Origin of the sequence: Streptomyces sp. NPDC126510, assembly GCF_040302345.1 — a bacterium.
Lineage (GTDB): Bacteria > Actinomycetota > Actinomycetes > Streptomycetales > Streptomycetaceae > Streptomyces.
The window spans coordinates 1-57,671 of sequence record NZ_JBEORR010000034.1; the positions used below are offsets into that span (position 1 = coordinate 1).

General features: G+C 70.8%; 52 protein-coding genes (1 of these 52 running past the window's edge). 47 read left to right on the forward strand and 5 right to left on the reverse strand.

What is annotated here, in order from left to right; translation table 11 throughout:
• Positions 1–179: 179 nt before the first annotated feature.
• The 4 genes from secD to relA all read left to right on the forward strand — a co-directional run bounded on the left by secD (position 180) and on the right by relA (position 6,311).
• Complete coding sequence (gene secD / locus ABTX60_RS34775) at positions 180–1,934, forward strand: protein translocase subunit SecD (RefSeq protein WP_352101017.1); 1,755 nt, start codon at positions 180–182, stop codon at positions 1,932–1,934.
• A 1-nt stretch (position 1,935) separates the two neighbouring features.
• Positions 1,936–3,051, forward strand: a complete 1,116-nt coding sequence (gene secF / locus ABTX60_RS34780) for a protein translocase subunit SecF (RefSeq protein ID WP_352101018.1) — start codon at positions 1,936–1,938, stop codon at positions 3,049–3,051.
• A complete protein-coding gene (locus ABTX60_RS34785; protein WP_352101019.1) occupies positions 3,048–3,587 on the forward strand; it encodes an adenine phosphoribosyltransferase in 540 nt (179 codons plus the stop codon). Before secF ends, ABTX60_RS34785 begins: the two co-directional genes overlap by 4 nt.
• Before the next feature lie 204 nt (positions 3,588–3,791).
• Positions 3,792–6,311, forward strand: a complete 2,520-nt coding sequence (relA, locus tag ABTX60_RS34790; RefSeq protein ID WP_352101020.1) for a GTP pyrophosphokinase — start codon at positions 3,792–3,794, stop codon at positions 6,309–6,311.
• Between the two features lie 74 nt (positions 6,312–6,385).
• On the opposite strand, the gene ABTX60_RS34795 is transcribed toward relA, so the two are convergent.
• A complete protein-coding gene (locus tag ABTX60_RS34795; protein ID WP_352101021.1) occupies positions 6,386–7,615 on the reverse strand; it encodes a DUF349 domain-containing protein in 1,230 nt (409 codons plus the stop codon).
• 135 nt (positions 7,616–7,750) lie between these two features.
• A complete protein-coding gene (locus ABTX60_RS34800; protein WP_352101022.1) occupies positions 7,751–8,596 on the reverse strand; it encodes a peptidylprolyl isomerase in 846 nt (281 codons plus the stop codon).
• 167 nt (positions 8,597–8,763) lie between these two features.
• Here ABTX60_RS34800 and ABTX60_RS34805 point away from each other — a divergent pair, with 167 nt between their 5' ends.
• From ABTX60_RS34805 to nusB, 19 genes are all read left to right on the forward strand, one after another.
• Positions 8,764–9,471 carry an MBL fold metallo-hydrolase gene (locus ABTX60_RS34805; RefSeq protein ID WP_352101023.1) on the forward strand — a complete coding sequence of 236 codons (708 nt, stop codon included), beginning with the start codon at positions 8,764–8,766 and terminating at the stop codon, positions 9,469–9,471.
• Between the two features lie 11 nt (positions 9,472–9,482).
• The gene (gene hisS / locus ABTX60_RS34810) at positions 9,483–10,745 is read left to right on the forward strand and encodes a histidine--tRNA ligase (RefSeq protein WP_352101024.1); all 1,263 of its coding nucleotides are present in this window, start codon (positions 9,483–9,485) and stop codon (positions 10,743–10,745) included.
• Between the two features lie 242 nt (positions 10,746–10,987).
• Complete coding sequence (locus tag ABTX60_RS34815; RefSeq protein WP_352101025.1) at positions 10,988–11,644, forward strand: vitamin K epoxide reductase family protein; 657 nt, start codon at positions 10,988–10,990, stop codon at positions 11,642–11,644.
• Positions 11,645–11,701: 57 nt separating this feature from the next.
• Positions 11,702–13,054, forward strand: coding sequence for a replication-associated recombination protein A (locus tag ABTX60_RS34820; protein ID WP_352101026.1), 1,353 nt, complete (start codon positions 11,702–11,704; stop codon positions 13,052–13,054).
• Positions 13,055–13,357: 303 nt separating this feature from the next.
• Entirely contained in the window at positions 13,358–13,972 is a 615-nt protein-coding gene (rpsD, locus tag ABTX60_RS34825; protein ID WP_053668303.1) for a 30S ribosomal protein S4, read from the forward strand.
• A gap of 176 nt (positions 13,973–14,148) precedes the next feature.
• Positions 14,149–14,589 (forward strand): DUF948 domain-containing protein, encoded by a 441-nt coding sequence (locus tag ABTX60_RS34830; RefSeq protein ID WP_352101027.1) that lies wholly within the window; start codon positions 14,149–14,151, stop codon positions 14,587–14,589.
• A 9-nt stretch (positions 14,590–14,598) separates the two neighbouring features.
• Positions 14,599–14,952 carry a hypothetical protein gene (locus tag ABTX60_RS34835; RefSeq protein WP_352101028.1) on the forward strand — a complete coding sequence of 118 codons (354 nt, stop codon included), beginning with the start codon at positions 14,599–14,601 and terminating at the stop codon, positions 14,950–14,952.
• Positions 14,952–17,624 (forward strand): alanine--tRNA ligase, encoded by a 2,673-nt coding sequence (alaS, locus tag ABTX60_RS34840; protein WP_352101029.1) that lies wholly within the window; start codon positions 14,952–14,954, stop codon positions 17,622–17,624. Before ABTX60_RS34835 ends, alaS begins: the two co-directional genes overlap by 1 nt.
• Positions 17,625–17,642: 18 nt before the next feature.
• A complete protein-coding gene (ruvX, locus tag ABTX60_RS34845) occupies positions 17,643–18,107 on the forward strand; it encodes a Holliday junction resolvase RuvX (RefSeq protein WP_352101030.1) in 465 nt (154 codons plus the stop codon).
• 121 nt (positions 18,108–18,228) lie between these two features.
• A complete protein-coding gene (gene mltG, locus ABTX60_RS34850) occupies positions 18,229–19,947 on the forward strand; it encodes an endolytic transglycosylase MltG (RefSeq protein WP_352101031.1) in 1,719 nt (572 codons plus the stop codon).
• Positions 19,928–20,767, forward strand: a complete 840-nt coding sequence (locus ABTX60_RS34855; protein WP_352101032.1) for a shikimate dehydrogenase — start codon at positions 19,928–19,930, stop codon at positions 20,765–20,767. Before mltG ends, ABTX60_RS34855 begins: the two co-directional genes overlap by 20 nt.
• 51 nt (positions 20,768–20,818) lie before the next feature.
• Complete coding sequence (locus ABTX60_RS34860; RefSeq protein WP_352101033.1) at positions 20,819–21,232, forward strand: hypothetical protein; 414 nt, start codon at positions 20,819–20,821, stop codon at positions 21,230–21,232.
• A gap of 140 nt (positions 21,233–21,372) precedes the next feature.
• A complete protein-coding gene (aroC, locus tag ABTX60_RS34865; protein ID WP_352101034.1) occupies positions 21,373–22,557 on the forward strand; it encodes a chorismate synthase in 1,185 nt (394 codons plus the stop codon).
• Entirely contained in the window at positions 22,554–23,069 is a 516-nt protein-coding gene (locus ABTX60_RS34870; protein WP_352101035.1) for a shikimate kinase, read from the forward strand. Before aroC ends, ABTX60_RS34870 begins: the two co-directional genes overlap by 4 nt.
• Positions 23,066–24,157, forward strand: coding sequence for a 3-dehydroquinate synthase (aroB, locus tag ABTX60_RS34875; protein WP_352101036.1), 1,092 nt, complete (start codon positions 23,066–23,068; stop codon positions 24,155–24,157). Before ABTX60_RS34870 ends, aroB begins: the two co-directional genes overlap by 4 nt.
• Before the next feature lie 164 nt (positions 24,158–24,321).
• Positions 24,322–25,173 (forward strand): Pro-rich N-terminal domain-containing protein, encoded by an 852-nt coding sequence (locus ABTX60_RS34880; protein ID WP_352101037.1) that lies wholly within the window; start codon positions 24,322–24,324, stop codon positions 25,171–25,173.
• A gap of 181 nt (positions 25,174–25,354) precedes the next feature.
• Positions 25,355–26,470, forward strand: a complete 1,116-nt coding sequence (locus ABTX60_RS34885) for an aminopeptidase P family protein (protein WP_352101038.1) — start codon at positions 25,355–25,357, stop codon at positions 26,468–26,470.
• A gap of 53 nt (positions 26,471–26,523) precedes the next feature.
• The gene (gene efp / locus ABTX60_RS34890; protein ID WP_031138970.1) at positions 26,524–27,090 is read left to right on the forward strand and encodes an elongation factor P; all 567 of its coding nucleotides are present in this window, start codon (positions 26,524–26,526) and stop codon (positions 27,088–27,090) included.
• 2 nt (positions 27,091–27,092) lie between these two features.
• Positions 27,093–27,527 carry a transcription antitermination factor NusB gene (gene nusB / locus ABTX60_RS34895; protein ID WP_344454648.1) on the forward strand — a complete coding sequence of 145 codons (435 nt, stop codon included), beginning with the start codon at positions 27,093–27,095 and terminating at the stop codon, positions 27,525–27,527.
• A 185-nt stretch (positions 27,528–27,712) separates the two neighbouring features.
• Here nusB and bldD read toward each other — a convergent pair whose 3' ends face one another.
• Complete coding sequence (gene bldD, locus ABTX60_RS34900; protein WP_018570201.1) at positions 27,713–28,216, reverse strand: transcriptional regulator BldD; 504 nt, start codon at positions 28,214–28,216, stop codon at positions 27,713–27,715.
• A 266-nt stretch (positions 28,217–28,482) separates the two neighbouring features.
• Here bldD and pyrR point away from each other — a divergent pair, with 266 nt between their 5' ends.
• From pyrR to ABTX60_RS34970, 14 genes are all read left to right on the forward strand, one after another.
• Entirely contained in the window at positions 28,483–29,058 is a 576-nt protein-coding gene (gene pyrR / locus ABTX60_RS34905; RefSeq protein WP_352101039.1) for a bifunctional pyr operon transcriptional regulator/uracil phosphoribosyltransferase PyrR, read from the forward strand.
• A 100-nt stretch (positions 29,059–29,158) separates the two neighbouring features.
• Complete coding sequence (locus ABTX60_RS34910; RefSeq protein WP_352101040.1) at positions 29,159–30,136, forward strand: aspartate carbamoyltransferase catalytic subunit; 978 nt, start codon at positions 29,159–29,161, stop codon at positions 30,134–30,136.
• Between the two features lie 5 nt (positions 30,137–30,141).
• Positions 30,142–31,428 carry a dihydroorotase gene (locus ABTX60_RS34915; protein ID WP_352101041.1) on the forward strand — a complete coding sequence of 429 codons (1,287 nt, stop codon included), beginning with the start codon at positions 30,142–30,144 and terminating at the stop codon, positions 31,426–31,428.
• Entirely contained in the window at positions 31,425–31,994 is a 570-nt protein-coding gene (locus ABTX60_RS34920) for a PH-like domain-containing protein (RefSeq protein ID WP_352101042.1), read from the forward strand. The genes ABTX60_RS34915 and ABTX60_RS34920 overlap by 4 nt, the downstream gene beginning before the upstream one ends.
• Positions 31,991–33,133 (forward strand): glutamine-hydrolyzing carbamoyl-phosphate synthase small subunit, encoded by a 1,143-nt coding sequence (gene carA, locus ABTX60_RS34925; RefSeq protein ID WP_352101043.1) that lies wholly within the window; start codon positions 31,991–31,993, stop codon positions 33,131–33,133. The genes ABTX60_RS34920 and carA overlap by 4 nt, the downstream gene beginning before the upstream one ends.
• Positions 33,126–36,434, forward strand: a complete 3,309-nt coding sequence (gene carB / locus ABTX60_RS34930) for a carbamoyl-phosphate synthase large subunit (protein WP_352101044.1) — start codon at positions 33,126–33,128, stop codon at positions 36,432–36,434. Before carA ends, carB begins: the two co-directional genes overlap by 8 nt.
• Before the next feature lie 70 nt (positions 36,435–36,504).
• Positions 36,505–37,611 carry a quinone-dependent dihydroorotate dehydrogenase gene (locus tag ABTX60_RS34935; RefSeq protein WP_352101045.1) on the forward strand — a complete coding sequence of 369 codons (1,107 nt, stop codon included), beginning with the start codon at positions 36,505–36,507 and terminating at the stop codon, positions 37,609–37,611.
• Positions 37,608–38,453 (forward strand): orotidine-5'-phosphate decarboxylase, encoded by an 846-nt coding sequence (gene pyrF, locus ABTX60_RS34940; protein ID WP_352101046.1) that lies wholly within the window; start codon positions 37,608–37,610, stop codon positions 38,451–38,453. The genes ABTX60_RS34935 and pyrF overlap by 4 nt, the downstream gene beginning before the upstream one ends.
• Before the next feature lie 277 nt (positions 38,454–38,730).
• The gene (locus ABTX60_RS34945) at positions 38,731–39,054 is read left to right on the forward strand and encodes an integration host factor (RefSeq protein ID WP_003977346.1); all 324 of its coding nucleotides are present in this window, start codon (positions 38,731–38,733) and stop codon (positions 39,052–39,054) included.
• Between the two features lie 58 nt (positions 39,055–39,112).
• Positions 39,113–39,706 carry a guanylate kinase gene (gene gmk, locus ABTX60_RS34950; RefSeq protein WP_051814725.1) on the forward strand — a complete coding sequence of 198 codons (594 nt, stop codon included), beginning with the start codon at positions 39,113–39,115 and terminating at the stop codon, positions 39,704–39,706.
• Between the two features lie 68 nt (positions 39,707–39,774).
• A complete protein-coding gene (rpoZ, locus tag ABTX60_RS34955) occupies positions 39,775–40,047 on the forward strand; it encodes a DNA-directed RNA polymerase subunit omega (protein WP_003988945.1) in 273 nt (90 codons plus the stop codon).
• Between the two features lie 114 nt (positions 40,048–40,161).
• Positions 40,162–41,364, forward strand: coding sequence for a bifunctional phosphopantothenoylcysteine decarboxylase/phosphopantothenate--cysteine ligase CoaBC (gene coaBC / locus ABTX60_RS34960; protein ID WP_352101047.1), 1,203 nt, complete (start codon positions 40,162–40,164; stop codon positions 41,362–41,364).
• Between the two features lie 261 nt (positions 41,365–41,625).
• Entirely contained in the window at positions 41,626–42,834 is a 1,209-nt protein-coding gene (gene metK, locus ABTX60_RS34965; RefSeq protein WP_104778803.1) for a methionine adenosyltransferase, read from the forward strand.
• Between the two features lie 105 nt (positions 42,835–42,939).
• Positions 42,940–45,105: a primosomal protein N' gene (locus tag ABTX60_RS34970; protein WP_352101048.1), complete on the forward strand. Its 2,166-nt coding sequence runs from the start codon at positions 42,940–42,942 to the stop codon at positions 45,103–45,105.
• 211 nt (positions 45,106–45,316) lie between these two features.
• On the opposite strand, the gene ABTX60_RS34975 is transcribed toward ABTX60_RS34970, so the two are convergent.
• Entirely contained in the window at positions 45,317–45,862 is a 546-nt protein-coding gene (locus tag ABTX60_RS34975) for a hypothetical protein (RefSeq protein WP_352101049.1), read from the reverse strand.
• A gap of 327 nt (positions 45,863–46,189) precedes the next feature.
• Between ABTX60_RS34975 and fmt the strand changes: the two genes are divergently transcribed.
• Both fmt and ABTX60_RS34985 read left to right on the forward strand, forming a co-directional pair.
• Positions 46,190–47,122 carry a methionyl-tRNA formyltransferase gene (fmt, locus tag ABTX60_RS34980; protein ID WP_352101050.1) on the forward strand — a complete coding sequence of 311 codons (933 nt, stop codon included), beginning with the start codon at positions 46,190–46,192 and terminating at the stop codon, positions 47,120–47,122.
• A 110-nt stretch (positions 47,123–47,232) separates the two neighbouring features.
• Positions 47,233–48,651, forward strand: a complete 1,419-nt coding sequence (locus ABTX60_RS34985; protein ID WP_352101051.1) for an RsmB/NOP family class I SAM-dependent RNA methyltransferase — start codon at positions 47,233–47,235, stop codon at positions 48,649–48,651.
• On the opposite strand, the gene ABTX60_RS34990 is transcribed toward ABTX60_RS34985, so the two are convergent.
• Positions 48,632–50,773: an MMPL family transporter gene (locus ABTX60_RS34990; protein ID WP_352101052.1), complete on the reverse strand. Its 2,142-nt coding sequence runs from the start codon at positions 50,771–50,773 to the stop codon at positions 48,632–48,634. The two genes, ABTX60_RS34985 and ABTX60_RS34990, sit on opposite strands and share 20 nt — an antisense overlap.
• A 155-nt stretch (positions 50,774–50,928) precedes the next feature.
• Here ABTX60_RS34990 and rpe point away from each other — a divergent pair, with 155 nt between their 5' ends.
• From rpe to ABTX60_RS35030, 8 genes are all read left to right on the forward strand, one after another.
• Positions 50,929–51,615 (forward strand): ribulose-phosphate 3-epimerase, encoded by a 687-nt coding sequence (rpe, locus tag ABTX60_RS34995; protein ID WP_352101053.1) that lies wholly within the window; start codon positions 50,929–50,931, stop codon positions 51,613–51,615.
• A gap of 78 nt (positions 51,616–51,693) precedes the next feature.
• Positions 51,694–52,737 carry a sugar-binding transcriptional regulator gene (locus ABTX60_RS35000; protein ID WP_352101054.1) on the forward strand — a complete coding sequence of 348 codons (1,044 nt, stop codon included), beginning with the start codon at positions 51,694–51,696 and terminating at the stop codon, positions 52,735–52,737.
• Positions 52,738–52,740: 3 nt separating this feature from the next.
• Entirely contained in the window at positions 52,741–53,112 is a 372-nt protein-coding gene (locus ABTX60_RS35005) for a barstar family protein (protein WP_352101055.1), read from the forward strand.
• 108 nt (positions 53,113–53,220) lie between these two features.
• Complete coding sequence (locus ABTX60_RS35010) at positions 53,221–54,663, forward strand: GuaB1 family IMP dehydrogenase-related protein (protein ID WP_352101056.1); 1,443 nt, start codon at positions 53,221–53,223, stop codon at positions 54,661–54,663.
• A gap of 78 nt (positions 54,664–54,741) precedes the next feature.
• Positions 54,742–55,239: a GNAT family N-acetyltransferase gene (locus tag ABTX60_RS35015; RefSeq protein ID WP_352101057.1), complete on the forward strand. Its 498-nt coding sequence runs from the start codon at positions 54,742–54,744 to the stop codon at positions 55,237–55,239.
• A 231-nt stretch (positions 55,240–55,470) separates the two neighbouring features.
• The gene (locus ABTX60_RS35020) at positions 55,471–56,940 is read left to right on the forward strand and encodes an amino acid permease (protein WP_352101058.1); all 1,470 of its coding nucleotides are present in this window, start codon (positions 55,471–55,473) and stop codon (positions 56,938–56,940) included.
• Positions 56,941–56,950: 10 nt separating this feature from the next.
• Positions 56,951–57,403, forward strand: a complete 453-nt coding sequence (locus ABTX60_RS35025; RefSeq protein WP_352101059.1) for an Lrp/AsnC family transcriptional regulator — start codon at positions 56,951–56,953, stop codon at positions 57,401–57,403.
• A 136-nt stretch (positions 57,404–57,539) separates the two neighbouring features.
• Positions 57,540–57,671 carry the beginning of an MFS transporter gene (locus ABTX60_RS35030; protein WP_352101060.1) on the forward strand. 1,065 nt of this gene lie beyond the right edge of the window, so only the first 132 of its 1,197 coding nucleotides appear in the window; its start codon is at positions 57,540–57,542; its stop codon lies beyond the right edge, outside the window.

Below are 57,671 nucleotides of genomic sequence, written 5' to 3' on the forward strand. Positions count from 1 at the left end.
GGCGACGCCGTCCGCTCCCGCAGCTCCGTCACGCCGGCCGTCAACTGCGCCTCGTCGGCGGCGTACCGGCCGTCCTCGTCGGTCAGCGCGACGCCCAGCTCGCACGGCATCCCGACACCATGTCATGGCCACCCGTCCGCCGATCCGGAGCGAGGTGGCCCGAGAGGGAGTACGAGAAGGTGGCCACACCTAAAAAGGGCAGGAACGCGAGCGCCCAGAGCAAGCCGGGGCGCTCGCTGGCCCTGATCCTGATCGCCATCGTGGCGCTCACCGGTGGAATGTTCGCCTCGGGACACACCAAGCCACGCCTGGGCATCGACCTGGCCGGTGGCACGAGCATCACGCTCCGCGCGGTCCCCGAGGCCGGCAACGAGTCGGCGATCAACAAGACCAACATGGACACGGCCGTCTCCATCATGGAGCGCCGCGTCAACGGTCTGGGCGTCTCGGAGGCCGAGGTCCAGACGCAGGGCCGCGACAACATCGTCGTGAACATCCCCAAGGGGACCAACTCCGAGCAGGCCCGCAAGCAGGTCGGCACCACCGCCAAGCTCTACTTCCGCCCGGTCATCGCCACCGAGGTCTCCGGCGGCAAGGGCGCGGCCAGCCCATCCCCGAGCCCCTCCGGCAGCCCCTCGGGCCAGCCGTCCGGCAAGCCCGAGGCCACCGACAAGAACTCCGCCTCCCCGTCCGCCACGCCCACCACCCAGGGCCGGGCGGTCACCGACGGGCTGAAGGCCGACGCCACGCCGTCCGCGAGCGCCTCGGACAAGCCCGCGACCAGCCCCTCCCCGTCGGCGAGCGGCGGCAGCGCCCAGGCCGACGCGAACGCGCTGCAGGCGAAGTACGCCAAGCTCGACTGCACGGACGCCAAGACCCGCTCCAGCGTGGGCGACGGCGTCAAGGCCTCCCAGCCCACCCTGGCCTGCGGCAAGAACTCGGGGGGCCAGTGGCAGAAGTACATCCTCGGTCCCGCCGAGGTCGACGGCACGGACGTCGACAAGGCCCAGGCCGTCCTGAACACCCAGACCGGCGCCGGCTGGACCGTCACGATGGACTTCACGGACGCCGGTGCCAAGAAGTTCGGCGACATCACCGGCAAGCTGGCCCAGAACCAGCCGCCGCAGAACCAGTTCGCGATCGTCCTGGACGGCGACGTGGTCTCCGACCCGTCCGTCCGGCAGGCCCTGACGGGCGGCAACGCCGAGATCTCCGGCAACTTCAACCAGCAGTCCGCGCAGGAACTGTCCAACATGCTGAGTTACGGTGCGCTGCCGCTGACCTTCAAGGTCGACAGCATGACGACCGTGACCGCCGCGCTCGGCGGTGACCAGCTGCAGGCCGGTCTGATCGCCGGCGCGATCGGTCTCGCGCTGGTCGTCATCTACCTGCTGGCCTACTACCGCGGCCTGTCGTTCGTCGCGATCCTCTCGCTGCTGGTCTCCGCCGCCCTCACCTACACGCTCATGGCCCTGCTCGGCCCGGCCATCGGGTTCGCGCTGAACCTGCCGGCGGTGTGCGGTGCCATCGTCGCGATCGGCATCACGGCGGACTCGTTCATCGTGTACTTCGAACGCGTCCGTGACGAGATCCGCGAGGGCCGCACCCTGCGCCCCGCCGTCGAGCGGGCCTGGCCCCGCGCCCGGCGCACCATCCTGGTCTCCGACTTCGTGTCGTTCCTCGCCGCCGCGGTGCTCTTCATCGTCACCGTCGGCAAGGTGCGCGGCTTCGCCTTCACACTCGGCCTGACCACGCTGCTCGACGTGGTCGTGGTCTTCCTCTTCACCAAGCCGCTGCTGACCCTGCTGGCCCGTCGCGCCTTCTTCGCGAACGGCCACAAGTGGTCCGGCCTCGACCCGAAGAGCCTGGGTGCCCAGCCGCCACTGCGCCGCACCCGCCGTCCCTCCGCCCCCGTCGAGACGAAGGAGGCGTGAGATGTCGAAACTCGGCAACCTCGGCGCCCGGCTGCACCGTGGCGAGATCGGCTACGACTTCGTCAAGAACCGCAAGATCTGGTACGGCCTGTCGATCCTGATCACCATCACGGCCATCGTCGGCCTGGCGGTGCGCGGCTTGAACATGGGCATCGAGTTCCAGGGCGGTGCCGTCTTCACCACCCCGAAGAACGTCAGCGTCTCGGTGTCCCAGGCCGAGGAGTACGCGGAGACGGCCTCCGGTCACGACGCGATCGTCCAGAAGCTCGGTGACGGCAGCCTGCGGATCCAGGTCGCGGGCATCGAGACCGACAAGGCCAACCAGATCAAGGCCCAGCTGTCGGACGACCTCAAGGTCGACGCGGAGCAGATCAACGCCGAACTGGTCGGTCCCAGCTGGGGCGAGCAGATCGCCAACAAGGCCTGGCAGGGCCTCGGCATCTTCCTGTTCCTCGTGGTGATCTACCTGGCGATCGCGTTCGAGTGGCGCATGGCGCTCGCCGCGTTCGTCGCTCTGATCCACGACATCACCATCACGGTCGGCATCTACGCCCTCGTCGGCTTCGAGGTCACACCGGGCACGGTGATCGGTCTGCTGACCATCCTCGGTTACTCGCTCTACGACACGGTCGTGGTCTTCGACAGCCTCAAGGAGCAGACGAAGGACCTCACCAAGCAGACCCGCTGGACCTACAGCGACGTCGCCAACCGCTCGATCAACAGCACCCTGGTCCGCTCCATCAACACCACCGTGGTGGCGCTGCTGCCGGTCGCCGGCCTGCTGTTCATCGGTGGCGGTGTCCTCGGCGCCGGCATGCTGAACGACATCTCGCTGTCGCTGTTCGTCGGCCTCGCCGCCGGTGCCTACTCCTCGATCTTCATCGCCACGCCGCTCGTCGCCGACCTCAAGGAACGCGAGCCGCAGATGAAGGCCCTGAAGAAGCGCGTCCTGGCCAAGCGCGCCCAGGCCGCGGCCAAGGGCGAGACCGGGGTCCAGGGCGACGACGAGGTGTACGCCGACGAGCCCGAGGACGCCGCCCCCGCGGTGGTCGGGCCGCGCAACCAGCCCGCCTCCCGCAGCCGCGGCCGCGGCCGCCCCTCGGGGAAGCGCCGATGACCGAGATCAGGGAGCTGCTCCTCAGCCGCATCAGGGACGTGGCGGACTACCCGGAGCCGGGTGTGATGTTCAAGGACATCACCCCGCTCCTGGCGGACCCTGCGGCGTTCACCGCGCTCACCGACGCCCTCGCCGAGATCGCCGAGCGGACCGGGGCCACCAAGGTCGTCGGTCTGGAGGCCCGTGGCTTCATCCTCGGCGCCCCGGTCGCCGTCCGCGCCGGCCTCGGCTTCATCCCCGTACGCAAGGCGGGCAAGCTCCCCGGAGCCACCCTCGCCCAGGCCTACGACCTGGAGTACGGCTCGGCGGAGATCGAGGTGCACGCCGAGGACCTGAACCCCGGGGACCGGGTGCTCATCGTCGACGACGTCCTCGCCACCGGCGGCACCGCCGAGGCCTCGGTCGAGCTCATCCGCCGGGCCGGCGCCGAGGTCGCGGGTCTCGCCGTCCTCATGGAGCTCGGCTTCCTGAGCGGCCGCGCCCGCCTGGAGCCGGCGCTGAACGGTGCCCCGCTGGAGGCGCTGCTCACGGTCTAGCGGCCGCGCAGCCGTCCCGGTGGACACCGGCACGACACCGCAGAGGCGGGCCCGGAGGAATCCGGAGCCCGCCTCGTGCGTTACCTGCGTTTCTGGGGTAGACGGTCCTCACATCGGCCTGAAGGCGATCCCGGGGCCCGGGATCGCTACCATGGGGGGTCCGGAGCCTGACCGGGGGACCCGGATCGCGCACGAGGAGTCCTCTTGCCAGACGAGGCCCAGCATCTGACCGCCGCCAAGCCCGAGTCCGCCTCGGCAGCCGCGGCCAAGCCCGCGCCGAACGCGCCCCACGCGAAGAACGACACCCGCGGGCCGGTCGAGCACGCCCAGGCGGCGCCGGTCGACAAGCCCGCCGAGCAGGCGCGGCCCAAGCCCACCCCGCCCGCGGTCCGTCAGGCGGCCGGCCAGCAGGCCCGCTCCGGCTCCTCCAACCGCGTCCGGGCCCGTCTGGCCCGGCTCGGTGTGCAGCGCGCGAACCCGTACAACCCCGTGCTGGAGCCGCTGCTGCGGATAGTCCGCGGCAACGACCCGAAGATCGAGACGGCCACGCTCCGCCAGATCGAGCGCGCCTACCAGGTCGCCGAGCGCTGGCACCGCGGCCAGAAGCGCAAGAGCGGCGACCCGTACATCACGCACCCGCTCGCCGTCACGACCATCCTCGCCGAGCTGGGCATGGATCCGGCCACGCTGATGGCCGGCCTGCTGCACGACACGGTCGAGGACACCGAGTACGGCCTGGACGATCTGCGCCGCGACTTCGGCGACGTCGTCACGCTGCTCGTCGACGGCGTCACCAAGCTGGACAAGGTCAAGTTCGGCGAGGCCGCGCAGGCCGAGACCGTGCGCAAGATGGTCGTCGCCATGGCCAAGGACCCGCGCGTCCTGGTCATCAAGCTCGCCGACCGCCTGCACAACATGCGCACCATGCGCTACCTCAAGCGCGAGAAGCAGGAGAAGAAGGCGCGCGAGACCCTCGAGATCTACGCGCCGCTCGCCCACCGCCTGGGCATGAACACCATCAAGTGGGAGCTGGAGGACCTCGCCTTCGCGATCCTCTACCCCAAGATGTACGACGAGATCGTCCGGCTGGTGGCCGAGCGGGCGCCCAAGCGTGACGAGTACCTGGCCATCGTCACCGACGAGGTCCAGCAGGACCTGCGGGCGGCCCGCATCAAGGCGACCGTCACCGGCCGCCCGAAGCACTACTACAGCGTCTACCAGAAGATGATCGTCCGCGGCCGGGACTTCGCGGAGATCTACGACCTGGTGGGCATCCGCGTCCTCGTGGAGACCGTCCGCGACTGCTACGCGGCCCTCGGCACGGTGCACGCGCGATGGAACCCGGTCCCCGGCCGGTTCAAGGACTACATCGCGATGCCCAAGTTCAACATGTACCAGTCGCTGCACACGACGGTCATCGGCCCCGGCGGCAAGCCGGTCGAACTGCAGATCCGCACCTTCGACATGCACCGCCGCGCCGAGTACGGCATCGCCGCGCACTGGAAGTACAAGCAGGAGGCCGTCGCAGGGGCGTCCAAGGTGCGCTCCGACGCCCCCAAGTCGTCCGGCAAGAGCAAGGACGACCACCTCAACGACATGGCCTGGCTGCGGCAGCTGCTGGACTGGCAGAAGGAGACGGAGGACCCGGGCGAGTTCCTGGAGTCGCTGCGCTTCGACCTCTCCCGCAACGAGGTCTTCGTCTTCACCCCCAAGGGCGACGTCATAGCGCTCCCCGCCGGCGCGACCCCGGTGGACTTCGCGTACGCGGTGCACACCGAGGTCGGGCACCGCACGATAGGCGCCCGTGTCAACGGCCGCCTGGTACCGCTGGAGTCCACCCTCGACAACGGCGACCTGGTGGAGGTCTTCACCTCCAAGGCGGCCGGCGCAGGACCCTCCCGGGACTGGCTCGGCTTCGTCAAGTCACCGCGCGCCCGCAACAAGATCCGGGCCTGGTTCTCCAAGGAGCGCCGCGACGAGGCGATCGAGCAGGGCAAGGACGCCATCGTCCGCGCGATGCGCAAGCAGAACCTGCCGATCCAGCGCATCCTGACCGGCGACTCCCTGGTGACCCTCGCGCACGAGATGCGCTACGCCGACATCTCCGCCCTGTACGCGGCGATCGGCGAGGGCCATGTCTCCGCGCAGAACATCGTGCAGAAGCTGGTCCAGGCCCTCGGCGGCGAGGAGGCCGCCACCGAGGAGATCGACGAGTCGGTCCCGCCGGCCCGCGGCCGCAGCCGCAAGCGCCGCTCCAGCGCCGACCCGGGCGTCGTCGTCAAGGGCGTCGAGGACGTGTGGGTCAAGCTGGCCCGCTGCTGCACGCCCGTCCCGGGCGACCCCATCATCGGGTTCGTCACCCGCGGCAGCGGCGTATCGGTGCACCGCAGCGACTGCGTGAACGTCGACTCGCTGTCCCGCGAGCCCGAGCGCATCCTCGACGTCGAGTGGGCGCCCACCCAGTCCTCGGTCTTCCTGGTCGCCATCCAGGTCGAGGCCCTGGACCGCTCCCGGCTGCTCTCGGACGTCACCCGCGTCCTGTCCGACCAGCACGTCAACATCCTCTCCGCGGCCGTCCAGACCTCCCGCGACCGCGTCGCCACCTCCCGCTTCACCTTCGAGATGGGCGACCCCAAGCACCTCGGCCACGTGCTGAAGGCGGTCAGGGGAGTGGAGGGCGTCTACGACGTGTACCGGGTGACGTCGGCGCGCAGCAGGGCGTAACAGCCCACAGCGGCCACACGAAAGGGGGGCTTTTCGTACGACGTGTACGGAAAGCCCCCCTTGGCGTCGGCTGCTCAGCCTCCGAACTCCTGGAGGCCCTTCTGCGCCTGGTCCAGCAGCGCCTGCCGGCCGTCCAGCTCACGCTGGAGCTTGTCGGCCTTGGCGTTGTTGCCCTGCGCGCGAGCCTGGTCGATCTGGCCCCGCAGCTTCTCCACGGCGGCCTGCAGCTGACCGGTCAGACCCGCGGCACGTGCGCGTGCCTCCGGGTTCGTCCGGCGCCACTCGGCCTCCTCGGCCTCCTGGATGGCCCGCTCGACGGCGTGCATACGGCCCTCTACCTTGGGCCGGGCGTCGCGCGGCACATGGCCGATGGCCTCCCAGCGCTCGTTCACGTTCCGGAAAGCGGCCCGGGCCGCCTTCAGGTCCGAGACCGGCAGGAGCTTCTCGGCCTCCTCGGCCAGCTCCTCCTTCAGCTTCAGGTTCTCCGTCTGCTCGGCGTCCCGCTCGGCGAAGACCGAGCTGCGGGCCGCGAAGAAGACGTCCTGGGCGCCGCGGAAGCGGTTCCACAGGTCGTCCTCGTGCTCGCGCTGAGCGCGGCCCGCGGCCTTCCACTCGGACATCAGTTCGCGGTAGCGGGCCGCCGTCACGCCCCAGTCGGTCGAGTTCGACAGCGCCTCGGCCTCGGAGACCAGCCGCTCCTTGGTCTTGCGGGCCTCCTCGCGCTGCGCGTCCAACTGCGCGAAGTGCTGCTTGCGCCGCTTGGAGAACGCCGAGCGCGCGTGCGAGAACCGGTGCCACAGCTCGTCGTCGGACTTGCGGTCCAGGCGCGGCAGACCCTTCCAGGTGTCCACCAGAGCCCGCAGCCGCTCACCGGCCGCCCGCCACTGCTCGGACTGAGACAGCTCCTCCGCCTCGGCGACCAGCGCCTCCTTGGCATGGCGGGCCTCGTCGGACTGCTTCGCCCGCTGCGCCTTGCGCTCCTCGCGGCGCGCCTCGACCAGCTCCACGAGCTTGTCGAGCCGGACCCGCAGGGCGTCCAGGTCGCCCACCACGTGGTGCGCGTCGACCTGCTCGCGGATGTGGTCGATGGCTGCCTGGGCGTCCTTCGCCGACAGGTCGGTGGTCTTCACTCGCTTCTCGAGGAGGCCGATCTCGACAACCAGGCCCTCGTACTTGCGCTCGAAATAGGCCAGCGCCTCCTCGGGGGAGCCCGCCTGCCAGGAACCAACGACCTGCTCGCCGTCGGCCGTACGCACGTACACGGTCCCCGTCTCGTCGACGCGGCCCCACGGGTCGCTGCTCACAGCGCCTCCTCCACATGATGCCTGCGGGGGGCCTCAGCTCCCCCGGGCATCGTCCACAGTTTCGTCACGGCCAACATAGGCGACCGGCGGGGGGCCTGTCCGCATCCCGCGCGACCGAAATTTCGCAGTTGGGGGTCAGGATTTGGTGATCGTGGCCTTGTTGATCACGACCGTCGCGTTGGGCGCCGTATTGCCCGTCTGGGGGTCGGGAGCCTGCGCTCCGGCGTCCGCGATCTTCTTCAGGACCTTCATGCCCGCCTCGGACACCGTACCGAACGGTGTGTAGTAGGGAGGCAGCTGACTGTCCTGGTAGACGAGGAAGAACTGGCTGCCACCACTGTTGCGGCCCTGCTTCGTCTGGGCGTTGTACTGGTTCGCCATCGCGACCGTGCCGGCCGGGTACACCCCGCCCTTGAGGCTCTTGTCCTTGAGGTTCTCGTCGGGGATGGTGTAGCCCGGTCCGCCCATGCCGGTGCCCTGCGGGTCGCCGCACTGCAGGACGTAGATGCCCTGATTCGTGAGCCGGTGGCACTTGGTGTGGTCCAGGTAGCCCTTGCCGAGCAGGAAGTTGAACGAGTTGACGGTGTGCGGGGCCGCCGACGCCTTCAGCGCGACGTCTATCTCACCGCAGGTGGTGTCCAGCTTCATCGTGTACTTCGCCGACTCGTCGATGGTCGTCGCCGGTTCCTTCTTCCAGGTCTCCGACTTGACCTTGCCCGGGGCAGGCTTCTCGCACGGGTCCGGGGCCTTGCTGGGGGAGGCGCTCGGGGTGGCCTCGGCGCTCGCGTTCTCCTTCTTGCCGTCGTCCTCGAACGGCTTGGTCAGGAAGACCGTCACCGAGAGCACCACGATCACGCCGAGAACCGAGGCGATCACGGAGTTGCGGATACGGGCCTTGCGTCGCGAGTCCGTGCGTCGCTGCTGCTGCCGCAAGAACTTCTCCCGGGCGAGCTGACGCCGCCGCTGTTCCTGGCTGACCACCGGGTTCTCTCCTCATGGGTCTCGAACGTCGACCGGTACGCCTGCGTCCTGTGTGCCGAGCGCGTGCGTGTGCCCCGTACCGTATATGGGTTCGCTGAGGAATCGGCAGCGCCGGTAGGCTCTGTGAGCAGCCGTAGCCGCCCGTATCGACACAACGAAGGACGATCGTGCTCATTGCCGGGTTCCCCGCCGGGGCCTGGGGGACGAACTGCTACCTCGTCGCCCCCGCCGCCGGTGAGGAGTGCGTGATCATCGACCCCGGCCATCAGGCCGCCGACGGCGTCGAGGAAGCGATCAGGAAGCATCGCCTCAAGCCCGTCGCCGTCGTCCTCACCCACGGCCACATCGACCACGTGGCGTCGGTCGTCCCGGTGTGCGGCGCGCACGACGTGCCGGCCTGGATCCACCCCGACGACCGGTACATGATGAGCGACCCGGAGAAGGGGATCGGCCGTTCCATCGGGATGCCGCTGCTGGGCGAGCTGACCGTGGGGGAGCCGGACGACGTCAAGGAGCTGACCGACGGGACGAAGCTGGAGCTGGCGGGCCTGGAGCTGTCCGTCGCGCACGCGCCGGGCCATACCAAGGGGTCGGTGACCTTCGGCATGCCCGAGGCGGCGGACATCCCGCCGATCCTGTTCTCGGGCGACCTGCTGTTCGCCGGCTCCATCGGACGTACCGACCTGCCCGGCGGCGACATGGCCGAGATGCTCGACTCGCTGGCCCGCGTGTGCCTGCCGCTCGACGACTCGACCGTGGTGCTGTCCGGCCACGGCCCCCAGACGACCATCGGCCAGGAGCGCTCCACCAACCCGTATCTGCGGCAGGTGGCCGCCGGCCAGGGAGCTCAGCCGGCTCCCCGACGAGGAATGTGACGAGACCTTCCGTGAGCACCTTCAAGGCCCCCAAGGGCACGTACGACCTGATCCCGCCGGACAGCGCGAAGTACCTCGCCGTCCGTGAGGCGATCGCCGCTCCGCTGCGCAACTCCGGCTACGGCTACATCGAGACGCCGGGCTTCGAGAACGTCGAACTCTTCGCGCGCGGGGTCGGTGAGTCCACCGACATCGTGACCAAGGAGATGTACGCCTTCGAGACCAAGGGCGGCGACCGGCTCGCCCTGCGCCCCGAAGGCACGGCCTCCGTCCTGCGCGCCGCGCTGGAGGCCAACCTGCACAAGGCCGGCAACCTCCCGGTCAAGCTCTGGTACTCGGGCTCGTACTACCGCTACGAGCGCCCCCAGAAGGGCCGCTACCGCCACTTCTCCCAGGTCGGTGCCGAGGCGATCGGCGCGGAGGACCCGGCGCTGGACGCCGAGCTGATCATCCTGGCCGACCAGGCCTACCGCTCGCTGGGCCTGAGCGACTTCCGGATCCTGCTCAACAGCCTGGGCGACCAGGAGTGCCGCCCGGTGTACCGGGCGGCACTGCAGGAGTTCCTCCGGGGGCTGGACCTGGACGAGGACACCCTGCGCCGCGCGGAGATCAACCCGCTGCGCGTCCTGGACGACAAGCGTGAGTCGGTCCAGAAGCAGCTGGGGGACGCGCCGCTGCTGCGCGACTACCTGTGCGACGCGTGCAAGGCGTACCACGAGGAGGTTCGTAACCTGATCACGGCGGCGGGCGTCTCCTTCGAGGACGACCCGAAGCTGGTCCGCGGCCTGGACTACTACACCCGCACCACCTTCGAGTTCGTCCACGACGGCCTCGGTTCGCAGTCCGCGGTGGGCGGCGGCGGCCGCTACGACGGCCTCTCCGAGATGATCGGCGGCCCCGCGCTGCCGTCCGTCGGCTGGGCCCTCGGCGTCGACCGCACGGTCCTTGCCCTGGAGGCGGAGGGCGTCGAGCTCGAACTGCCCGCGACCACCAGCGTGTTCGCCGTCCCGCTCGGCGAGGAGGCCCGCCGGATCCTGTTCGCCAAGGTGACCGAGCTGCGCAAGAACGGCATCGCGGCCGACTTCTCCTACGGCGGCAAGGGCCTCAAGGGCGCGATGAAGAACGCCAACCGCAGCGGCGCCCGCTACACGGTCGTCGCCGGCGAACGCGACCTCGCCGAGGGCGTCGTCCAGCTCAAGGACATGGAGTCCGGCGAGCAGACGGCGGTGGGCGTGAACGAGATCGTGGCCGAGCTGGAGGCCCGGCTCGGCTGAGACACGGTGGAGGAAGGCGCCGGGTACGGCGCCTTCCTCACTCCTCCAGGAGCGCAGCGCCCCCACGTCCGCGGCGCGTTCGTACCCCTGTGCTGTCATGCGACGAGCGTCGGCCGGAACACAACCCTCGGGGACGACCGGGCCGACATCCTTATGTCCACTGAACGGTGGAGACGGGCACCCGTGCGGCACAATGGGCCCTGCCCGAAGATGTTCAGGTCTCAAGTGACGGAATCGGCGTGATGAGCAAGACGACAGTGAAGGACGTCTCCGTGGAGCCCGAGCCGCAGCGCGCCGGGATCGCGCCCCGCGTGGAGGGCGGCAGCCGGGCCCTCGCCCTGCTGCTGGTGATCACCGGTGCCGCCGGACTGCTCGCCGCCTGGGTCATCACGATCGACAAGTTCAAGATCCTCGAGGCCAAGGTCGAGGGCAAGACCTTCACGCCCGGCTGCAGCCTCAACCCCGTGGTCTCCTGCGGCAGCGTCATGGAGAGCAAGCAGGCCGCTGTCTTCGGCTTCCCGAACCCGATGCTCGGTCTCGTCTGCTACGGGATCGTCATCGGCGTCGGCATGGCGCTGCTCGCCCGCGCCCGCTTCCCGCGCTGGTACTGGCTCACCTTCAACGCGGGCTGCCTCTTCGGCGTGAGCTTCTGCGCCTGGCTGATGTTCCAGTCCCTGTACCGGATCAACGCCCTGTGCCTGTGGTGCAGCCTGGCCTGGGTCGCCACGATCCTGATGTTCTGGTACGTCACGTCGTTCAACATCCGCAAGGGCTTCCTGCCCGCCCCGAACTGGCTCAAGAACTTCTTCGGCGAGTTCACGTGGGTCCTGCCGGTGCTGCACATCGGCATCATCGGCATGCTGATCCTGACCCGCTGGTGGGACTTCTGGCTCAGCTGATCCGGGCCGGCCCGGGCCCCGGGCCGACTGTCAGTGCGGTGAATTAGGGTTTCTGGCGTGGAGCCCGACCTGTTCACCGCCGCAGCCGAAGAACGCCAGGAGAAGGAGCCGTCCAGCAGCCCCCTGGCGGTGCGGATGCGCCCGCGCACCCTCGACGAGGTCGTGGGCCAGCAGCATCTGCTGAAGCCGGGCTCACCGTTGCGCAGACTGGTCGGGGAAGCCTCCGGCCCGGCCGGGCCCTCCTCGGTGCTCCTGTGGGGCCCGCCCGGCACCGGCAAGACCACCCTGGCCTACGTCGTCTCCAAGGCGACCGACGCCCGCTTCGTGGAGCTGTCCGCGATCACCGCGGGCGTCAAGGAGGTCCGCGCGGTCATCGACGGTGCCCGCCGCGCCTCGGGCGGCTACGGCAAGGAGACCGTCCTCTTCCTCGACGAGATCCACCGTTTCAGCAAGGCCCAGCAGGACTCCCTGCTCCCGGCCGTCGAGAACCGCTGGGTGACGCTCATCGCGGCGACGACGGAGAACCCGTACTTCTCGGTGATCTCGCCCCTGCTGTCCCGCTCCCTGCTGCTCACCCTCGAACCGCTCACGGACGAGGACGTCAGGAGCCTCATCCGCCGCGCCCTCACCGACGAGCGCGGCCTCAAGGACGCCGTCACCCTCCCCCAGGAGACCGAGGACCACCTCCTGCGGATCGCCGGCGGTGACGCCCGCCGCGCCCTGACCGCCCTGGAGGCGGCCGCCGGTGCCGCCCTCGACAAGGGGGAGGCGGAGATCGGTCTGACCACCCTGGAGGAGACGGTCGACCGGGCCGCCGTGAAGTACGACCGCGACGGTGACCAGCACTACGACGTGGCCAGCGCCCTGATCAAGTCCATCCGCGGCTCCGACGTCGACGCGGCCCTGCACTACCTGGCCCGCATGATCGAGGCCGGCGAGGACCCCCGCTTCATCGCCCGCCGCCTGATGATCTCCGCCAGCGAGGACATCGGCCTGGCCGACCCGACCGCCCTGCAGACGGCGGTGGCCGCCGCCCAGGCCGTCGCCATGATCGGCTTCCCCGAGGCCGCCCTCACCCTCAGCCACGCCACCATCGCCCTCGCCCTGGCGCCCAAGTCCAACGCCGCGACCACCGCGATCGGGGCCGCCCTGGAGGACGTCCGCAAGGGCCACGCCGGACCCGTGCCCGCGCACCTGCGCGACAGCCACTACAAGGGCGCGACCAAGCTCGGCCACGGCCAGGGCTACGTCTACCCGCACGACCTGCCCGAGGGCATCGCGGCCCAGCAGTACGCCCCGGACGAGCTGAAGAACCGCGAGTACTACGAGCCGACCCGGCACGGCGCGGAGGCCCGGTACGCGGACGCGGTGGAGTGGACCCGGAAGAACCTCGGTCGAAAGCGGTCCTGAGCACCCTGTAAACTCGTCCGGAGTGCCGCGTCCCGTGCAGTCAGAACGGGACAGTCGGCCGGAGCCCCGATCCCCCGGGATCGGCTCCAGGAGCGTCGCGCACCGTCGAACGGTGTCGCGGGCAGCCCACCACCCCCCGTCCTGGGACGGGACCGGCCGGTGGGCCACTCGCGTGCTGCACGTATGTGCCCAGACCGGGGAGCGGCTGCCCACCCGGGCCCGACAGGGTCCAGGCGGGTTTCCCCGGCTGCGGATGCGACCTCCCACAACACTGACAAGCCGATACAACGAAAGCGAAAAACAGTGGCGAACCAGTCCCGCCCCAAGGTCAAGAAGTCGCGTGCCCTCGGCATCGCGCTGACCCCGAAGGCCGTCAAGTACTTCGAGGCCCGCCCCTACCCGCCGGGTGAGCACGGCCGCGGCCGCAAGCAGAACTCGGACTACAAGGTCCGTCTGCTCGAGAAGCAGCGTCTGCGCGCGCAGTACGACGTGTCCGAGCGTCAGCTCGTCCGCGCCTACGACCGTGCCTCCAAGGTCCAGGGCAAGACGGGTGAGGCCCTGATCATCGAGCTGGAGCGTCGTCTCGACGCCCTGGTCCTGCGTTCGGGCATCGCCCGCACGATCTACCAGGCCCGCCAGATGGTCGTCCACGGCCACATCGCGGTCAACGGCAAGAAGGTCGACAAGCCCTCCTTCCGTGTCCGTCCGGACGACGTCGTGCAGGTCCGCGAGCGCTCCAAGGAGAAGACCCTCTTCACGATCGCTCGTGAGGGTGGCTTCGCCCCCGACGGTGAGACGCCGCGCTACCTCCAGGTGAACCTCAAGGCCCTGGCGTTCCGCCTGGACCGTGAGCCGAACCGCAAGGAGATCCCGGTGATCTGCGACGAGCAGCTCGTCGTCGAGTACTACGCCCGCTGATCCTCGGCAGGCGCGCGGTACCTCAGCCCGCCGTCTCCCCACCTGTCCGGGTGGGCGAGGCGGCGGGCTTTCGCGATTCCCCTGCTGCCGCGCGGGAAACCGGTACGGAGCGCATCCTCCGGCGCGATAGGCTCGTCGCACGACTTTTTGATGTTCAGGCACGTTTCAGGGAGCGGGTGCACACAGTGTCCGGTGGAGAGGTTGCCGGAGTCCTGGTGGCCGTCTTCTGGGCGATCCTGGTCTCCTTCCTCGCCGTCGCGCTGGCGAGGGTGGCCCAGACGCTCAAGGCGACCACCAAGCTCGTGGCGGACGTGACCGACCAGGCCGTCCCGCTGCTGGCCGACGCCTCCGCGGCGGTGCGCTCCGCACAGACCCAGATCGACCGGGTCGACTCGATCGCCTCCGACGTCCAGGAGGTCACGTCGAACGCCTCGGCGCTCTCGACCACCGTCGCCTCCACCTTCGGCGGCCCCCTGGTCAAGGTCGCGGCCTTCGGCTACGGCGTACGCCGGGCCCTCGGCGGCGGCAAGGAGGACGTGCCCGCCAAGGCGTCCAGGCGTACCGTGATCGTGGGCCGCACGGTCACCCGGCGCAGCGCCCGAGGGAAGAGGGACTGAGAGCCAGCGATGTTCCGCCGTACCTTCTGGTTCACCACGGGCGTCGCCGCCGGTGTGTGGGCCACCACCAAGGTCAATCGCAAGCTGAAGCAGCTGACCCCCGAGAGCCTTGCCAGAACCGCCGGGAACAAGGCGATCGAGGCCGGTCACCGCATCAAGGACCGCGCGGTCGGCTTCGCGATCGACGTCCGGGACAACATGGCCGTGCGGGAGGCCGAGTTGGGGGACGCCCTCGGCATCAACGAGAACCCCGAACTCCCCGGCCCCCGGCGCTTCGCCGCCATCGAGAACCGCACCAACCCGAAGTCCGTCGACAGCGACCGGACGACGACGTACTCGTACAACCGGAATGAGGACCACTGATGGAGTCGGCTGAGATCCGCCGCCGCTGGCTGAGCTTCTTCGAGGAGCGCGGTCACACCGTCGTCCCTTCGGCGTCGCTCATCGCGGACGACCCGACTCTGCTCCTCGTCCCGGCCGGCATGGTGCCCTTCAAGCCCTACTTCCTGGGTGAGGTCAAGCCGCCCTTCGCCCGCGCCACCAGCGTGCAGAAGTGCGTGCGCACGCCGGACATCGAAGAGGTCGGCAAGACCACCCGGCACGGCACGTTCTTCCAGATGTGCGGCAACTTCTCCTTCGGCGACTACTTCAAGGAAGGCGCCATCAAGCACGCCTGGGAGCTGCTCACCAGCGCCCAGGACAAGGGCGGTTACGGCCTCGACCCCGAGCGTCTGTGGATCACCGTCTACAAGGACGACGACGAGGCCGAGCGCATCTGGCACGAGGTCGTCGGCGTGCCGAAGGAGCGCATCCAGCGCCTCGGCATGAAGGACAACTACTGGTCCATGGGCGTCCCCGGCCCCTGCGGCCCCTGTTCCGAGATCAACTACGACCGCGGCCCCGAGTTCGGCGTCGAGGGCGGCCCCGCCGTCAACGACGAGCGGTACGTGGAGATCTGGAACCTCGTCTTCATGCAGTACGAGCGGGGCGAGGGCATCGGCAAGGACAACTTCGAGATCCTCGGCGACCTGCCCAGCAAGAACATCGACACCGGCCTCGGTCTCGAGCGTCTCGCCATGATTCTGCAGGGCGTGCAGAACATGTACGAGATCGACACCTCGATGGCCGTCATCGCCAAGGCCACCGAGCTGACCGGCGTCCGTTACGGCGACGCCCACGACTCGGACGTCTCCCTGCGCGTGGTCACCGACCACATGCGCACCTCGGTGATGCTCATCGGCGACGGTGTCACCCCCGGCAACGAGGGCCGCGGCTACGTGCTGCGCCGCATCATGCGCCGCGCCATCCGCAACATGCGCCTGCTCGGCGCCACCGGTCCGGTCGTCAAGGACCTGATCGACACCGTGATCGCCATGATGGGACAGCAGTACCCCGAGCTCATCACCGACCGCGAGCGCATCGAGAAGGTCGCCCTCGCCGAGGAGAACGCCTTCCTCAAGACGCTGAAGGCCGGCACCAACATCCTCGACACGGCCGTCACGGACACCAAGGCCGCCGGCGGCACCGTCCTGCCCGGCGACAAGGCCTTCCTGCTCCACGACACCTGGGGCTTCCCGATCGACCTCACCCTGGAGATGGCCGCCGAGCAGGGCCTGTCCGTGGACGAGGACGGCTTCCGGCGCCTGATGAAGGAGCAGCGGGAGCGCGCCAAGGCCGACGCCCAGGCCAAGAAGACCGGGCACGCCGGCGCCGGCGCCTACCGCGAGATCGCCGACCAGGCCGGTGCCACCGACTTCATCGGCTACACCGACACCGAGAGCGAGTCCACGATCGTCGGCATCCTCGTCGACGGCGCCTCCTCCCCGGCCGCCACCGAGGGCGACGAGGTCGAGATCGTCCTCGACCGCACCCCGTTCTACGCCGAGGGCGGCGGTCAGATCGGCGACACCGGCAAGATCAAGGTCGACACCGGTGCCGTCATCGAGATCCGCGACTGCCAGAAGCCGGTCCCGGGTGTCTACGTCCACAAGGGCGTCGTCCAGGTCGGCGAGGTCACCGTCGGCGCCAAGGCCCACGCCTCGATCGACGACCGCCGCCGCAAGGCCATCGCCCGCGCCCACTCGGCCACCCACCTGACGCACCAGGCCCTGCGCGACGCCCTCGGCCCGACGGCCGCCCAGGCCGGTTCCGAGAACCAGCCGGGCCGCTTCCGGTTCGACTTCGGCTCCCCGTCCGCCGTCCCGACGGCCGTGATGACCGACGTCGAGCAGAAGATCAACGAGGTGCTCGCCCGCGACCTCGACGTCCGTGCCGACGTCATGGGCATCGACGAGGCCAAGAAGCAGGGCGCCATCGCCGAGTTCGGTGAGAAGTACGGCGAGCGCGTCCGCGTGGTGACCATCGGCGACTTCTCCAAGGAGCTGTGCGGCGGTACCCACGTGCACAACACCGCCCAGCTGGGTCTGGTGAAGCTGCTCGGCGAATCCTCCATCGGCTCGGGTGTACGCCGGATCGAGGCCCTGGTCGGCGTGGACGCCTACAACTTCCTCGCCCGTGAGCACACGGTCGTCGCCCAGCTCCAGGAGCTGATCAAGGGCCGCCCGGAGGAGCTCCCGGAGAAGGTCTCCGCCATGCTCGGCAAGCTGAAGGACGCCGAGAAGGAGATCGAGAAGTTCCGCGCCGAGAAGGTCCTCCAGGCCGCCGCCGGTCTTGCCGAGTCCGCCAAGGACATCCGTGGCGTTGCTGTCGTGACCGGTCAGGTGCCGGACGGCACGACCGCCGACGACCTCCGCAAGCTCGTCCTTGACGTGCGCGGACGCATCCAGGGCGGACGGGCCGCCGTGGTCGCCCTGTTCACTGTGGTGAACGGTAAGCCGCTGACGGTCATCGCCACCAACGAGGCCGCCCGCGAGCGCGGCCTGAAGGCCGGCGACCTGGTCCGTACGGCCGCCAAGACCCTCGGCGGCGGCGGTGGCGGCAAGCCGGACGTCGCCCAGGGCGGCGGCCAGAACCCGGCCGCCATCGGTGACGCCGTGGACGCCGTCGAGCGCCTGGTCATCGAGACGGCCAAGTAAGAGACGGGTCGGAACAGCATGCGCAGAGGACGTCGACTCGCGATCGACGTCGGGGACGCCCGCATCGGGGTCGCCTCGTGCGACCCCGACGGGATCCTCGCCACCCCGGTGGAGACGGTTCCGGGGCGTGACATCCCCGCGGCTCAGCGGCGGTTGAAGCAACTTGTCGAGGAGTACGAGCCGATCGAGGTCGTCGTCGGTCTCCCGCGGTCCCTCAAGGGCGGCGAGGGACCGGCCGCGGTCAAGGTCCGGGGCTTCGTCCAGGAGCTGGCGCGCATGATCGCCCCGGTTCCGGTGAGGCTCGTCGACGAACGCATGACGACGGTGACGGCCAGTCAGGGACTGCGCGCCTCCGGCGTGAAATCCAAGAAGGGCCGGTCCGTCATCGACCAGGCGGCAGCCGTGGTCATCCTGCAACAAGCCCTCGAATCCGAACGGATGTCAGGTAAAGCACCCGGCGAAGGCGTCGAAGTGGTCATCTGATCGCGATACGGTAACGTTCCGCGCGATGCGACGGCATTCGAACAGTCGCCGCACAGCAAGAGGCGGAACGGGAGCCGGGCCGGAAGCCGCGCGACCGCCGCCTCGCGGCTCTAGGGGATCGATGACTGAGTATGGCCGGGGCCAAGGCTCCGAACCGTGGCATCCGGAGGACCCGTTGTACGGGGACGGCGGATGGGGCGGGCAGCAGGCCCCTCAGGGTCAGCAGTCCCCCTACGGCGGCCAGCCACAGCACTATCCAGAGCAGCCGCAGCAGTCGCAGTACGGCGACTGGGGCACCGGTGACCAGGCCGGATACGGTCAGGCGCAGCAGCAGTACCCGTACGACCAGCATTACGCGTCACAGGCCCACGGGCACCAGCAGTACCCCGGGCAGCAGGACCACGGACATCACCAGGCTCAGGGCTACCACCAGCAGCAGTACGACACCGGCGGCTGGGCCAACGACCCCCACCAGCAGGCCTCGTACCCGGGTGATCCGCAGGATCCGTACGGGCAGCAGGCCGGTGCGTACGGCGGGGGCCAACAGGACTACTACGACACGCCTGAGGCGTATCCGCCCCCGGAGCCGTCCGGCCGGCGTGGGGCCGAACCCGCCCCGGAGCCGGAGTGGGACCCCGGCCCCGACCAGGGTGAACACGCCTTCTTCGCGGGCGGCGACGACGATGACGACGGCGAGGAGCCGGAGGGGCGACGCGGTCGCGACGACAAGCGCGGACGCGGCGGCGGCAAACCGAAGAAGAAGAGCCGCAACGGCATGGCCTGCCTGCTGGTCGCCGTGATCCTCGGCGGCGGCCTGGCAGGCGCCGGCTACTTCGGCTACCAGTTCTACCAGGATCGTTTCGGCAGCGCCCCGGACTTCGCGGGTGGGGGCAACGGGCAGCAGGTGACGGTCGAGATCCCCGAGGGTGCGCTCGGGTACAAGATCGGCCAGGTGCTGAAGGACGCGGGCGTCGTCAAGAGCGTCGACGCATTCGTCGCCGCTCAGCAGAGCAACCCCGAGGGCAAGAGCATCCAGGACGGCGTGTACACGCTGCAGAAGCAAATGTCGGCCGAGAGCGCGGTCGAACTGATGCTCAGCCCCAAGAGCCGCGACAACCTGATCATCGCGGAAGGCAAGCGCAACGCCGATGTCTACCGGCTCATCGACAAGCGCCTCAAGGTCAAGGAAGGCACCACCGCCGCGGTCGCCGAGAAGGACTACAAGAAGCTCGGCCTCCCCGCCTGGGCGCTGAATCATCCGAACGTCAAGGATCCGCTTGAAGGATTCCTCTATCCGTCCAGCTACGGCGTCAGCAAGGGGCAGAAGCCCGAGGCCGTGCTCAAGCAGATGGTGGCTCGTGCCACCGCGACGTACGAGAAAGCCGGCGTCGAGAAGAAGGCCGAGAGTCTCGGTCTCGAGAACCCGTGGCAGCTGGTCACCGTCGCGAGCCTCGTCCAGGCCGAGGGCAAGACGCACGACGACTTCCGGAAGATGGCCGAGGTGGTCTACAACCGCCTCAAGCCGACCAACACGGAGACCAACCAACTGCTCCAGTTCGACTCGACCTTCAACTATCTGAAGAACGAGAGCAACATTCACATCAGCGAGTCCGAGATCAACAGCAACAAGGACCCGTACAACACGTACACCAACAAGGGCCTGCCGCCGGGCCCGATCGACAACCCCGGTGACGTCGCGTTGCGGGCGGCCCTGAATCCGACGAAGGACGGCTGGATCTACTTCGTGGCGACCGACGGTGTGCACAAGACCGAGTTCGCCAAGACGTACGCGCAGTTCGAGAAGCTCAAGGAAAAGTTCGATGCCAGCACGGGCAACTGACGCCCGCCGTGCCGGAGTGCTCGGCAGTCCCATCGCCCACTCCCTCTCTCCGGTACTGCACCGCGCGGCGTATGCGGAACTGGGACTGGGGCACTGGTCGTACGACCGTTTCGAGATCGACGAGGCGAAACTGCCCGGCTTCATCGAGAAGCTCGGACCCGAGTGGGCCGGGCTGTCGCTGACCATGCCGTTGAAGCGGGCCGTCATCCCCCTGCTGGACGAGATCAGCGAGACCGCCGCGTCGGTGGAGGCGGTCAACACCGTCGTGTTCACCGAGGACGGCCGCCGCGTCGGCGACAACACCGACATCCCCGGCATCGTCGCAGCGCTGCGCGAACACGGCATCGAGCAGGTCGACTCCGCCGCCGTCCTCGGCGCCGGCGCCACCGCCTCCTCCGCGCTGGCCGCGCTGTCCCGGATCTGCCCGGGCGAGATCGCCGTGTACGTGCGCAGCGAGGCCCGGGCCGCCGAGATGCGGCAGTGGTCGGAGCGCCTCGACGTCGCCGTACGCATCGCGGACTGGTCGGACGCCGAGCAGGCCCTGCGCGCCCCTCTGGTGATCAGCACAACGCCGGCCGGTGCCACCGACGCCCTCGCCCGGTCCGTGCCGGAACGCCCGGCAGCCCTCTTCGACGTCCTGTACGAGCCCTGGCCGACCGACCTCGCCGCCCGCTGGTCGGCGTACGGCGGCGCCGTCATCAGCGGCCTCGACCTCCTGGTGCACCAGGCCGTGCTCCAGGTCGAGCAGATGACGGGGCGGGCACCGGCACCCCTGGACGCCATGCGAAAAGCGGGCGAGCGGGCTCTCGCCCACCGATAGGATCCGCTCTCGGTTCCGCAGGGGGCGGAACAGGGGAGGGGAACACCCGTCATGTCCACAGGCCTGCCTCAGGCGTCCGTCAAGTCCCAGATATTCGAGTCCGTGCTGGGATTCCTGCCCGACTGGGTGCAGATCACGGTGCTGGCCCTGATCGTGCTCGCCGTCGTGGCGTCGTGGGTCGTCAAGATCAAGCGCAAGATCGCCTACCGGCGTGCCGTCCGCAACGGGCAGCCGGTCCACGCGGCGGCCCAGTACGGACAGGGGCGCGGCGCGGACTACCTGGGGCAGTACGCGCCGCAGCAGACACAGCCGGCACAGCAGCAGGGCAGCGGGGCCGACCACCTGGGGGCGTACGCCCCGCAGCAGGAGCTGACCGCGCGGCAGCCGAGCGGCGCCGACTTCCTCGGGGCGTACGCGCCGCAGCAGCGTCAGGGCGAAGGTCCGTCCGCGAACGCGTCCGCTTGATGGACCGACCGCCGGGCAGAGGGCTCCGGCGTGGGAGGATCGGAGATGGCGGACCGGGCCGCGCACCCGGTCACGCCTCGCCGTACGCGACGAGGCGCGTACGCAGGGCAGTACCAGAGCGCGAGCACTGAGGAGCACCGTTGAGCAGGTTGCGCTGGCTGACCGCGGGGGAGTCCCACGGTCCCGCACTCGTGGCGACGCTGGAGGGCCTTCCCGCCGGCGTGCCGATCACCACGGACATGGTGGCGGACCATCTCGCGAGGCGGCGCCTGGGCTATGGGCGCGGTGCCCGGATGAAGTTCGAGCGCGACGAGGTCACCTTCCTCGGCGGCGTCCGGCACGGCCTCACCCTCGGCTCCCCGGTCGCGATCATGGTGGGCAACACCGAGTGGCCCAAGTGGGAACAGGTCATGGCCGCCGACCCGGTCGACCCGGAGATCCTCGACGGGCTCGCCCGCAACGCCCCGCTGACCCGGCCGCGCCCCGGCCACGCCGACCTCGCGGGCATGCAGAAGTACGGCTTCGACGAGGCCCGGCCGATCCTGGAGCGGGCCTCCGCCCGCGAGACCGCCGCCCGGGTCGCCCTCGGCGCGGTGGCCCGGTCCTACCTCAAGGAGACGACCGGCGTCGAGATCGTCAGCCACGTCGTCGAGCTGGCCTCGGCGAAGGCGCCGCACGGCGTGTACCCGACCCCGGCCGACGTCGAGAGGCTGGACGCGGACCCCGTGCGCTGTCTGGACGCGGACGCCTCGAAGGCGATGGTCGCCGAGATCGACCAGGCCCACAAGGACGGCGACACCCTCGGCGGTGTGGTCGAGATCCTCGCGTACGGCGTGCCCGTCGGTCTCGGTTCGCATGTGCACTGGGACCGCAAGCTGGACGCCCGGCTCGCCGGTGCGCTCATGGGCATCCAGGCGATCAAGGGCGTCGAGATCGGCGACGGTTTCGAGCTGGCCCGCGTGCCCGGCTCCAAGGCGCACGACGAGATCGTCAGGACCGACGACGGCATCCGGCGCACCACCGGCCGCTCCGGCGGCACCGAGGGCGGTCTGACCACCGGTGAGCTGCTGCGCGTCCGCGCCGCGATGAAGCCGATCGCGACCGTGCCGCGCGCCCTGCAGACCGTGGACGTCACCACCGGCGAGGCCACGCAGGCCCACCACCAGCGCTCCGACGTGTCCGCGGTCCCGGCCGCCGGCATCGTCGCCGAGGCCATGGTGGCCCTGGTGCTCGCGGACGCCGTCGCGGAGAAGTTCGGCGGCGACTCGGTGGCCGAGACCCGCCGCAACGTGACGTCGTACCTCGACAACCTCACCATCCGATGAGCGGCCCGCTGGTCGTCCTGGTCGGCCCGATGGGCGTGGGCAAGTCCACCGTCGGGCAGCTGCTCGCCGAGCGGCTCGGGCTCTCCTACCGTGACACCGACGACGACATCGTGGCCGCACAGGGCAGGACCGTCGCCGAGATCTTCGTCGACGAGGGCGAACTTGCCTTCCGCGCGATCGAGAAGGCCGCCGTGCACCGCGCGCTCGCCGAGCACGACGGCGTGCTGGCCCTGGGCGGCGGCGCGATCCTCGACGCCGACACACGCGCACTGCTCGCCGGGCAGCGGGTGGCGTACCTGTCGATGGACGTCGAGGAGGCGGTCAAGCGCACCGGCCTCAACACGGCCCGCCCCCTGCTCGCGGTCAACCCGCGCAAGCAGTGGCGCGAGCTGATGGAGGCCCGCCGCCACCTGTACGAAGAGGTCGCCACGGCCGTGGTCGCCACCGACGGCCGTACGCCCGAAGAGGTCACCGAAGCCGCCCTGGACGCACTGGAGTTGAAGGAAGCATGAGCGAGGCAGTCACCCGGATCCAGGTCGGAGGCACGGCGGGCACCGACCCGTACGAGGTCCTGGTGGGCCGGCAGCTGCTGGGTGAACTCGGCGGACTGATCGGCGAGAAGGCCCAGCGGGTCGCGATCCTCCACCCCGAGGCGCTGGCCGAGACCGGTGACGCGCTGCGCGCCGACCTGGCCGAGCAGGGCTACGAGGCCATCGCCATCCAGGTGCCCAACGCGGAGGAGGCCAAGACCGCCGAGGTCGCCGCCTACTGCTGGAAGGCGCTCGGCCAGTCCGGATTCACGCGCACGGACGTCGTGGTCGGCGTCGGCGGCGGCGCGACCACGGACCTCGCCGGGTTCGTGGCCGCCACCTGGCTGCGCGGAGTGCGCTGGATCGCGATTCCCACCACCGTCCTCGCCATGGTGGACGCGGCCGTCGGCGGCAAGACCGGCATCAACACCGCCGAGGGCAAGAACCTCGTCGGCGCCTTCCACCCGCCCGCCGGTGTGCTCTGCGACCTGTCCGCGCTGGACTCCCTGCCGGTCAACGACTACGTCTCCGGCCTCGCCGAGGTCATCAAGGCCGGCTTCATCGCCGACCCGGTGATCCTGGACCTCATCGAGTCCGACACCGAGGCCGCCCGCACCCCGGCCGGCCCGCACACCGCCGAGCTCATCGAGCGCTCCATCCGGGTCAAGGCCGACGTCGTGTCGTCGGACCTGAAGGAGTCGGGCCTGCGCGAGATCCTCAACTACGGGCACACGCTCGGCCACGCCATCGAGAAGAACGAGCGCTACAAGTGGCGCCACGGCGCCGCCGTCTCGGTCGGCATGCACTTCGCCGCCGAACTGGGGCGCCTGGCGGGCCGGCTGGACGACGCGACGGCCGACCGCCACCGCACGATCCTCGAAGCGGTCGGACTGCCCCTGCACTACCGGCACGACCAGTGGCCCAAGCTGCTGGAGGCCATGAAGGTCGACAAGAAGTCCCGCGGCAACCTGTTGCGCTTCATCGTCCTCGACGGTCTGGCCAAGCCCACCGTCCTGGAGGGACCCGACCCGGCCGTGCTGCTCGCCGCGTACGGCGAAGTCGGGCAGTAAGTCCTCCGGCGCGCCTTCCGCCCGAATTCACCTTGCGGAGCCGGGCACTTCGGGCCGCCCCCGGCCGTTCACACATCGACGACCGGGGGCGGTACCGTTCGGTAGCAGGCGGGATCCCGCCCCCTGTCAGCGCCCATCGCCTGTACGAGACGGAGTGGCACCGGATGCAGCACGCAGTGGGTTCTCCGCTGCCGCCGCCCCATCAGCCGGGGCACGGACCGGCCACGGGCTGGTCGCCGGCCGCACATCACCCGGTCCCGCCGAGCGCGGGCGCCCACCAGGGCTCGGTGCCCGTACCCCCGCCGCCCCCGGCGCCGGGATATCCGGCACCGCCGCCCGGACCCGCCTCCGCTTCCGCCCCGTCGGCGCCGGAGACCACCGGCCATGTGCCGCTGCCGCCCGGCGGCCCCGTCGCCATGCCCATGGCCCCGCCCGCCGCGACGGTTCCCGACCCCGCCGGTACGACACTCGCGGTGCTGCTCATCGGCCCCGCGGGCGCGGGCAAGACCAGCGTCGCCAAGTACTGGGCGGACCATCGCCGGGTCCCCACGGCCCACATCAGCCTCGACGACGTACGCGAATGGGTCCGCTCCGGCTTCGCCGACCCCCAGTCCGGGTGGAACGACAACTCCGAGGCGCAGTACCGCCTGGCCCGCCGCACCTGCGGCTTCGCCGCGCGGAACTTCCTGGCCAACGGCATCTCGTGCATCCTCGACGACGCGGTCTTCCCCGACCGCCCGGTCGTCGGCCTCGGCGGCTGGAAGCGCCACGTCGGACCGGGCCTGCTGCCGGTCGTCCTCCTGCCCGGGCTGGACATCGTCCTCGAACGCAACGCGGAGCGCTCGGGCAACCGACGGCTGTCGGACGAAGAGGTCGCCCGCATCCACGGCCGCATGGCCGGCTGGTACGGATCCGGCCTGCCGATCATCGACAACTCCCAGCTGGACGTACCGGAGACGGCGCGCGTCCTGGACGACGTCCTGGCCCGCTCCATCGCCAGCCCACCCTCATGGTGAGCAGCGCCCCGTAGGGGCGCGGGGAACTGCGCGACAAGCCCCCACACAGCCGCGGACGGCACGCGACCCCGCGCGGCACGCCAGCTCCCGAACAGCACCCCACCCGCTCGGACACACCAGACACCGCCCACTCAGACGCCCTCAACCGGCGCAAAACCGGCGGAGCTCATACGCTCGGGTCATGTCAGAGGTGTACGCGGCCCGCCGGACGCGTCTGAGGGAATACTGCAACGCGGGCGGCAGCGCGGCGGCGCTGGTCTCCCGCCCCGCCAACGTGCGCTATCTCGCGGGCGCCGCCCCGCACGGCGCCGTTCTGCTGCTGGGCAGGACCGAGGAGCAGGACCTCCTGGTCTGTGCCGGGCCGACGGCCGACCGCCCCGCGCAGGAGCGCCCCGACGAGGCCCTGCGCGTCCACACCCTTCCCGGAGTCGGCGGCGGTGACCCGGCCGTCGCGGCGGCCCGCCTCGCCGTGGGCCAGGAGGCGGACTCCCTCGCCGTGGAGGAGCACCACCTCACCGTGGCCCGGCACCGCGCCCTCGGCTCGGTCGCCCCCGGGCTGCGCCTGGCGGGCCTCGGCAGCGCGGTCGAGCAGCTCAGGGTCGTCAAGGACGAGGAGGAGATCTCCTGCCTGCGCATCGGCGCCGAGATCGCCGACCAGGCCCTCGGTGAGCTGCTGGAGTCGATCCTCGTCGGCCGCACGGAGCGCCACCTCGCCCTGGAACTCGAGCGACGGCTCGTGGACCACGGGGCGGACGGGCCGGCCTTCCCTACCTCCGTCGCCACCGGCCCGAACTCCGGCCGGCCAGGACACCGGCCCACCGACCGCCGCGTCGAGGAGGGCGACTTCCTCTCCGTGTGCCTCGGCGCGACGTACCGCGGCTACCGCTGCGAGATCGGCCGCACGTTCGTCATCGGCACCGCTCCCGCGGACTGGCAGATCGAGCTGTACGACCTGGTCTTCGCCGCACAGCGGGCCGGGCGTGAGAGCCTGGTACCCGGCGCCGCCTGCCGGGATGTCGACCGCGCCGCCCGCCAGGTCCTGGACTCCGCGGGGTACACGGAGGGCCTCACGGTCCTGACCGGACACGGTGTAGGGCTCGAAATCGACGAGGACCCTCAATTGAGTCCCGCGGCCATGGGTAAACTGGACGCTTGCGTGCCAGTCACCGTCGAACCGGGGGTCCACCTCCCGGGCCGGGGCGGTGTCCGGATCGATGACACGCTCGTCGTCCGCCCCGAGGCGGACGGCGGACCCGAGCTACTCACCATCACGACCAAGGAGCTGCTCGCCCTGTAGCCAGGCAGGTGCGTGCCCCGGGGTCGTACGTCAGTCCAGGAGATTCCGCAACCGTGGCTTCCACGAACGACCTCAAGAACGGCATGGTGCTCAAGCTCGAAGGCGGCCAGCTCTGGTCCGTCGTCGAGTTCCAGCACGTCAAGCCCGGCAAGGGCCCGGCCTTCGTGCGCACCAAGCTCAAGAACGTGCTCTCCGGCAAGGTCGTCGACAAGACCTTCAACGCCGGCGTCAAGGTCGAAACGGCCACCGTCGACAAGCGCGACATGCAGTTCTCCTACATGGACGGCGAGTACTTCGTCTTCATGGACATGGAGACCTACGACCAGCTGCACGTCGACCGCAAGGCCGTCGGTGACGCCGCGAACTTCCTGATCGAGGGCTTCACCGCCACCGTCGCGCAGCACGAGGGCGAGGTGCTCTTCGTCGAGCTGCCGGCCGCCGTCGAGCTCGTCATCCAGGAGACCGAGCCGGGCGTCCAGGGCGACCGCTCCACCGGCGGCACCAAGCCCGCCATCCTGGAGACCGGTCACCAGATCAACGTGCCCCTCTTCATCACCACCGGTGAGAAGATCAAGGTCGACACCCGCACCAGCGACTACCTCGGCCGGGTGAACAGCTAACCGTGGCTGCCCGCAACACGGCCCGTAAGCGCGCCTTCCAGATCCTCTTCGAGGGGGACCAGCGCGGCGCCGAGGTGCTGACCGTCCTCGCGGACTGGGTCCGGCTGTCCCGGGCGGACACCCGGCAGCCGCCGGTCAGCGAGTACACGATGGAGCTGGTCGAGGGCTACGCGAAGCACGCGAAGCGCATCGACGAGCTGATCGCGCAGTACTCCGTCGGCTGGACCCTCGACCGGATGCCCGTCGTCGACCGCAACATCCTGCGGCTCGGCGCCTATGAGCTGATCTGGGTCGACGCGACGCCGGACGCCGTCGTCCTCGACGAGATGGTGCAGCTGGCGAAGGAGTTCTCCACGGACGAGTCGCCCTCGTTCGTGAACGGCCTGCTCGGCCGTCTGAAGGAACTCAAGCCCTCGCTCCGCCGCGACGAGGTCTGAGACGGACCACATGCCGGAGGGCCCGCAGCGTCACCGCTGCGGGCCCTCCGGCGTTCCCGTACGTCCTCGTGCGGCGCGGGGATGGCAGAGCCGCACAACGCCGCCGGGGCGGCCGAGAACCATGCGGTTTCGGCCACCCCGGCGGCACGTTTCTGCTGGACCCGAATGCCGGACCCGCGGAGCGGTCAGGCCTCCTCGTGGGACGCCACCGCGCGGCGCGCGTCCGCGTCCAGGACACCCCAGCTGATCAGCTGCTCCGTCAGGACCGACGGCGACTGGTCGTAGATGACGGCCAGTGTGCGCAGGTCGTCCTGGCGGATCGACAGCACCTTGCCGTTGTAGTCACCGCGCTGCGACTGGATCGTCGCCGCGTAGCGCTGAAGGGGACCTGCCTTCTCGGCGGGCACCGTGGCCAGCCGCTCCAGGTCCAGGACGAGCTTCGGCGGCGGCTCGGCGGCCCCGCCCGGGGTCGTGCCCGGAAGCAGTTCCTGCACGGGAACGCCGTAGAAATCCGCCAGCTCGGCAAGGCGCTGCACGGTCACGGCACGGTCGCCGCGCTCGTACGAACCGACCACGACCGCCTTCCAGCGTCCCTGGGACTTCTCCTCGACACCGTGGAGGGAAAGGCCCTGCTGGGTGCGGATCGCCCGGAGCTTGGCCCCGAGCTGTTTGGCGTATTCGCTGGACATATAGCTCCCCGGCACTGTGTCGACGCGTCTGGCGTGGGTGCCAGGCCGCGCGGCTGGTAACTCACTGTGAGGTTACGCAGCGTTACTCTGCCGCGTCAAGCCGAATGGTCCGCACCGACTCTTCCGTGGTATCGGCGTTCCGTTGCGCCGAGTGGGTGATCCGAGGGGGCCGTACGGGCGATCTCCGGGACCTGCTACCGTGTATGGCGCAATCTCGACGTCCTTTAAGGTCCGTCCCGTGAGGCGGAGAAGGAGGTCCGTTTCGTATGGACACGCACGACACGCGCGACGCGCAGTCCGATGCCCGGCCCGTTCTCGAAGGGCCCGACATCGCGCGGGTGCTGACCCGCATCGCCCACGAGATCGTCGAACGCGCCAAGGGCGCCGACGACGTGGTGCTCCTCGGCATTCCGACCCGGGGCGTCTTCCTCGCCCGGCGGCTCGCGGACAAGCTCGAGCAGATCACCGAGCGCAAGGTCCCGTGCGGCTCGCTCGACATCACCATGTACCGCGACGACCTGCGCATGCACCCGCCGCGTGCGCTGGCCCGCACCGAGATCCCCGGTGACGGCCTCGACGGCAAGCTCGTCGTCCTCGTCGACGACGTGCTCTTCTCCGGCCGCACCATCCGCGCCGCCCTCGACGCCCTGAACGACCTCGGGCGCCCGCGCGCGGTGCAGCTCGCCGTCCTCGTCGACCGCGGGCACCGCGAACTGCCCATCCGCGCCGACTACGTCGGCAAGAACCTCCCCACGTCGTTGCGGGAGACGGTCAAGGTCCAGCTCGCCGAGGAGGACGGTCGCGACACCGTGCTGCTCGGTGCCAAGCCGACCCCGCAGTAGCGCTCCGGGCGTACGCCACCCTCGTACGCCCGCTCGTCGCGCCCTCGCGCGCCCGTCTGCCCCGATTCTCCCGAATGAACTGCCTTACGGAGCCTGACAGATGCAGCGTCATCTCATCTCGGCCGCCGACCTCACCCGCGACGACGCCGTCCTGATCCTCGACACCGCCGAGGAGATGGCCCGGGTCGCCGACCGGCCGATCAAGAAGCTGCCGACCCTGCGCGGCCGCACGATCGTCAACCTCTTCTTCGAGGACTCCACCCGGACCCGGATCTCCTTCGAAGCCGCCGAGAAGCGGCTGTCCGCGGACGTCATCAACTTCACCGCCAAGGGCTCCAGCGTCTCCAAGGGCGAGTCCCTGAAGGACACCGCCCAGACCCTGGAAGCGATGGGCGTCGACGCCGTCGTCATCCGGCACGGCGCCTCCGGAGCTCCGTACCGCCTCGCCAACTCCGGCTGGATCGACGCGGCCGTGGTCAACGCCGGCGACGGCACCCACCAGCACCCCACCCAGGCCCTGCTGGACGCCTTCACCATGCGCCGCCGCCTGATCGGCCCGGACACGGGACTCGGCCGTGACCTCGAAGGCAAGCGCATCACGCTCGTCGGCGACGTCCTGCACAGCCGGGTCGCCCGCTCCAACGTCGACCTGCTGCACACCCTCGGCGCCGAGGTCACGCTCGTCGCCCCGCCCACCCTGGTGCCGGTCGGCATCGAGACCTGGCCCTGCGAGGTCTCCTACGACCTCGACAGCACGCTGCCCAAGTCCGACGCGGTGATGATGCTGCGCGTCCAGCGCGAGCGCATGAACGCCGCGTTCTTCCCCACCGAGCGCGAGTACTCCCGCCGCTACGGGCTCGACGGCGACCGCATGGCCCGGATGCCCGGGCACGCCATCGTGATGCACCCCGGCCCGATGGTCCGCGGCATGGAGATCACCGCCGAGGTCGCCGACTCCGACCGCTGCACCGTCGTCGAGCAGGTCGCAAACGGAGTGTCCATCCGGATGGCCGTTCTGTACCTGCTGCTCGGTGGGAACGAACCCGCCGTCACCCACCCCCGCACCGAGGAGAAGTAAGACAGATGAGCAAGACCCTGATCCGTGGTGCGAAGGTGCTCGGCGGCGAGCCGCAGGACGTCCTGATCGACGGCGGCACCATCGTCGAGGTGGGTGCCGGGCTGTCCGCCGAGGGCGCGGAGGTCGTCGAGGCCGACGGCAAGGTACTGCTGCCGGGCCTGGTCGACCTGCACACCCATCTGCGCGAGCCCGGCCGCGAGGACTCCGAGACCGTCCTCACCGGCACCCGCGCCGCCGCCTCCGGCGGCTTCACCACCGTCTTCGCCATGGCCAACACCTTCCCGGTCGCCGACACCGCGGGTGTCGTCGAACAGGTCTGGCGGCTCGGCAAGGAGCACGGCTACTGCGACGTCCAGCCCATCGGCGCGGTCACCGTCGGCCTGGAGGGCAAGAAGCTCGCCGAGCTGGGCGCCATGCACGAGTCCGCCGCCGGCGTCACCGTCTTCTCCGACGACGGCAAGTGCGTCCACGACGCCGTGATCATGCGCCGGGCCCTGGAGTACGTGAAGGCCTTCGGCGGTGTCGTCGCGCAGCACGCGCAGGAGCCGCGGCTGACCGAGGGCGCCGAGATGAACGAGGGCGTCGTCTCCGCCGAGCTGGGCCTCGGGGGCTGGCCCGCGGTGGCCGAAGAATCGATCATCGCCCGGGATGTCCTGCTCGCCGATCACGTCGGCTCCCGCGTCCACATCTGCCACCTGTCGACCGCCGGGTCCGTCGAGATCGTCCGCTGGGCCAAGTCCCGCGGCATCGCCGTCACCGCCGAGGTCACCCCGCACCACCTCCTCCTCACCGACGAGCTGGTGCGCACCTACAACCCCGTCTACAAGGTCAACCCGCCGCTGCGCACCGAGCGCGACGTCATGGCCCTGCGCGAGGCGCTCGCCGACGGCACGATCGACATCGTCGCCACCGACCACGCCCCGCACCCGCACGAGGACAAGGACTGCGAGTGGGCCGCGGCAGCCATGGGCATGGTCGGTTTGGAGACCGCGCTGTCGGTGGTGCAGGAGACCATGGTCGACACGGGCCTGCTGGACTGGGCCGGCGTCGCCGACCGGATGTCCGTCAAGCCCGCGCAGATCGGACAGGCCCCGGGCCACGGCCGTCCCGTCTCGGCAGGTGAGCCCGCCAACCTCACCCTGGTCGACACGGCATACCGTGGGCTCGTGGAACCCGCGGGCTTCGCCTCGCGCAGCCGCAACACCCCCTACGAGGGGCGTGAGCTGCCGGGCCGTGTGACGCACACGTGGCTGCGGGGCAAGGCCACGCTCGTCGACGGGAAGCTCACGTGACACCTGTACTCCTGCTGGCCGCCGAGAAGGAATCGGCGCAAGTGACCGACTGGGCCGCCCGCATCGGCTGGGTCGTCGGCCTCGCGCTGTTCGTCGCGCTCGTCTACTGGCTGATGCGCGAGGGCTGGAAATGGCGCGGCACCCTCCAGGGCGACCTGCCCGAGCTGCCCGTCACACCGGCCGACCCGGGCCCCGCGAAGCTCTCCCTGAGCGGCCGCTACCACGGCTCCACCACCGCCGGGCAGTGGCTCGACCGCATCGTCGCCCGGGGTCTGGGCACCCGCAGCCGGGTCGAGCTGACCCTGACGGACGCCGGCCTCGACGTCGTACGCCCCGGTGCGCAGGACTTCTTCGTCCCGGCCGCGGCGCTGCGCGAGGCCCGGCTCGACAAGGGCATCGCCGGCAAGGTCCTCACCGAGGGCGGCCTGCTGATCGTCACCTGGGAGCACGGCGACCGGCTGATCGACTCCGGCTTCCGCTCCGACCACGCGGCCGAGCACAACGAGTGGGTCCAGACCCTCAACTCCATGATCGAAACGAACACCAGGGAAGGCGCCGAACGATGACCACCTCCACCAGGGGAGCCGCCAAAACTCCCGCCGTACTCGTCCTGGAGGACGGCCGGGTCTTCCGCGGCCGCGCCTACGGGGCCGTGGGGGAGACCTTCGGCGAAGCGGTGTTCTCCACCGGCATGACCGGCTACCAGGAGACCCTCACCGACCCCTCCTACCACCGCCAGGTGGTCGTCATGACCGCCCCGCACGTCGGCAACACGGGCGTCAACGACGAGGACATGGAGTCCAGGAAGATCTGGGTCTCCGGCTACGTCGTGCGCGACCCCGCGCGCGTGCCGTCCAACTGGCGCTCCCGGCGCACGCTGGACGAGGAGCTGGACGCCCAGGGCGTCGTCGGCATCAGCGGTATCGACACCCGCGCCCTCACCCGTCACCTGCGCGAGCGCGGCGCCATGCGCGTCGGCATCTTCAGCGGCGACGCCGTCCGGGACGACGCCGCACTGCTGGCCCGCGTCCAGGAAGCCCCGCAGATGAAGGGCGCGAACCTCTCCGCCGAGGTCGCCACCACCGAGCCGTACGTCGTCCCGGCCATCGGCGAGAAGAAGTTCACCGTCGCCGCCGTCGACCTCGGCATCAAGGGCATGACCCCGCACCGCATGGCCGAGCGCGGCATCGAGGTGCACGTGCTCCCGGCGACCGCGACCGTCGAGGACGTCTACGCGGTGAACCCGGACGGCGTGTTCTTCTCCAACGGCCCGGGCGACCCGGCCACCGCCGACCACCCCGTCTCCGTGATGCGGGGCGTCCTGGAGCGCGGCACCCCGCTGTTCGGCATCTGCTTCGGCAACCAGATCCTGGGCCGCGCGCTCGGCTTCGGCACCTTCAAGCTGAAGTACGGCCACCGCGGCATCAACCAGCCGGTGCAGGACCGTACGACCGGCAAGGTCGAGGTCACCGCGCACAACCACGGCTTCGCCGTCGACGCCCCGCTCGACCAGGTCTCCGAGACCCCGTTCGGCCGCGCCGAGGTGTCCCACGTCTGTCTGAACGACAACGTGGTGGAGGGACTCCAGCTCCTCGACCGCCCCGCGTTCAGCGTCCAGTACCACCCCGAAGCGGCAGCCGGCCCGCACGACGCCGCCTACCTGTTCGACCGCTTCGTATCCCTGATGGAGGGCCAGCGTGCCTAAGCGCACCGATATCCAGTCCGTCCTGGTCATCGGCTCCGGCCCGATCGTCATCGGCCAGGCCGCCGAGTTCGACTACTCCGGCACCCAGGCGTGCCGCGTCCTGAAGGCCGAGGGCCTCAGGGTCGTCCTGGTGAACTCCAACCCGGCGACGATCATGACCGACCCGGAGATCGCCGACGCCACCTACGTGGAGCCGATCACCCCCGAGTTCGTCGAGAAGATCATCGCCAAGGAGCGCCCCGACGCGCTGCTGCCCACCCTGGGCGGTCAGACGGCACTCAACACGGCGATCTCCATGCACGAGCAGGGTGTGCTGGAGAAGTACGGCGTCGAGCTGATCGGCGCCAACGTCGAGGCCATCAACAAGGGCGAGGACCGCGACCTGTTCAAGGACGTGGTCGAGGAGGTCCGCAAGAAGATCGGCCACGGCGAGTCCGCCCGGTCCGTGATCTGCCACTCCATGGACGATGTCCTCGCCGGCGTCGACACGCTCGGCGGCTACCCCGTCGTCGTCCGCCCCTCCTTCACCATGGGCGGCGCCGGTTCCGGCTTCGCCCACGACGAGGAGGAGCTGCGCCGCATCGCCGGCCAGGGCCTCACGCTCTCCCCGACCACCGAGGTGCTCCTGGAGGAGTCCATCCTCGGCTGGAAGGAGTACGAGCTGGAGCTGATGCGCGACAAGAACGACAACGTAGTGGTCGTCTGCTCCATCGAGAACTTCGACCCCATGGGCGTGCACACCGGCGACTCGATCACCGTGGCGCCCGCGATGACGCTCACCGACCGCGAGTACCAGATCCTGCGCGACGTCGGCATCGCGATCATCCGCGAGGTCGGCGTCGACACCGGTGGCTGCAACATCCAGTTCGCGGTGAACCCGGCCGACGGCCGCGTCATCGTCATCGAGATGAACCCGCGCGTGTCCCGCTCCTCGGCGCTCGCTTCCAAGGCGACCGGCTTCCCGATCGCCAAGATCGCCGCCAAACTCGCCGTCGGCTACACCCTCGACGAGATCCCGAACGACATTACGCAGGAGACCCCGGCCTCCTTCGAGCCGACGCTCGACTACGTGGTCGTCAAGGCCCCGCGCTTCGCCTTCGAGAAGTTCCCGAGCGCCGACAGCACGCTGACGACCACCATGAAGTCGGTCGGCGAGGCCATGGCCATCGGCCGCAACTTCACCGAGGCCTTCCAGAAGGCGCTGCGCTCGCTGGAGAAGAAGGGCAGCCAGTTCACCTTCGTCGGCGAGCCCGGCGACAAGACGCAGCTGCTGGAGCAGGCCGTCCGCCCCACCGACGGCCGCATCAACACCGTCATGCAGGCCATCCGCGCCGGAGCCACGCCCGAGGAGATCTTCGACTACACGAAGATCGACCCCTGGTTCGTCGACCAGCTCTTCCTGATCAAGGAGATCGCCGACGAGCTGGCCGAGGCGCCCGAGCTGACCACCGACCTGCTGGCCGAGGCCAAGCGGCACGGCTTCTCCGACGCGCAGATCGGCGAGATCCGCGGCCTGCGCGAGGACGTCGTCCGCGAGGTCCGGCACGCCCTCGGCATCCGCCCGGTCTACAAGACGGTCGACACCTGCGCCGCCGAGTTCGCCGCGAAGACGCCGTACTTCTACTCCTCCTACGACGAGGAGACGGAGGTCGCCGCCCGCGAGAAGCCGGCCGTCATCATTCTGGGCTCCGGCCCGAACCGCATCGGCCAGGGCATCGAGTTCGACTACTCCTGCGTCCACGCCTCCTTCGCGCTGAGCGACGCCGGGTACGAGACCGTGATGGTCAACTGCAACCCGGAGACCGTCTCCACGGACTACGACACCTCCGACCGCCTGTACTTCGAGCCGCTGACGCTCGAGGACGTACTGGAGATCGTGCACGCCGAGCAGCAGGCCGGACCGGTCGCGGGCGTCGTCGTGCAGCTCGGCGGCCAGACCCCGCTGGGCCTGTCGCAGGCGCTCAAGGACAACGGCGTGCCGATCGTCGGCACCTCCCCGGAGGCCATCCACGCCGCCGAGGACCGGGGCGCCTTCGGCCGGGTCCTGGCGGAGGCCGGCCTCCCGGCCCCGAAGCACGGCACCGCCACCACCTTCGCCGAGGCCAAGACCATCGCCGACGAGATCGGCTACCCGGTCCTCGTCCGCCCCTCCTACGTCCTCGGCGGCCGCGGCATGGAGATCGTCTACGACGAGACGCGCCTGGAGGCGTACATCGCCGAGTCGACCGAGATCAGCCCGTCCCGGCCGGTCCTCGTCGACCGGTTCCTCGACGACGCGATCGAGATCGACGTCGACGCCCTCTACGACGGCGAGGAGCTCTACCTCGGCGGCGTCATGGAGCACATCGAGGAGGCCGGCATCCACTCCGGCGACTCGGCGTGCGCCCTGCCCCCGATCACGCTCGGCGGCTTCGACATCAAGCGCCTGCGCGCCTCCACGGAGGGCATCGCGAAGGGCGTCGGCGTCCGCGGCCTGATCAACATCCAGTTCGCGCTCGCGGGCGACATCCTCTACGTCCTGGAGGCCAACCCGCGCGCCTCCCGGACCGTCCCCTTCACCTCGAAGGCGACGGCGGTACCGCTGGCCAAGGCCGCCGCCCGGATCTCGCTGGGCGCCACGATCGCCGAGCTGCGCGCCGAGGGCCTGCTCCCGGCCACCGGCGACGGCGGCGAGCTGCCGTTCGACGCGCCGATCTCCGTCAAGGAGGCCGTCATGCCGTGGTCGCGCTTCCGCGACATCCACGGCCGCGGCGTCGACACGGTCCTCGGCCCGGAGATGCGTTCCACCGGCGAGGTCATGGGCATCGACTCGGTCTTCGGCACGGCGTACGCCAAGTCGCAGGCGGGCGCCTACGGACCGCTGCCCACCAAGGGCCGCGCGTTCATCTCGGTCGCCAACCGCGACAAGCGCTCGATGATCTTCCCGGCCCGTGAGCTGGTCGCGCACGGCTTCGAGCTGATGGCCACCTCCGGCACGGCGGAGGTCCTCAAGCGCAACGGCATCAACGCCACCATCGTGCGCAAGCAGTCCGAGGGCACCGGCCCGAACGGCGAGAAGACCATCGTCCAGCTCATCCACGACGGCGAGGTCGACCTCATCGTCAACACCCCGTACGGCACGGGCGGCCGCCTCGACGGCTACGACATCCGTACGGCGGCCGTGGCACGCTCCGTGCCCTGCCTGACGACGGTCCAGGCCCTCGCGGCGGCGGTCCAGGGCATCGACGCCCTCAACCGCGGCGACGTGAGCGTCCGATCGCTCCAGGAACACGCGGAACACCTGACCGCGGCCCGCGACTAGCAGCCCCGAGGGGGACACCGGAAACGGTGTCCCCCTCTTCGTGAGGACACCGAGTCCTCGTGAGGACACCATGTACAAGATCTTCTTCCGACTCGTCTTCAAGCGGCTGGACCCGGAACAGGCCCACCACCTCGCCTTCCGCTGGATCCGCCTGGCCGCCCGCGTGCCCGTGCTGCGCACCTTCCTCGCGGCCGCGCTCGCGCCCCGGTACGAGGAGCTGCGCACCGAGGCCCTGGGCCTGCGCATGCACGGCCCCTTCGGGCTCGCCGCGGGCTTCGACAAGAACGCCGTCGGCATCGACGGCATGGCGATGCTCGGCTTCGACCACGTCGAGATCGGCACGGTGACCGGCGAACCGCAGCCCGGCAACCCCAAGCAGCGGCTGTTCCGCCTGGTCGAGGACCGCGCGCTGATCAACCGGATGGGCTTCAACAACGACGGCTCGCTCCGTGTCGCCGCCCGCCTGGCCTCCCGGACGCCCGTCTTCAAGCCGGTCGTCGGCGTCAACATCGGCAAGACCAAGGCCGTGCCGGAGGCGGAGGCCGTCGCCGACTACGTGAAGTCCGCCGAGCGGCTCGCGCCCTACGCCGACTACCTGGTCGTCAACGTCTCCTCGCCGAACACGCCCGGCCTGCGCAACCTCCAGGCCACCGAGGCCCTGCGCCCCCTGCTGAGCGCCGTCCGCGAGGCCGCCGACCGCACGGTCTCCGCCCGCCGCGTCCCGCTCCTGGTCAAGATCGCGCCGGACCTGGCCGACGAGGACGTCGACGCCGTCGCCGACCTGGCCGTGGAGCTCGGCCTGGACGGCATCATCGCCACCAACACCACCATCGCGCGCGAGGGACTCGGCCTGAAGTCCGGCGCCGCCCTGGTCAAGGAGACCGGCGGCCTGTCCGGGGCGCCCCTCAAGGAGCGGTCTCTGGAGGTCCTGCGCCGCCTCTACGCGCGCGTGGGCGACCGGATCACCCTGGTGGGCGTCGGCGGCATCGAGAACGCCGAGGACGCCTGGCAGCGCATCCTGGCCGGTGCCACGCTGGTCCAGGGCTACAGCGCCTTCATCTACGAGGGGCCGTTCTACGCTCGCGCCCTCCACAAGGGGCTCGCCGCACGCCTGGCCACGAGCCCCTACGCCACGCTCGCCGACGCGGTGGGCGCCGACGTGAGGAAGACGGCATGACTGGTCTCGAACCCTTCGGCGCACGCCTGCGCCGGGCCATGGACGAGCGCGGCCCGCTGTGCGTCGGCATCGACCCGCATGCCTCCCTGCTCGCCGAGTGGGGCCTGAACGACGACGTGGCGGGCCTGGAGCGGTTCAGCCGCACGGTCGTCGAGGCGGTGGCCGACCGGGTCGCCGTGCTCAAGCCGCAGAGCGCGTTCTTCGAGCGCTTCGGCTCGCGCGGCGTCGCCGTACTGGAGAAGTCCGTGGCCGAGGCGCGGGCGGCCGGCGCGCTGGTCGTGATGGACGCCAAGCGCGGCGACATCGGCTCGACCATGGCCGCGTACGCCGAGTCCTTCCTGCACAAGGACGCGCCGCTGTTCTCCGACGCCCTGACCGTCTCGCCCTACCTCGGGTACGGCTCGCTCAGCCCGGCCGTCGCGCTGGCCCGCGAGAGCGGCGCCGGACTGTTCGTGCTGGCGCTGACCTCCAACCCGGAGGGCGGCGAGGTCCAGCACGCCGTGCGGGCCGACGGCCGGAACGTCGGAGCGACGATGCTCGCGCACCTGGCCGCCGAGAACGCGGGGGAGGAGCCCCTTGGGTCCTTCGGTGCGGTCGTCGGCGCCACCCTCGGTGATCTGTCGACGTACGACCTGGACATCAACGGCCCGCTCCTCGCGCCCGGTATCGGTGCCCAGGGCGCCACGCCGGCCGACCTTGCCGGGGTCTTCGGTGCGGCGGTGCGCAACGTCGTGCCGAACGTCAGCCGCGGAGTGCTACGCCACGGTCCCGACGCGGTCGCTCTGCGTGACGCCGCGGAGCGCTTCGCGGAGGAGATCCGTCAGGCCGTGACGTCCTCGTGAGACGGTCCGGACCTTCCGGTGAGACCTCCGATGAGTGGTTCGAAGCGGCCTTGAGTCTGAATACATCCTCAAATCCGGGGCAGTATGTCCTAAATGTCCGTTCAGATGAAGGCTGACCAGGACTTTTCCGCTGTTCTCAATGACTCCGGCGGACTTGCCCGCTAGTCTCCGACGAGAGAACGGGCAAGCGTGTGTTGCTCGTGGCTCCCCAGGTGTGGGGCGACTAGGTTCCTCACCGGTCCGTATCCGACAGTTCGACATCCGAGGTGACGTAGGCGTGGCTCTTCCGCCCCTTACCCCTGAACAGCGCGCAGCCGCGCTCGAAAAGGCCGCCGCGGCTCGCCGGGAGCGGGCCGAGGTCAAGAATCGACTCAAGCACTCCGGCGCCTCTCTTCACGAGGTCATCAAGCAGGGCCAGGAGAACGACGTCATCGGCAAGATGAAGGTCTCCGCCCTCCTCGAGTCGCTGCCGGGCGTGGGCAAGGTCCGCGCCAAGCAGATCATGGAGCGACTCGGCATCTCCGAGAGCCGCCGCGTGCGGGGCCTCGGTTCCAACCAGATCGCCTCCCTGGAGCGCGAGTTCGGCAGCACCGGCTCCTGAGCCGGGCGGTCCGGGAAAGCGAGTCCCGGGCACTCCGCGATTGCTGGATAATCGCTGCATGGCTGCAACACCCCGGGGGACGTCCCCCGTACCCCCGGACGTACGTCCGCGGCTGACCGTGCTCTCCGGCCCCTCCGGGGTCGGCAAGAGCACGGTCGTCGCCCATATGCGCAAGGAACACCCCGAGGTCTGGCTCTCGGTGTCGGCGACGACCCGCAAGCCCCGCCCCGGCGAGCAGCACGGAGTCCATTACTTCTTCGTCTCCGACGACGAGATGGACAAGCTCATCGCCAACGGGGAACTGCTGGAGTGGGCCGAGTTCGCCGGCAACCGCTACGGCACGCCACGTGCGGCCGTGCAGGAGCGACTGGAGAACGGCGAGCCCGTGCTCCTGGAGATCGACCTGCAGGGCGCCCGCCTGGTCCGCGAGTCGATGCCCGAGGCCCAGCTGGTGTTCCTGGCTCCTCCCTCCTGGGAGGAGCTCGTGCGCAGACTGACCGGGCGGGGCACCGAACCGCCCGAGGTGATCGAGCGCCGGCTCGATGCGGCGAAGATCGAACTCGCGGCCGAGCCGGAGTTCGACACCACCCTGGTCAACACCTCCGTCGAGGACGTGGCGCGCGAGCTGCTAGCCTTGATGGACGTGGTGTGACCATCGTCGGCTGTTCCGGACGGCCGATCACCCCGACAGCATCTTTCCCATCCATCGGAAGGTAGAGCGTGTCCTCTTCCATCTCCGCGCCCGAGGGCATCATCAACCCGCCGATCGACGAGCTCCTCGAGGCCACCGACTCGAAGTACAGCCTGGTGATCTACGCGGCCAAGCGTGCCCGCCAGATCAACGCGTACTACTCGCAGCTCGGCGAGGGTCTCCTCGAGTACGTCGGTCCTCTCGTCGACACCCACGTCCACGAGAAGCCGCTCTCGATCGCCCTCCGCGAGATCAACGCGGGTCTCCTGACGTCCGAGGCCGTCGAGGGCCCGGCGCAGTAAGTAGGATTTACAGCTTTGTGCTGACTTATCCACAGGCCCGGCAGGCCGACTGCCGGGCCTGTGGTGTGTCATGGAGTCGTACGGTGTGCCGGTTGCCGAGGTCCGGGGAGAGACGTGGACAAGCCGAAGGTCGTTCTGGGGGTCAGCGGGGGCATCGCCGCGTACAAGGCCTGTGAGCTGCTGCGGCGGCTGACGGAGTCGGGCCACGACGTGCGCGTGGTGCCCACCGCCTCCGCGCTGCACTTCGTCGGCGCCGCCACCTGGTCCGCGCTCTCCGGCAACCCCGTCTCCACCGAGGTGTGGGACGACGTGCACGAGGTCCCGCACGTCCGCATCGGGCAGCACGCCGACCTGGTCGTCGTCGCCCCCGCCACCGCCGACATGCTCGCCAAGGCGGCCCACGGCCTCGCCGACGACCTCCTCACCAACACGCTGCTCACCGCCCGCTGCCCGGTGGTCTTCGCGCCCGCCATGCACACGGAGATGTGGGAGCACCCGGCCACCCAGGAGAACGTGGCGACACTGCGCCGCCGCGGCGCCCTCGTCATCGAGCCGGCCGTGGGCCGCCTCACCGGCGTCGACACCGGCAAGGGCCGGCTGCCCGACCCGGGCGAGATCTTCGAGGTCTGCCGCCGTGTGCTGGCCCGGGGCGTCGCCGAGCCCGACCTCAAGGGCCGTCATGTCGTCGTCAGCGCCGGCGGCACCCGCGAGCCCCTGGACCCCGTCCGCTTCCTGGGCAACCGCTCCTCCGGCAAGCAGGGCTACGCCCTCGCCCGCACCGCCGCCGCCCGCGGCGCCCGCGTCACGCTGATCGCGGCCAACAGCACCCTGCCCGCCCCGGCGGGCGTCGACGTCGTCCCGGTCGGCACCGCCGTGCAGCTGCGCGAGGCGGTGCTGGGCGCCGCGCCCGACGCCGACGCCGTGGTGATGGCGGCCGCGGTCGCGGACTTCCGTCCGGCGGCATACGCGGCGGGGAAGATCAAGAAGAAGGACGGCCAGGAGCCGGAGCCGATCACCCTGGTGCGGAATCCGGACATCCTCGCGGAGATCTCCGCGGACCGGGCCCGCGCCGGACAGGTGATCGTCGGCTTCGCCGCGGAGACGGACGACGTCCTCGCCAACGGCCGCGCCAAGCTCAAGCGCAAGGGCTGTGACCTGCTGGTCGTGAACGAGGTGGGGGAGCGCAAGACTTTCGGTTCCGAGGAGAACGAGGCGGTCGTGCTCGGCGCCGACGGCAGCGAGACCGCCGTGCCGCACGGCCCCAAGGAAGCCCTGGCCGAAACGGTGTGGGACCTGGTGGCCGAACGCCTGCGCTGAGGCCCGGTCGCCGCCCACCCGCCGATGTCCGATCGTCGTGTACCCGCTCGAAAACGGGTGGGCCCGGGCGTGGCGCCTCTGGCCAACGCCGCTCGCCATTGGGCAGAATGCCCGTGCCGCAGGTCACAGCACTCCCGAGTGGCGAGACAGGGGGGCCGTGGCCGAAGCGTGACCCGTAAACTGTTCCACGGACGGCGCCGGGTGCAGCCCCCGCCGTCCGCCAATGATCAGCCAGCAGCCGCTGCAACCTCAGGGAGCGTTGTGTCCCGTCGCCTTTTCACCTCGGAGTCCGTGACCGAGGGTCACCCCGACAAGATCGCTGACCAGATCAGCGACACCATTCTCGACGCGCTCCTGCGCGAGGACCCGTCCTCCCGGGTCGCCGTCGAGACCCTGATCACGACCGGCCTGGTGCACGTGGCCGGCGAGGTCACGACCAAGACGTACGCGGACATCGCGACGCTGGTCCGCAACAAGATCCTCGAGATCGGCTACGACTCCTCCAAGAAGGGCTTCGACGGCGCGTCCTGCGGCGTCTCGGTGTCCATCGGCGCACAGTCTCCGGACATCGCCCAGGGCGTGGACACGGCGTACGAGTCCCGTGTCGAGGGTGATGAGGACGAGCTCGACAAGCAGGGCGCCGGCGACCAGGGCCTGATGTTCGGCTACGCGACGGACGAGACGCCGACGCTGATGCCGCTGCCGATCTTCCTGGCCCACCGGCTGTCGAAGCGACTGTCCGACGTGCGCAAGAACGGCACCATCCCCTACCTGCGCCCGGACGGCAAGACGCAGGTCACCATCGAGTACGACGGCGACAAGGCGGTCCGTCTGGACACCGTCGTCGTCTCCTCGCAGCACGCCTCCGACATCGACCTGGACTCGCTGCTGGCTCCGGACATCAAGGAGTTCGTCGTCGAGCCGGAGCTGAAGGCGCTGCTGGACGAGGGCATCAAGCTCGACACGGAGAACTACCGTCTCCTGGTCAACCCCACCGGCCGCTTCGAGATCGGCGGCCCGATGGGTGACGCCGGTCTGACCGGCCGCAAGATCATCATCGACACCTACGGCGGCATGGCCCGTCACGGCGGTGGCGCGTTCTCCGGCAAGGACCCGTCCAAGGTCGACCGCTCCGCCGCGTACGCGATGCGCTGGGTCGCGAAGAACGTGGTCGCCGCGGGTCTGGCCACCCGGTGCGAGGTCCAGGTCGCGTACGCGATCGGCAAGGCCGAGCCGGTGGGTCTGTTCGTCGAGACCTTCGGCACCGCCAAGATCGACACGGAGAAGATCGAGAAGGCGATCGACGAGGTCTTCGACCTCCGCCCGGCCGCCATCATCCGCGACCTCGACCTGCTCCGCCCGATCTACTCCCAGACCGCGGCGTACGGCCACTTCGGCCGCGAGCTCCCCGACTTCACGTGGGAGCGGACGGACCGCGTGGACGCACTGCGCAAGGCCGCGGGGCTGTAAGTTCCCGGATGTGAGGCCCGGTCCCTTGGGGGCCGGGCTTCGCCGTGTCCCGGAGGCCCTCCCGGGAACCGCCGGTTGTCAGTGGGGTTTGGTAAGAATGCAAGCGTGAGCAGCGAGAACGAACAGACGGGTGGGGGCGCGGAGGGTGCGCCGCCCGAGCAGCTCGCGCTCATCCGGGACAGTGTGCGCAAGGCGAAAACACCCCGGGCCAAGCCGCGGACCTGGCGGGGGGCCGCGCTCGCCGAGGAGCTGCCCGTCGCGCGGGTCCTCGTCGACAAGGGCGTGCTCCATCTCGACCGGTACTTCGACTACGCCGTGCCCGAGGAGCTGGACGCGGACGCCCAGCCGGGTGTGCGCGTGCGGGTCCGGTTCGGGGCCGGGCGGCATCGCGTGCGCGAAGGGCGGCGCGAGGGAGGCGGGCTGATCGACGGGTTCCTCGTCGAGCGGCTGGCCGAGTCCGACTACTCCGGGCCGCTGGCCGCCCTCGCCCAGGTCGTGTCGCCCGAGCGGGTGCTGAGCGAGGAACTGCTGGGGCTGGCCCGGGCGGTCGCCGACCGGTACGCGGGCAGCCTCGCCGACGTCCTGCAGCTCGCCGTCCCACCGCGCAACGCCCGAGCCGAGCAGCGGCCCTCACCCGACCCGCTGCCACCGCCCCCGGCGCCCGAAGCCGGAAGCTGGCAGCGCTACGAGCGAGGGCCCGCCTTCCTGGAGTCCCTGGTGTCCGGCGGAGCGCCCCGGGCCGTGTGGAACGCGCTGCCCGGGCCCCAGTGGAGTGAGGAGCTGGCCCGGGCCGTCGCCGCGACGCTGGCCTCCGGGCGAGGGGCGCTCGCCGTCCTGCCCGACGGACGGGCGGTCGCACGGGTCGACGCCGCCCTGACCTCCCTGCTGGGAACGGGGCGGCACGCGGTCCTCACCGCCGACGCCGGCCCCGAGAAGCGGTACGCGCAGTGGCTCGCGGTGCGGCGCGGTTCCGTACGGGCGGTGATCGGGACCCGGGCCGCCATGTTCGCGCCCGTCCAGGACCTCGGCCTGGTCGCCCTCTGGGACGACGGCGACGACAGCCACAGCGAGCAGCACGCCCCGCAGCCCCACGCCCGTGAGGTGCTCCTGCTGCGGGCCGCCCAGGACAAGTGCGGTTTCCTGCTGGGGAGCTGGGGCTGCACCGTGGAGGCCGCCCAGCTCGTCGAGAGCGGCTGGGCGCGGCCGCTCGTCGCGGGGCGGGACCAAGTGCGGGGGGCCGCTCCGCTAGTCCGGACCGTCGGGGACCAGGATCTCGCCCGTGACGAGGCCGCCCGCGCCGCCCGGCTGCCGACCCTCGCCTGGCAGGCCGTCAGGGACGGCCTGCGGCACGGCCCGGTGCTGGTGCAGGTGCCGCGCCGGGGGTACGTCCCGCGCATGGCGTGCGCCGCCTGCCGGGCGCCCGCCCGCTGCCGGCACTGCTCCGGGCCGCTTGAGGCGCCGGACGGCGGTGCCCTGAACTGCGGGTGGTGCGGACGCGAGGAGAGCGGCTGGCACTGCCCCGACTGCGGTTCCTTCCGCCTGCGCGCCTCGGTCGTCGGGGCCCGGCGGACCGCCGAGGAACTGGGCCGAGCCTTCCCGGCCGTTCCGGTACGCACCTCCGGGCGGGAGCACGTGCTCGACACGGTGCCGGGCGCGCCCGCGCTGGTCGTGAGCACGCCGGGGGCCGAACCCGTCGCCGAGGGCGGGTACGCGGCGGCGCTGCTGCTCGACGGGTGGGCCATGCTCGGGCGGCCCGACCTGCGGGCCGGGGAGGACGCGTTGCGGCGGTGGATCGCGGCCGCGTCCCTCGTCCGGCCGCAGTCGGCCGGGGGCACGGTGGTCGTCGTGGCCGAGCCGACGCTGCGGCCCGTGCAGGCGCTCGTCCGCTGGGATCCCGTGGGGCACGCGGTGCGGGAACTCGCCGAGCGGGCCGAGCTGGGGTTTCCGCCGGTGTCGCGGATGGCGGCCGTGTCGGGCCCGCCGGATGCGGTGGCCGAATTCCTCCGTGCGGCCGAACTGCCGCCCGAGGCCGAGGTGCTGGGGCCGGTGCCGTTGCCCGTCCCCGCGCCCGGGCGACCGCGCCGGGCGGGGGCGCCGCCGCCCGGCGAGCAGTGGGAGCGGGCGCTGCTGAGGGTGCCGCCGGGCAGCGGCGCCGCGCTGGCCGCCGCGCTCAAGGCCGCGCAGGCCGCGCGGATGGCCCGGGGGAGCGGCGGTGGGGCGGGAACCGGTGCCGGGGTCTGGGTGCGGATCGATCCGCCCGACATCGGGTGAGCGTCGCATCGGGCCGGCACGAGGATGGGGCCGGCACGAGAACGGAACCGGCGCCCGGCAGAAGGAGTTGCTGCGGGTGATGGAACGGTCGGCGCCGCCGAGGCCGGGACAGGTGCTGCAGGTGGCCACGGGAGTCGTCCGGCGGGTCCGTCCGGATACGCGGCCGCCCTCCCGGAAGTGGTCCGAGAGGGCGGGGCAGAGGATCCGTGCGTCAGCCGTTGCGCGGGCCCGGGAAGGCCGTCGGCCTGACCTCGTCGCGGAGAGAAGGGCTGCCGGCCGTCGGCTGCGTGGGCATGGAACGGGCAGCGGGGACCGTCGGAACCGGGGTCAGGCCGGTCGTCACACTGACCGAGCGGCCGACCGTCGGCTCCGGCGTGCGCTCGGGCTCGGGCACGGCCGGCTGGGCCGTGGCGCGACGGGCGCCGTAACGGCGGTGGACCGCCTGCTTGGTGACTCCGAGCGCGGAGCCCACCGCGTCCCACGAGAAGCCGAGTGAGCGGTCGAAGTCCACGGCCGCGGTGACGAGGGTCTCGACACTGTCCCGCAGCTCCTGGGCGAGACGTACCGTCGGGGCGGGAGCGCGTCCGTAGACGACGAAGCCCGTGGAGGGGCCGGAGCGGCGCGGGCGGTAGACGTTGCCCAACTGGGCGGTGAGGGTGCGCAGTGCGTCCACCTGCCGGCGGACCCGCTCGATGTCCCGCACCAGCAAGTGCAGGCTGGCCCGAGCCTGGGCGTCGTGGGTTGCGTGGTCGGCCATGAACAAGCCTCTCGAACCGGCGTTGAAAGGAATGGGCCGCGATCGCGGCCCGTTGTGGTCAACTCTGTCTTGACCAACGCGGATTCGCTCCGCGGGTCACGGGGTGGGGGCGTGGGATTGCATGCGTGCGCCTGTCCGGGCGGGGTGTGCGCCTCGGCCTTCGGCCATCGGCCCGTGTCTCCCGCCCGCGCACCGCCCGTAGCTGTCAGCCGGCAGGCCCGGGTCTCGGGTGGGGGCCGAGCGCCGTCGGCGGCTTTCCCTTCCCGGCTCATAGACTTGGGCGTTGCCCGTTGTCGATCCCCGCCCCCGAGAGGCCCCCACCACCCCATGAAGCTCGTCTTCGCCGGTACACCCGAGGTCGCCGTTCCCGCTCTGGACGCTCTGCTCGCCTCCGGGCGGCACGAGGTGGCCGCCGTCGTCACGCGGCCCGACGCGCCGGCCGGGCGCGGACGCAGGCTCGTCGCGTCGCCCGTCGCCGAGCGGGCGGAGGAGGCCGGGATCGAGGTGCTGAAGCCCGTGAAGCCGAAGGACCCCGAGTTCCTGGAGAGGCTGCGGGAGATCGGGCCGGACTGCTGCCCCGTCGTCGCCTACGGGGCGCTGCTGCCCCGGGTGGCCCTCGACATCCCCGCGCACGGCTGGGTCAACCTGCACTTCTCCCTGCTGCCGGCCTGGCGCGGTGCCGCGCCCGTGCAGCACGCCATCATGGCCGGCGACGAGATCACCGGGGCGTCCACCTTCCTGATCGAGGAGGGACTCGACTCCGGCCCCGTATACGGGACGGTGACGGAGGAGATCCGGGCCACCGACACCAGCGGGGACCTGCTGACGCGGCTCGCCTTCGCCGGTGCCGGGCTGCTCGCGGCGACCATGGACGGCATCGAGGACGGCACGCTGAAGGCCGTACCGCAGCCGGCCGACGGGATCAGCCTCGCTCCCAAGGTCAACGTCGAGGACGCGCACCTGGACTGGAGCGCGCCCGCGCTGCGGGTCGACCGGATGGTGCGGGGCTGCACCCCGGCCCCCGGCGCCTGGACCACGTTCCGCGGTGAGCGGCTCAAGCTCATCCAGGTCACCCCCGTGCCCGACCGGACGGACCTCGCCCCGGGGCAGATCGCCGCCGGGAAGAACAACGTGTACGCCGGCACCGGCTCGTACGGCGTCGAGCTGCTGTGGGTGCAGGCCCAGGGCAAGAAGCCGATGCGGGCGGCGGACTGGGCGCGCGGGGTGCGGATCGGCGAGGGCGAGCAGCTCGGACGATGAGCCGGGGCATGGCCCCGCACGCCGCCCGGCACCCCGCTGCCGGCTCCCGACCGCACCCGGCGGCGTAGGCTGGACGGCGCACTTCTTCTCACCACCGGAGCACCTTTTTCGTGAGCGAACAGCCCCGTCGAGCCCGCACGTCAGGCAAGCCCTACCGCAGGCCCAAGAAGGACCCCGTCCGCATCCTCGCCTTCGAGGCACTGAGGGCCGTGGACGAGCGGGACGCCTACGCCAACCTCGTCCTGCCCCCGCTGCTGCGCAAGGCGCGGGAGAACGACGACTTCGACGCCCGGGACGCCGCGCTCGCCACCGAGCTGGTGTACGGCACGCTGCGTCGGCAGGGGACATACGACGCGGTGCTGTCGTCCTGCGTGGACCGGCCGCTCGGGGAGGTCGACCCGCCGGTGCTGGATGTGCTGAGCCTCGGCGCGCACCAGTTGCTCGGCACCCGCATCCCGACGCACGCGGCGGTGTCCGCCACCGTCGAGCTCGCGCGGGTCGTGCTCGGCGACGGGCGGGCGAAGTTCGTCAACGCCGTCCTGCGCAAGGTCGCGCAGGACGATCTGGACGGCTGGCTGGAGCGGGTCGCGCCCCCCTACGACGAGGATCCCGAGGATCATCTCTCCGTCGTCCACTCCCATCCGCGGTGGGTCGTGTCCGCGCTGTGGGACTCCCTCGGCGGCGGGCGCGACGGGGTCGAGGAGCTGCTGCGCGCCGACAACGACCGGCCCGAGGTGACGCTCGTGGCGCGGCCCGGGCGGGCCACCGCGGAGGAACTGCTCGACGAGGACGCCGCCGTGCCGGGCCGCTGGTCGCCCTATGCGGTGCGGCTGACGGAGGGCGGGGAGCCGGGTGCCATCGCGGCCGTGCGGGACGGGCGCGCGGGTGTGCAGGACGAGGGCAGCCAACTCGTCGCGATCGCCCTCGCCAACGCGCCCCTGGACGGGCCCGACCGGCGCTGGCTGGACGGATGCGCGGGGCCCGGCGGCAAGGCCGCGCTGCTCGGCGCGCTGGCCGCCGAGCGGGGCGCCCTGCTCGTCGCCTCCGAGAAGCAGACCCATCGCGCGGGCCTCGTCGCGAAGGCGCTGGACGGCAATCCCGGGCCCTACCAGGTGATCGCCGCCGACGGGACGCGCCCTGCGTGGCAGCCCGGCAGCTTCGACCGGGTGCTGGTCGACGTGCCGTGCACGGGCCTCGGTGCCCTGCGCCGCCGCCCAGAGGCACGCTGGCGGCGCCGCCCCGAGGACCTGGAGGGCTTCGCGCCGCTCCAACGCGGGTTGCTGCGCACCGCCCTGGAGTCGGTGCGGATCGGCGGTGTCGTGGGCTACGCGACCTGCTCGCCGCACCTCGCCGAGACCCGGGCCGTCGTCGCCGACGTGCTCAAGCAGCACCCGGACACCGACCTCGTGGACGCCCGGCCGCTGCTGCCCGGCGTACCGGACCTCGGCGAGGGGCCCGACGTGCAGTTGTGGCCGCATCTGCACGGGACCGACGCGATGTATCTGGCGCTCATTCGCCGGACCGGCTGACCCCCGCGGCCACGGCCGCCCGGTCCGGTGTGCCGCCATCGTGGCGGGCCAACCGGTGCGGCCACCACACCTTCGGCCCGACGTCCAGGAACAGCGAGGTCACCAGGACCGAGCGGACGACGAAGGTGTCGATGAGGACGCCGAGGGCGACCGTGAAGCCGATCTCGGCGAAGGCGACCATCGGGAGGGTGCCGAGGGCGGCGAAGGTACCGGCCAGGACCAGCCCGGCGGAGGTGATGACCGCGCCGGTGGCGGCGAGGCCCGTGACCACGCCCGGTCTGGTGCCCTGGCGGGCCGCCTCCTCGCGGACGCGGGTGGTCAGGAAGATGTTGTAGTCGATGCCCAGGGCGACCAGGAACACGAAGACGAACAGCGGGAAGTCGGTCGCCTCGCCCGCGTAGTCGAAGACGTACCGGAACGCGAGCGCGCTGATGCCGAGCGCCGCCGCGAAGGACAGGATCACCGTCCCGACGAGCAGCAGAGGGGCGACCAGAGCGCGCAGCAGACCGCACAGGATCAGCAGGACGACCACCAGCACCAGCGGGATGATCAGCACGTTGTCGTGCCGGGTCGCCTCGTCCATGTCCAGCAGGGCCGCCGTACCGCCGCCCACCTTGGCGTCCGCGTCCGGTACCGCGTGCACGGCGTCCCGCACCCGCTCCACCGTCTGTTTGGCGGCCTCGCTGTCCGACGGGGCGGTCATGGTGGCCTCGAAGAGGACCTTGCCCTCGAAGGCCGGTCTGGTGCCGGGCGGCAGACCGAGGGACTGGGGGACCACGCCCGGCGTCCCGGCGACGGTACGGCCCACCTGCACGGCCTGCGCCTGGTTGCCGACGATGACCAGGGGGTCGCCGCTGCCCGCCGGGAAGTAGCGCGCCGACACCTCCTGGCCGGTGATCGAGTCGGGTTTCCCGGTGAACGCGTCCGCGTTCCCGATGCCCTCCGCGCGCAGCTGGATCAACCCCAGCGAGCAGACCGCCAGCGCGAGCGCCGTCACGGCCCAGATCATCCGCGGGCGGCGGGCGATACGGCGTCCCGTGCGGGCCCAGACGCCGCGCTCGGTCGGGTCGGGCGTCCCGTAGCGCGGCACCACCGGCCAGAAGATCCACCGGCCGAAGATCACCAGCAGGGCCGGGAACAGGCTCATCATGGCCACCAGGGCGACGGCGACACCGATCGCGGCCACGGGGCCCAGGCCGCTCGTGGAGTTCATCTCGGCGGCCAGCAGGACCAGCATGCTCAGCACGACCGTCGCGCCGGAGGCGAGCACGGCCGGGCCGGCGCGGTGCAGGGCCAGGGCCATCGCCTCGTGCCGGTCCTCGTGCCGGCGCAGTTCCTCCCGGTAGCGGGCCACCAGCAGCAGGGCGTAGTCCGTCCCCGCCCCGAAGACCAGCACCGTGAGGATGCCGGCGCTCTGGCCGTTGACCGTCAGGCCGCCGTGCTCGGCCAGCAGGTAGATCAGTGCCTGGGCGGTGAACAGGGCGCAGACCACCGCGATCAGGGGGACCAGCAGCAGGGTCAGGCTGCGGTAGGTGATGAGCAGCATCACGACGACGACCGCCATCGCCGAGAGCAGCAGGGTCGAGTCGATGCCCTCGAAGGCCTCGGCGAAGTCCGCCGACGTGCCGCCCGGGCCCGTGATGTGCACGGACAGCTCGTCGCCGCCCGTACCGACGTCGTCGCGGATGGAGTCCACGGCCGGTGAGATCCGCTCCCAGCCCTCCTCGTCCATCAGGATCGGCACGAAGACCTGCGCCGCCCGCGGATCGACCTGCCGGTCGAACACCGGCCCGCGCGTCTGCTCACCGATGATGCCGTGGTCGCCGAGCTGCTTCAGCTGCCGCACGTCCTCGGCGATCTCCGCACGGTCCTGCGGCGTCAGGCCGCTGTCCCGCGCGTAGACGACCACCGCGGGGATCTGCTCCGGCCGGAAGTCCTCGGAGATCTGCAGCACCTGCGTCGACTCGGCGGACCCCGGCAGCCAGGACGCGGCGTCGTTGTCCTGCGCGTCGGTGAGCTTCATGGCGAGTGGTGCGGCGACGACCAGCACGATCACCCAGAAGACCAGCACGAGCCACTTGGCCCGCCGCCCGCAGACGAGATGCGCGACGCCCTGCTTCATGGCGTCTCCCTCCGCGAAGACGCCCCATGAGGGGCGCGGGGCTGTGACATGTGCGGCTCCGCCGCGTGGGCGCGACAAGCCACATGAGTCCCGCACCCGACAGACCACCGGGGTCCGATGCTCACAACCCCCGCGGGGCATGGCAGTCTTAGGTCATGGCCGCGCAGATCAACCCCAGCATTCTGTCCGCAGACTTCGCCCGCCTCGCGGACGAGGCGAAGGCCGTGGAAGGTGCCGACTGGCTCCACGTCGACGTCATGGACAACCATTTCGTCCCGAACCTCACGCTCGGCGTGCCGGTCGTAGAGTCGCTGGCCCGTGCGACGGACACCCCGCTGGACTGCCATCTGATGATCGAGGCCCCCGATCGGTGGGCGCCCCAGTACGTGGAAGCGGGGGCCGGTTCGGTCACCTTCCACGTCGAGGCCGCCGCAGCGCCCGTCCGGCTCGCCCGGGAGATCCGCGCCAAGGGCGCCCGCGCCTCCATGGCGCTGAAGCCCGCGACCCCCATCGAGCCGTACGAGGACCTGCTCCCCGAGCTCGACATGCTGCTGATCATGACGGTCGAACCGGGCTTCGGGGGACAGGCCTTCCTCGACATCATGCTTCCGAAGATTCGCCGCACCCGCGAGTTGATCAGCAAGCACGGACTCGAGCTCTGGCTCCAGGTCGACGGCGGAGTTTCGGCTTCCACCATCGAGCGGTGCGCGGACGCCGGAGCCGACGTCTTCGTGGCCGGATCGGCGGTCTACGGGGCAAACGACCCGGCAGAGGCGGTACGTGCACTACGCACCCAGGCGGCGGCGACGACGGCCAAGGCCTCCTGGGCCTGCGACCACTGAGCCACAGCAAAGTGAACGGCTCTCATCAGGGCTGATCATCCGCGCCGGATCTGCAAGGATGAACGGCGAATCCAGAGTGTGAACAGCAGTGAGGAGATCGCCGTGTCGGGTATGTCGGCGGGCCGGTCAGCCATGCGGATGGGACCCGCTGAGCTGGTGCAGGCGGCGGCCATGGCCCGCCGCTTCTACCTCGAGGGCAAGTCCAAGATCCAGATCGCCGAGGAGTTCGGCGTCAGCCGCTTCAAGGTGGCCCGGGTCCTGGAGACCGCCCTCGAACGGGATCTCGTACGTATCGAGATCCGTGTGCCTGCGGAGCTGGACGCCGAGCGCTCGGACGCGCTCCGCGCCCGCTACGGCCTCAGGCACGCCGTCGTGGTCGAGTCCCCGGCCGAGGCCGAGGAGTCGCCCGACCCCGAGAACCTGGGAGAGGTGGCCGCCGACCTGCTCGGCGAACTGGTCGACGAAGGTGATGTGCTGGGCCTGGCCTGGGGCCGCTCCACCATCCACATGGCGGCGGCGCTCGACCGGCTGCCGCCGTGCACGGTGGTGCAGTTGACGGGCGTGTACGACGCCGGGACCGCCGAGCGCGGCTCGGTCGAGGCCGTGCGCCGCGCCGCCCAGGTGGCCGGCGGGGACGCCCACCCCATCTACGCGCCCATGCTGCTGCCCGACGCGGCCACGGCCGCCGCGCTGCGCAACCAGACGGGCATCGCCCGGGCCTTCGAGCACTTCGACAAGGTCACCGTCGCCTGTGTCTCCATCGGCTCCTGGGAGCCGGGCATCTCCACGGTGCACGACATGCTCAGCGACGAGGAGCGGGCGCACTACGCGTCCCTCGGTGTCGCCGCCGAGATGTCCGCGCACCTCTTCGACGCCGACGGCCGCCGGGTCGGCCGGGACCTGGGCGAGCGGTGCATCACGGTGAAGGCCGACCAGCTCCGCCGGATCCCCGAGGTCGTCGCGATCGCCGGCGGGCAGCGCAAGGGGCCCGCGATCGACGCGGTGCTGCGGTCCGGGCTCGTCACCAGTCTGGTGACGGACACGTCGGCCGCCGACTATCTGATGACGGCCGGACCGGCGCCGAAGTCCGCGCTCAACCGGTCCGACCCGGACGGGGCCTGACGGGTGGCCGGCCAGGCGCACGACGTGCACGACCCGGCGGGCCGGATCGTGCACGTCCTGGATCTGGGCGGGGTCACGGACAAGGCGGGCTTCATGGACCGCTGCGCCCGTGACCTGGCCCTGCCCGACTGGTTCGGCCGCAATTGGGACGCCCTCGCCGACTGCCTGTCCGACCCCGCCCTCTGGCCCGAGGGGGCCGGGGAGCGGGGCCTCCTGGTCGTCGTGCAGGGCTGGCGGACGTACGCCGGGACGCGGCCCGACGAGTGGCAGGTCGCCGAGGAGATCTTCGCCGAGGCGACGGACCGCGGCCCGGGGCTGTTCGTGACCCTCGGCCTTGGAGAATCCTCCGAGCGGCCCCCTGACCAGCCTGGATGATCTGCTGGGGGTCGCTGGGGCGGGTGGCATGGGAGAATGAAGTACGTGCTCTTTCCCCCTGGCCGGCCGGTCCGGGGGTCACCTCTGATCGACTGGGATGTGCAGCACGTGCGTTTCCTCAATGACATCCAGCCCGGGTACGACCTGACGTACGACGACGTCTTCATGGTGCCGAGCCGCTCCTCGGTGGGCTCGCGGCAGGCCGTCGACCTCAGCTCCCCGGACGGCACGGGCACGACCATCCCGCTCGTCGTCGCCAACATGACCGCCATCGCCGGCCGCCGCATGGCCGAGACCGTGGCCCGCCGCGGCGGCCTCGTGGTGATACCCCAGGACATCCCGAACGACGTGGTCACCGACGTCGTCTCGTGGGTGAAGAGCCGGCACCTGGTGCTGGACACCCCGATCATCCTGTCGCCGCACCAGACGGTCGCCGACGCGCTGGCCCTGCTGCCCAAGCGGGCGCACAACGCCGGTGTCGTCGTCGACGGCGACCACAAGCCGGTCGGCGTGGTCACCGACGCGGACCTGTCCGGCGTGGACCGCTTCACGCAGCTCGCCGAGGTCATGTCCCGGGACCTGCTGCTCATCGACGCGGACATGGACCCGGGCGAGGCCTTCGGCACCCTCGACCACGCCAACCGCCGCTACGCCCCCGCGGTCAACGGGGACGGCACGCTCGCCGGCATCCTGACCCGCAAGGGCGCCCTGCGTGCCACGCTCTACACGCCGGCCACGGACACCCGGGGGCGGCTGCGCGTCGCCGCCGCCGTCGGCATCAACGGCGATGTCGCCGGCAAGGCCCAGCAGCTGCTGGACGCGGGCGTCGACGCGCTCGTCATCGACACGGCGCACGGCCACCAGGAGTCGATGATCAGCGCCCTGAAGCTGGTGCGCGACCTCGACCCGCAGGTGCCGATCGTCGCGGGCAACGTGGTCGCCGCCGCGGGTGTGCGGGACCTGATCGAGGCCGGTGCGGACATCGTCAAGGTCGGTGTCGGCCCCGGCGCCATGTGCACCACGCGCATGATGACCGGCGTCGGCCGCCCGCAGTTCTCCGCGGTCCTGGAGTGCGCCGCCGAGGCGAAGAAGTACGGCAAGCACGTATGGGCCGACGGCGGTGTCCGCCACCCCCGCGACGTGGCGATGGCCCTCGCGGCCGGCGCCTCCAACGTGATGGTCGGCTCCTGGTTCGCCGGCACCTACGAGTCCCCGGGCGACCTGCAGCACGACGCCCAGGGGCGCGCCTACAAGGAGTCCTTCGGTATGGCGTCCGCCCGGGCCGTGCGCAACCGCACCTCGGAGGAGTCGGCGTACGACCGCGCCCGCAAGGCGCTGTTCGAGGAGGGCATCTCCACCTCCCGGATGTTCCTCGACCCGGCCCGCCCGGGCGTCGAGGACCTGATCGACTCGATCATCGCGGGCGTCCGCTCCTCCTGCACCTACGCCGGTGCCGGCTCCCTGGAGGAGTTCGCCGAGAAGGCCATCGTCGGCATCCAGAGCGCCGCCGGCTACGCGGAGGGCAAGCCCCTGCACGCCAGCTGGAGCTGACGGCTCGACTCCCGCGCGTGAGGCCCCCGGTGAAAAACCAGGGGCCTCACGCGGGCGCACGCCCTACCGTCGTACGTCATGGAGATCACCGTCTGCCGGGCCGCCGATGTGCCACTGCTCGACCGCTGCATCGGCTCCATGGGTGCCACCTCGTTCCACGCGCGCCGCTTCGACCGCCAGGAGCGGGGCACGAGCACGTATCTCCTCGGCTGGCTCGACGGCCGGCCCGTGGGACACGCGGAGCTGCGCTGGGACGGCTGCGACGACACGGTCGTCCGTACGGCACGGCCCGGCTGCCCGGAGATCAACGCGCTGACCGTGTGGCCCGAGAGGCTGCGCTCGCGCGGAATCGGCAGCGCGCTGGTGCGGGCCGCCGAGGAGCTGGCCCGGCAGCAGGGCCGTACGGCCATCGGCCTCGGGGTCGCCGACGACAACCCGCGCGCCGCCGCCCTCTACGCCCGGCTCGGTTATCTGCCGCTGGCGGCGTACGTCGGCCGCTGGTCGTACGAAGACCGCGACGGCCTCACGCACGAATGCGTCGAGGAACTCACATTCCTGGTGAAAGAGCTCGCCTGAGCAAGCCTCGTGCAACGGACGAAAGCCGCCGTGCAACGAACACCCGCTCCGCCCCGGGGAACGCAATGATCTTGCATGTACGCGCAAGGTTGCTGCATTTCACCAGCAACGCCGATGCTCGTAGGCTGTCGCCTCGTACGTGGCGTGGCGGGGACTCCGCTCGGTGGGTCCCTGCTCAAGGGTGCCCGCGGTCCCCGCCGCCCTGACCGGCAGCGACAAGGAGCCAAGCGCGTGCTCGACCAAGGCGCACCCCCGCAGAACCCAGGCCCCACGGCGGCCTCCGCACCCCCCGGCTTCGGCGCGCGCCTCATGCGCCGCAAGCCGGTGGAACGCCTGGTCGCGGAGGGTGGCCAGGGCGAGGGTGGGTCACTGCGCCGCACCCTCGGGCTGTGGCAGCTGACCATGATCAGTATCGGCGCCACGCTCGGCACCGGCATCTTCGTCGTGCTCGGCGAGGCCGTCCCCAAGGCGGGCCCGGCCGTCACCCTCTCCTTCGTGATCGCCGGCCTCACCGCCCTGTTCTCGGCCCTGTCCTACGCCGAGCTGGCCGGCACCATCCCGGTCGCCGGTTCCTCGTACTCGTACGCGTACGCAACGATGGGCGAGCTGATCGCCTGGATATGCGGCTGGTGCCTGGTCCTGGAGTACGGCGTGTCGGTGGCCGCCGTCGCCGTCGGCTGGGGCGAGTACCTCAACGAACTGCTCGACGGCACCATCGGCGTGACCATCCCGGCCGCCCTGTCCGCCCCGCCCGGCGACGGCGGCGTGTTCAACCTGCCGGCGCTGATCGTCGTGCTGCTCGCGATGGCGTTCCTGCTGGGCGGCGCCCGCGAGTCCGCCCGCGCCAACACCGTCATGGTCGTCGTGAAGATCGCCGCGCTGGTGATGTTCTGCGCCATCGGCGTCCAGGGCTTCCGCTCCGGCAACTACGAGAACTTCATGCCGCTCGGCATGGCGGGCGTCAGCGCCGCCGGCGCCACGCTGTTCTTCTCCTACATCGGCTTCGACGCCGCCTCCACCGCCGGCGAGGAGGCCAAGAACGCCCAGCGCGACCTGCCCCGCGCGATCATGCTGTCGCTGGTCATCGTCACCGCGCTGTACGTCCTCGTCGCGGCCGTCGCGGTCGGCGCCAAGCCCTGGAAGGGCTTCACCGACTCCGAGGCCGCCCTCGCCCAGATCATGCGCGAGGTCACCGGGCAGACCTTCTGGGGCACCCTGCTGGCGTTCTGTGCCGTCATCGCCATCGCGAGCGTGGTGCTGACCGTGCTGTACGGCCAGACCCGCATCCTGTTCGCCATGTCCCGCGACGGCCTCGTGCCGAAGGTGTTCGCCAAGGTCCACCCGAAGACCGGCGCCCCCCGCGCCAACACCCTGATCGTGTCGCTGTTCTGCGGTGTCCTGGCCGCCGCGATCCCGCTCGGGCAGCTCGCCGACGCCACCAGCATCGGCACCCTGTTCGCCTTCGCGCTCGTCAACGTGGCCGTCGTCGTGCTGCGCCGGACAAGGCCGGACATGCCGCGCACCTTCCGGGTGCCGCTCTCCCCGGTCCTGCCCGCGCTGGGCTTCGCCTTCTGCATCTGGATGATGGGCAGCCTGTCGACCGTGACCTGGGTGGTCTTCGGTGTCTGGATGGCCGCCGGGCTCGTGTTCTACTTCCTGTACGGCTACCGCCGATCCCGACTCGCGCCATCCGAAAAGTGAACGACCCACTGTGCTGAACGATCTCGACGAACGCATCGTGCACGCCCTCGCCGAGGACGCCCGTCGCTCCTACGCCGACATCGGCTCACTCGTCGGCCTGTCCGCGCCCGCCGTGAAGCGGCGCGTGGACCGGCTGCGGGCCACCGGAGCCATCACCGGCTTCACCGTACGCGTGGACCCGGGCGCCCTGGGCTGGGAGACCGAGGGGTTCGTCGAGATCTACTGCCGCGGGAACACCTCCCCGGAGACCATCCAGCGAGGCCTGGAGCGCTACCAGGAGGTCGTGGCCGCGTCCACCGTCACCGGGGACGCGGACGCGGTCGCCCAGGTCTTCGCCTCCGACATGCGGCACTTCGAAAGGGTCCTGGAACGGATCGCCGGAGAGCCGTTCGTCGAGCGGACCAAGTCCGTCCTCGTGCTCTCGCCGCTGCTGCGGCGCTTCTCGTCGGGTTCGCCCACGTAACTCCGTGGCCCGGTGCACGCGACACCTCTAGCCTGGGTGTCATGACCTGGCGACATTGATCCACCAGCCGTGCCTCCCGAGGACCGCCTCGGCCGCCGTACCTCCGGCGTCCGATCCGTCCTTCCGGGAAGGCCTCATGACACTCTCACCCGCACACGTGCAGGCGGCCGGTTCCCGCCGTCTGACGCGCACGCTGTACGGCTACGCGTTCCTCGACGACTTCGTCCTGCTCTACCCGGTGTACGCGCTGCTCTTCGCCGACACCGGC

Coding starts and splice junctions, on each gene's coding strand:
- secF (WP_352101018.1), top strand. CDS start 1,936: ATGTCGAAACTCGGCAACCTCGGCGCCCGGCTGCACCGTGGCGAGATC.
- ABTX60_RS34785 (WP_352101019.1), top strand. CDS start 3,048: ATGACCGAGATCAGGGAGCTGCTCCTCAGCCGCATCAGGGACGTGGCG.
- ABTX60_RS34815 (WP_352101025.1), top strand. CDS start 10,988: ATGAGCAAGACGACAGTGAAGGACGTCTCCGTGGAGCCCGAGCCGCAG.
- ABTX60_RS34835 (WP_352101028.1), top strand. CDS start 14,599: ATGTTCCGCCGTACCTTCTGGTTCACCACGGGCGTCGCCGCCGGTGTG.
- alaS (WP_352101029.1), top strand. CDS start 14,952: ATGGAGTCGGCTGAGATCCGCCGCCGCTGGCTGAGCTTCTTCGAGGAG.
- ruvX (WP_352101030.1), top strand. CDS start 17,643: ATGCGCAGAGGACGTCGACTCGCGATCGACGTCGGGGACGCCCGCATC.
- mltG (WP_352101031.1), top strand. CDS start 18,229: ATGACTGAGTATGGCCGGGGCCAAGGCTCCGAACCGTGGCATCCGGAG.
- ABTX60_RS34855 (WP_352101032.1), top strand. CDS start 19,928: ATGCCAGCACGGGCAACTGACGCCCGCCGTGCCGGAGTGCTCGGCAGT.
- ABTX60_RS34860 (WP_352101033.1), top strand. CDS start 20,819: ATGTCCACAGGCCTGCCTCAGGCGTCCGTCAAGTCCCAGATATTCGAG.
- ABTX60_RS34870 (WP_352101035.1), top strand. CDS start 22,554: ATGAGCGGCCCGCTGGTCGTCCTGGTCGGCCCGATGGGCGTGGGCAAG.
- aroB (WP_352101036.1), top strand. CDS start 23,066: ATGAGCGAGGCAGTCACCCGGATCCAGGTCGGAGGCACGGCGGGCACC.
- ABTX60_RS34880 (WP_352101037.1), top strand. CDS start 24,322: ATGCAGCACGCAGTGGGTTCTCCGCTGCCGCCGCCCCATCAGCCGGGG.
- ABTX60_RS34885 (WP_352101038.1), top strand. CDS start 25,355: ATGTCAGAGGTGTACGCGGCCCGCCGGACGCGTCTGAGGGAATACTGC.
- bldD (WP_018570201.1), bottom strand. CDS start 28,216: ATGTCCAGCGAATACGCCAAACAGCTCGGGGCCAAGCTCCGGGCGATC.
- pyrR (WP_352101039.1), top strand. CDS start 28,483: ATGGACACGCACGACACGCGCGACGCGCAGTCCGATGCCCGGCCCGTT.
- ABTX60_RS34910 (WP_352101040.1), top strand. CDS start 29,159: ATGCAGCGTCATCTCATCTCGGCCGCCGACCTCACCCGCGACGACGCC.
- ABTX60_RS34915 (WP_352101041.1), top strand. CDS start 30,142: ATGAGCAAGACCCTGATCCGTGGTGCGAAGGTGCTCGGCGGCGAGCCG.
- carA (WP_352101043.1), top strand. CDS start 31,991: ATGACCACCTCCACCAGGGGAGCCGCCAAAACTCCCGCCGTACTCGTC.
- ABTX60_RS34935 (WP_352101045.1), top strand. CDS start 36,505: ATGTACAAGATCTTCTTCCGACTCGTCTTCAAGCGGCTGGACCCGGAA.
- pyrF (WP_352101046.1), top strand. CDS start 37,608: ATGACTGGTCTCGAACCCTTCGGCGCACGCCTGCGCCGGGCCATGGAC.
- gmk (WP_051814725.1), top strand. CDS start 39,113: ATGGCTGCAACACCCCGGGGGACGTCCCCCGTACCCCCGGACGTACGT.
- ABTX60_RS34975 (WP_352101049.1), bottom strand. CDS start 45,862: ATGGCCGACCACGCAACCCACGACGCCCAGGCTCGGGCCAGCCTGCAC.
- fmt (WP_352101050.1), top strand. CDS start 46,190: ATGAAGCTCGTCTTCGCCGGTACACCCGAGGTCGCCGTTCCCGCTCTG.
- ABTX60_RS34990 (WP_352101052.1), bottom strand. CDS start 50,773: ATGAAGCAGGGCGTCGCGCATCTCGTCTGCGGGCGGCGGGCCAAGTGG.
- rpe (WP_352101053.1), top strand. CDS start 50,929: ATGGCCGCGCAGATCAACCCCAGCATTCTGTCCGCAGACTTCGCCCGC.
- ABTX60_RS35015 (WP_352101057.1), top strand. CDS start 54,742: ATGGAGATCACCGTCTGCCGGGCCGCCGATGTGCCACTGCTCGACCGC.